Below are 55,470 nucleotides of genomic sequence, written 5' to 3' on the forward strand. Positions count from 1 at the left end.
CGTTGAGGGCGGTGAGCGGCCCTGACGGCCCGAAACGTGTGAGGGTTCCGGCGGCAGGTGCCGGGGACGGCGGCGCCGGGGACCGGTGAACCGGGCCCGTCCGGCGCGGAGAGCGGGTTCCGCGCGCCGCGTATGCGGGTCCCGCGCCACGGAATCCGGCATCTGTTCCGCCGGATAGACCTCACTTTGCGGCTCCGGAGTCGCGCCGCTGGCCAGGCAAGAACACCCGGCGAAGCGGCGGCCGGCCCGCGGCGGAGGGGTGCCGTGCCACGGATTCCTCCAGCGCCCCTCGACGGTCCAGGACATCGGCGTCCTCGTCCTGGAGGCAGTCGTCCTCCGCGAAGGCTCCGGCAGCGTCCGGCACCGTGCTGTCCCCCTCGCCGAGTCGGCGCAGAGCCCGGCCGGCCACGGCCGCGACGACGATCGCCGCGACCGTCCAGCCGCACACCACATACAGGCCCGTCACCGGCTCTCACCCCGTCGGCGAGGAGAGCGCACCGGGGCGTAGCGGCGGCAGCCGGGATCCGACTCATCGACCTTGAGATGACCCGCCCTGGCCAGCGAGGCGAGGTCCGAGCGCACCGTCCGCTCGGTCAGGCCCTTCCACCCCCAGCTGAGGTAGATCTTGGCCGCGATCCCGGTGGTCACCGGGCAGTTGTGGTTCTCCACGCGCGTCAGCAGGCGTGACTGTCGCTCTCCAGCCTCCGGCGTGCTCCTGAACCGAGTTGCTCCGCCTGCCTTCTGGTACGCGGCGATCGTCGCGCGGAGTTCGGCGAGCTCGGCGGCCTGATCGTAGAGCAGGCCGCGGAGCAGGTCCTGCTCCTGGAGGCCCGGGCGGTGCTCGGGCTCCCTTACGTGCGTGGGCCACTGGTGCCACTCGCTATCGATGTCACGAGAGTGGGACCGGGAGAAGCGGTGCCCGTACTGCGCGGTGCAGGTGACGCCGGGGCGGTCGGGGTCTGGCTGCCCGCAGTAACCGCCGGGCGGCGGGATCTCGATCCGGTGCCAGAAGCTGTCCCGCCATTCCTCGGTGCGCCAGGCCCCGCCTGTGCGGCAGTACCGCAACCGGACCCCGCTCTCGGGGTGTGTTGTCTCGTGGTCGTCCCAGTGGCTGGGCGGGAGTTCGCACTGCGCGGGCAGAGACCAGTGAACGGAGACGCACCGATTGCGGTTGGAGAGGTCGGGCGCGATCTCAGGCACGGAGGCCTCCTCCGCTGGTGGACACGGAGCGGAGGTCGGCCCTGGCGCGGGCGATCCCCGCGCAGCGGTTGGCGCAGTACCAGTGCACCAGGGCGCCGTCCTTGCTTCCGGCAACGCGCACCATGCCGGGCTGCGGGCGAGGGCCGATGCCGACGGAGCCGCAGCCGCCGACACGGCATTCGTCGACGACCGGTCCGCCCGGCAGATCCACCTTCTTCTTGGCCCGGGCCGGCTGGTCGGCGGCGCTGGGGAGCCAGTGCCCCGACGCGTTGCGGTCGAGAGAGCGGCCCGCCATCAGCGCTGCTCCCCGTTCTGCGCGGCTTCGGTGAGGAGTCGGCCGAGCGTGACGTAGCCGTCGACGGGGTTGACGCGTTGACTGCCGCAGGCCGTACACGGCTGCACCAGCTTGAGCGTGGCGGTCTCACGGCTGTAGTCGTACTGGTAGACGAGGTAGTCGGGGCGGCCGGGCTCCAGGATGGCCGTCGCCTCTTCCACTGACTCCGGCAGCCGGTCAGCCGGCGTGTACTGCCAGTCCAGGTTCCCGGCCTCTTCACTCAGCGTCCGCGTCGCATGGCGGCGGGCGTAGCGGAGGAACTTCTCACGGTTGTGTTCGTACTCCTCGGCGGCCCGGGCCGGCTGGGCGGCCTCGTGCTCTTCGAATGAGGTGAGCGCGGCTTCGATGATGTTCATACGGCTACCTCGACGGTCTTCGGCTCGTACTGGGCGTGGATCCAGTCGGCGGCGTGGTCGACGGACAGGTGCTCGCTGCGGTGGCGTGCCCAGCGCAGTTGGCTCTCGCCGTACGGGCCGGCCGGGTCGGGGATGGCGCGGGCCCGCCAGCGCTTGTGCTGGCCGGAGGTGCGGTAGCGGTCGATGGTCCCGGCGACGTCGGCGGGCGTGAGCGGGGGGCTCGGCGTGCGGGTGACGAGCCAGTCCCTCGGCTCTTCGTCGCGCCCGGGCCGGGTCTGCTCGCCGGGCCACAGCCACAGGCCGTTGACCTCGCGGGCGTCCTGGCCGTAGCCGTAGGCCGGAGTGGTGGAACGGGTGATCCCAACGTCCTCGCCGGTGACAATGTGGACGGCCCGGCAGCCCCGGCAGATGAGCCGGACCGTGAACCGGCGGAACACACTCGCGTGGTCGCACTCTTCGTTCGGGCACTCGTGGGCGAGATCCCGGTCGAGGAGGCGTCCGCGCAGGCCCTGGTCGATGCGCAACTCCGGCTGCCACGCGGGCCGTTCGCACTCCTCCGCGTGGGTGAACGGCTCCCAGCCGAGGTAGAGATCGGTGACGATGTTCACTGCTCACCTCCGTCGCCTGCGGGATCTGCGATGGCCGTGGGAGCGGCCGGGATGGGTGTTGCGGCGCCGGCGGTCGGGATGAGGTGGCCGGTCGCCATGACGATCGACGCGAGCGGGAACGGAGTCCCGTTGCCGCCCCGGAGAACCATGAGAGGCATGCCGTCCGGCTGGCGCTGGCCAAGGTGCATCCACAGCCGGCCGAGCTTGTCGGTCTGGCCGCGGGTGAGGTCGTAGATCCGGCCCCACAGGTAGAACGGATCAGCCGCCGCGACCTCCGCCTCGTGGAGAAGGCGTGGGACCTCGTGCGCGGTGAGGTGGACCTCGATACCGTCGATCCGACCGAACGCGATCTGGGCGTACCCGGCGGTCCTCGTCGAGAGATTCGGCGGCGTGCCGATCGCGTCCAGCCAGTACTCCCAGTCGCTGAGCGAGGCGGCACGGATGGCGATGGCGACTCGTTCGTGGCTGGGCGCGATCTGCGTGACCTCAAGGCGCCCTTCGTGCTTGGCCTGCAGGCGGGCAGCCAGCGCGATGGCCTTGCCGCGCGTCTCCTCCCAGTCGGGAGTCTGCTCGGTGGTACCGGCGCTCTGGGCTGCGGTCGGCCGGACCCGTGGCGGCTGCCCCTCGACGCGGTTCACCACGGGGACGATCGGCCCGTCCACGGGCCGGGCGAGCGCCACCACGGTCGCGCCTCGAGTAGACGGGTCGGCGCGGCTCGGGGGCGGCGCGGGCGCATGCTGCGGCTCGGGCTCGTCGCCGTCGCCAAGCAAGCCCTTGCGGCGCAGTGCGGTCGCGATCCGCGCGGCCACAGCACTCGGGTAGCCGCAGTCGTCAACGATCGTGTCAACCGCGACCTGATATGCCTCGGGCAGGTCACGCCGCGCTTCGACCTGCGTTCTCAGGTGCTCGAGAATCTTGGCTTCACCAGGGCCGACGAGGCGTCCCTGATTCTCCAGGTCAGCCACGAACTGGCCAGCGAGGGCGGTGAGTTCCGACGTGAGCCGCTGTTGGATGTCGGCTCGCGGGCCGGATGCAGTCGTCATGCCGGCGTCCTCTCCAGGAACCGCTGGAGCGACCGAACAGCCCGGTACTGGCTCGTCTTCGCGGCTCCTTCCGTCATCCCGAGCGCCGTGGCGGTCTCCTCGATCGACATCTCGTGCAGGAACCGGCAGACGAGGACGCGGCGCTGGCCGTCGGTGATCCGGCCCATCGCGATACGCAGCAATTCCGCGTCCAGGCTGGCCAAGACTTCGTCGTCGGGGGGCGGAGCCGTGAAGCCCTTGTAGTCCGACAGGACGTCCAATTCGTGGGTGAAGGTGAGCCGCTGCGTCGGGCTGGCCTTGTAGTGGTCGGCAACGATGTTCCGGGCGATGGTGTACAGCCACGACAGCAGCGGTTTGCCGGTCCACTGGAAGGTGTGCAGTTTCCGGAACGCCCGGAGAAACACCTCGGAAGTGATGTCCTCGGTCCGCTGCCGGTGGTTGCTGACCCTGTGCCGGACGAAAGCGGCAACGGCGGGGCGGTGCAGGGCGTAGAGCTCGCCGAAGGCGTCGGTGTCGCCTTGCTGCGCACGGGCGATGAGGTCCGGTTCTCTCGTGTCGTCCCTGGTCGGTCTGGCGTTAGCCTCAGTGATCAAGGCCGTCTCCGTTCATGAGCAGATGAACTGTGGTGGGCTGAATGCTGCGGGGCTGCTCGACTGGCCATGGCCCGGCCGTCGGGCAGCCCTCACGCGTCAGGTGCTGCGTCGGCTGCGCGGCCGCGGAGTGCGCTGCTTCGGCACCGCCGCGTCCTGCCCGGTGCGGTCTTCCTTGATGAGCGAGTCGACGCGCCCTCCGTAGACGGCGCGGAACTTGCACAAGATCGGCAGGCTGGGCTCGCTTCCACCGGCAAGCCGGTAGATCGTGCTGCGGCTGATTCCGGTCCGGCCGGCGATGGCGTCGACGTTCTCGTCGCCCATTGACCTGGCCCTTTTCATGAGCGCGGCCATGTTCAGGCGGATCATGCGTACGTCCCCCTCGGGAGGTCTCAGGCGTGGGACTAAGTCCCACAGCCGCAACCTATGCAACTAACTCACACGCGCGCAAGTTGCATCACCGAAGTCGCCGGAACTTTTTTCTGGAGAGCTGGAGCGCTGCACGCTGGCCCTGACCTGCGATCGCGGAAATGTGACGCTTGACCTGCGAAGTCTCATGCGTGGGACATGAGTGCAAGTTGCATGCGTGCGCGCTACTCTCGCGGAATGCGGAGCATGGAAGATCCCCCCCACGGCAACACGCGTGAGGAGCGACAAGCCGTCGCGCAACGTGTTGGCGCCTACCTGACGAAGGCCGCGACCGCGGCCGGATTCGATGTGCGCCAGAGGGCCGGCGGCCGGGCACAGCTCGCCGACTTGCTCGGCGTGAGCCTCACGACGGTCAGCCGGACCCTGGACGGCAAGACCCTCCCGATGCCGTCGCAACTCACATCCTGGGCGTCAGTCCTTCGCCTGGACCACCAGCAACTGCTGCTGGAATCCGGACTGATTCCGTCCAAACCATCCCCAGAGTCACCAAACAGGGATGTAGCCTCGGCCGAACTCACCCCGGAGGCAGCGATGGACGCCTGGGAAATCACCGATCCAAAGATCCGCAAGATGCTCAAGGGAAACATCGGACAGGCCGTCGAACTCCAACGGGAGATCGATGCCTCCGACCCGGGGGCAACAGCAAGGGGGTAAGACCAGTGGCGTACAAACTGGCGGGAGCCGCGACGGTCGCATTCGCAGCCGGCGGCGCCCTGACGGGGGACGGAGTCTTCCGCCATACATGGGAGACGGCCGCTGCAGGAGTCGGTTTCCTCGCCGTCGGCGCCGCGGGCGTCCTGGCCGCAACGATGCGGTACATGCTCGCCCGGTCCGAGGAACGCACGCGCAGCGACTTGAACGAAGTGGCCAAACAGCGGCGCGACCTCGAGTTGGAAATGCAGCGGCGCGAACTGGACGTCAAACGTCGCGAGGGAGCCCTCGAGCGGTCCAGGGTCACGGGCGCCGTACGGATGGCGACCTACGCGTACTCGACGGACCACGCCATGAACCTCGTGAGCCAGCTGCGCCTGCGCGTCGAGGAGCTGGAGACGGAAGTCCAGGAGGTCAACGACGAACGCAACCGGCTTATCACGCACGAACTCCTGCTAGCGAGCGGCCAGTTCACGCAGCGGACCTACGGAGAACTCAGGGCTGTCGCGGGAGTCGACACGCAGACGCTGTACCCGGCGGGACACGGGAAGCACTCGGCCGAGGTGTCCGTCCTGTACGCCGATCACGGCAGTGAGCACAGATGAATCGATACCTCAACCTCCTTTGCGGTGAAGGACGTTGACGCTCGATTGACTCATCGCGAAGGCCGCTCTCCCGTGGGGGGTAGAGCGGCCTTCGCGCGCTGTGCGTGACAGAGAGCCGCCTTCACTGGGGTGAAGCGCGTCTCACGAAATCTCACAGCACTCCAGCCCTCAAGGTGGACAGAGTGCCGTGAATCTGGACAGGGTGGACGTGCTTGGACGCCCTTGGACGAGGAGTGGGCAACGCGCGCTTAAGCACCCAGCACGGAGATGAACGGGCCCCACCGGGTTCGCGGCTGAGGATCCGTCGGTCCGGCACCCATCGGGCGCCGGACCGGCGATCGGCGAGGGTGACGGAGGTCAGATCCAGCCCCGGCGGGCCGCCTCCGCACCGGCCTGGAAGCGGCTGCGGGCGTTCATCCTCGCGGCCAGGGCGGCGTTCATCCGGCGGACCGTGCGCAGCGAGATGCCCAGCAGGCGGGCGGCCGTCGCGTCGGTGTGCCCCTTGGCCTGCAGGGCCAGGAGTTCGTCCTCCTGCGGGGTCAGGCCGTTGGTGTCGCGTGGGGGTTCGGGGCCGACCGGTGTGGCCGATGCCCACAGGCTCTCGAACAGGGACCGGGCCACCGCGACCGCGCCCTCACTGCGCAGCTCCAGGGCGCCGGCCCGGCCGTCGTCGGGGTCGAGGGGGACGACGGCGACCTCGCTGTCGACGACGGCCATGGCGATGGGCAGGACGGGCAACGTACGGCTCTGGGCGCCCAGTTCACCCAGCATGTCGACGTGGCGCAGGGCGGTGGGCTCGTTGCGGAAACTGTCCTGGTAGATGCTGCGCACGCGGACCCCTCGTTCCAGGGCCTGGCGGCCGAGGCGCCGGCCGGTGGCGAGGATGTCCGGCGCCCGCGTGGCGGCCGGCAGCACGGACAGGCACTCGACGCGCGCCAACTCGGTGAGTTCGACGAGGCGTTCACGGACCGCCTCAGGGCCCTCCAAGCGTCTGATGACGTCGAACCGGCGGCCCTTCTTGTGGCCTTTCTCCTGGGTGTTGCCCACGGCGAGCGTGGAGACGATCTCGCGTGCCACCTCCAACTGCCGTTGTTCCTTGACCAGTTCGGCCTCCCGATGCGAGAGGAAGTACGGCAGACCGACCGCCGGATCGACGGCGTGGAAGGCCGGATCCGCCTGTTCGGAGTCCGTGTCGTCGTGGCAGTCGAGCAGGCAGAGCTCGGCCAATCGGTCCAGTGCGGCCCGTACTTGCTGTTCGTCCTGACCGAGGCGGGTGATGATCTCGTGCAGTCTCAGCCCCGGCTCCTCCAGAACCAGCCGGAAGACAAGTTCCGTCCGCGCATCAAGTCCCAGCACCTGTAACATTTCCGGCTCCCCCGCCATCGTCCACCGTTGCGTGCCGGGGCAGGGCCCCGGGCGATGCCAGGCGTGAGTGTATGGCGACACCCAGTTACAGGTCTAGACCAGAATAATCCGTGCCCTGAGGGCTGTTCCGGCCTGCCGGAGCAGAGATCAGCAGGTCGTCGCGGTGTTCGACGTATCGAACCACGCTTACGGCGACGCTGGCCACAAGGGGACTGTCCGCCCCCTGCCACCGCGCCACCGACCTCGGTGGGAACGGCCTGTCGGCGGTGATCGCGCGTGGCAGTCCGCTGCCTCGCACCTTGCGGCCACCGGGAACCGTAGCGGCGCGGCAGTCCGTACCCGCAGGCTCGTGGACAGCCGGGGGCCCGCACGTCCCTTGCCCTCGCCGTCCGTTCCCCCGCCTCTCGTACGAGGAGATCCCCATGCGCAGGTTCTGTCGCCCGGCCTTCCGTCCTTCCCGGACGGGCGCGTCGGCCGTGACTGCGTCGGCCGCGCCGGGCGGCTGCCCGGACGGGCTCTCACGGGCGTGACCCGGATACAGGGAAACCGAATCCGTGCGCCTCGTGACCGCGCTGCTCGTTCCGCTCGTCCCACCGCAGCCGGATGCCTGGCCTCCCGAGGAAGTCGTCCTGTGGCTGGGATCGGCGTGCCACGACAGTCGCCTGCCGGCTCCGCGCCCCGCGCATCTGTACGCCGTGGTGTGCCGGCGGCGCGCGGTGCACGCCGCGCTCTTCATCGAGAGCCTCGATCCCCTGCACGCCGAGCTGGCGGCTCTCGACTTCCTCCTCGCCTCTCTCACCACCGGGCCCGGACCGCGGGGCTGGTGTCTCTCGGCCCTCGGGCTGCCGGATCTGCGCTCACTGCCCCGACGGAAAGGACCTGACCCGCCATGTCACGGGTACGCCCCACCGTGTCGGTGATCATCCCCAACTACAACTACGAGAAGACGCTCCGGGCCTGTCTGGAGTCCGTGTACGCGCAGACCCTCGCGCCTCTGGACGTCGTGGTCGTCGACGACGCCAGCACCGACGGCTCCCGCGAGGTGGTCCGCGCGTTCCCCTGTGTCCTGGTGGCCCGCCCGGACAACGGCGGGGTGTCGGCGGCGCGGAACCTGGGCGCCTCGACCGCGCGGGGCGAGATCCTCTTCTTCCTCGACTCCGACATCGCCCTGGAGCCCGACGCCATCGAGAACGCCGTCGATCTGCTCCTGAGCGAACCGGAGACGGGGTGCGTGCACGGGATCGTGGCTCCCGAGCCCCTCTTCGACGACGGTCCCGTGGAGGTGTACCACTGCCTGCACGCGCACTTCTGGCGCCGCCGCAGCGCGGGTCTCGTCGGGACCGCCTTCTTCGCCATGGCCGCGATCGAGCGTCGGGTCTTCGAGGAGGTCGGCCCCTTCGACGAGAACCTCCGGGACTCGGAGGACGTCGAGTACAGCGACCGGCTGGCCGTCACCCACCGCATCCGCCTCACGCAGACGGTGGCGGGCCGGCATGACGACGTGGACCGGTTCCTGCCGATGCTCGCCGAGCAGTACCGGCGTTCCCAACTCCTCATCCCCGTGGCCGCGGTGGAACGCCGGCGCGGCGGCGGCCTGCGCGCGAACCCCACCCGCGGTGTGCTGGCGGCGGCGCTCGTCCCCGCCACCCTGCCACTGGCGCTCGTCAGCCTGTGGCTGCTTGCGGCGCCGCTGGCCTGCGCGCTGGCCTTCGCCATGGCGGATCCGGGGCTGTCGCGCTTCGTGGCCCGCCGCAAGGGAGTCGCGTTCCTGGTGTGGTTCACCGGCGTCCACTTCGCCGTGCATCTCGCCCTGGTGCTCGGCGCGTTGCACGGCGGTGTGCGCTGGGTCCTGGACCCCGGTTTCGGTCCGTCCGTACGGGGCCGGGACCGCACCTCGGCGGTGATCCCGTCGTGACCGGCACCGAGCGCGATGAGCCCGCTGCCGCGGTGACGGACGCCGGTGAGCGGCCGTCCCTGCGCTCCCGTGTGCTGCGTGTCGTCGTCGCCGTGGCGTTGGTCGCGGCCACCGTCTTCGCCGTCGGGGGCTCCGTGCGCGGCGCCGGTACCGAGGTGTCGCAGGCGGCGGAACGGCCGGGCGGTGTACTGCTGTTGGGCGCCGCGCTGGTGGCGAACGCCGTCGGTCTGGGCCTGTCGATGCTGTCGTGGCGGGTGCTGCTCTCGGACGGGGGCCGACGGATCCGGGCGGCCGACGCGGCCCGGATCTTCTTCATCGGGGTCATCAGCAAGTTCGTACCGGGCCGGGTCTGGGGTGTCCTCGCGCATGTCCAGCTCGGCAAGGCCGTCGGGATCGCCCCCGAGCAGATGATCGCCGCCTTCGGGCTCGGTCTCGTCATCGGAACGAGTACGGGCGCCGCCTTCGGTCTGCTGGTCGCGCCGGCCGTGCTGGGTGCCCAGGCCTGGGTGCTGGCTCCGTTGATCCTGCTCGCGGCGGCCGCCGTCGCGTGGCCCGGCTGGGTCAACGCACTGGTAGCCCTGACCATGCGGCTCGCCCGACGGCCCGCGTCGGCCGTACAGGGCTCACCCCGGACCGTGCGCGTCTCGATCGGCTGGGCCTGTGTGTCCTGGGTGGTGTCCGGGCTCCATCTGTGGGCCATCGCCGTGCTGTTCGGGGCGCCGCTGCTGTCCTCCCTGCCCGTGTGCGTCGGCGGGTTCGCCCTCGCCACCGTCGCCGGGAGTCTGGCCTTCGTCCTGCCCGACGGCTGGGGGGCACGCGAGCTGGTCCTGCTCGCGCTGCTCAGCCCGGTCCTGCCGCTGTCGGCCGCCACCGCGGCGGCGATCACCAGCCGAGTGGTCTGCGTGCTGAGCGAGGTGGCCGCCACGGGCGGCGCGCTGCTCTGGGCACGCGCCGTCGGCCCCGCGCGATCCCCCCGAACCACGCTTCAGGAAGGAACCGCATGACTTCCGACGGACGCCTGCTCACCGTCGACGACTGCGAACAGATGCCGGTGCGCCAGGTCCACGACCTGTATCGCGCGCACATCAACAAGAGCCAGGTGGCGCTGATGACCTCCTTCGGCTTCGGCCGGGAACTGGTCGACCGTGCCGAGGGCTCGTGGATCCACACCCGTGACGGGCGCCGCATCCTGGACTTCACCGGCGGAGTGGGCGTGCTCAGCCACGGCCACAACCATCCCCGCATCCTCGCCGCGCGCCGGCGCTTCCAGGAACAGCGCAGGATGGAGGTCCACAAGACCTACTTCTCGCCGTACGTGGCCGCTCTCGGCCACAATCTCGCCCAACTCCTGCCCGGCGACCTGAACATGTCGTTCCTGCCGAACTCGGGCGCCGAGGCGGTCGAGGGCGCCGTGAAGCTGGCGTACAAGTACCACCGGGGCCGCCGACAGCGGATCCTGCACGCCGACATCAGCTTCCACGGCAAGCTGCTCGGCTCCGGCAGCCTGACCGGCAGCGCGCAGAACAGCTTCGCCTTCCCCGGCATCCCGGGCGTCGCCTCGTTCCGCTACGGCGACCTGGACTCCGTACGCGCGGCCGTCGACGCGACGCGTGACGCCAAGGGCCGCTGCGACACGTACGCCATCCTCATCGAGCCCTTCTCCGCCTCGACCATGACGGAGTGCTCCGAGGAATTCCTGCGCGGGCTGCGGGAGTTGTGCACCGCCGAGGACATCGTGCTGATCTTCGACGAGATCTACACCGGCTGGGGCAAGACCGGCACGCTCTTCCACTTCATGCGCTACCCGGGTCTGGTGCCGGACGTGGTGACCACGTCCAAGTCCTTCGGGGGCGGCAAGTCGTCGATCTCCGCGTTCGTGGCGCGCGAGCCCGTCTTCCGGGCCGCGTACGACAGCCTCGGCGACGCCATGCTCCAGTCGACCAGCACCACGTACTACGGATTCGGCGAGGAGACCGCGACCGCCATCGAGGCCGTCAACATCGCCGTCGAGGACGACTATCCGGGCCGGGCCCGTGCCATCGGGCGTGTCCTCGCGCCGGGACTCGCGCGCCTGCGCAAGCAGTACCCCGACGTGATCGCCGACGTCCGCGGGGCCGGCGCGCTGTACGGGATCTTCCTCGACGGCGGCCCCAGACTCCTGGATCTCGCCGCGAAGCTCGCGCCCGGCGGGCTGGCGCGCGATCCGCTGCTGCGTACCAAGGTCATCACCTGCGCGGTGGTCAACGCGATGTACCACGACCACGACGTGTACATGTACTACACGCTCAACGGGCGCAGCCCGCTGGTCGCCGCGCCCTCGCTCGTCGCGGGTGCCGAGGAGGTCGAGATCTTCCTCGACGCCCTGGACAAGACGCTGGCCAAGGGCATGAACCGGCTGCTCGGCGCCTTCTTCAAGGACAAGGCGGTGTCCCGATGGGCGGCCTGACCATCGCGGTGACCGGCGCGGCCGGCATGCTCGGCTCGCACCTCGTCGCCCGGCTCGCCGCCGACGGCCACGACGTCGTGGGCATCGACGTGATCGACGAGGCGCGGTCCCCGCAGAGGGCGCGGCACGTCGTCGCCGACATCCGCGACGCCGCCGCCCTCGACCGGGCCTTCGACGGCGTCGACGCACTCGTGCACTGTGCGGCGGCGCTGCCCAGCTATCCCGCCGACCAGATCCGTTCGGTGACGGTCGACGGCACCCGCAGTGTCCTGTCCGCCGCGCACCGGGCCCGTGTCGGCCGGGTCGTGCACATCTCCTCGACGGCCGTCTACGGCCTGCCCAGGCAGGTACCGACCCCCGAGGAGCATCCGCGGGAACCGGTGGACCCGTACAGCAGGGCCAAGGCCGAGGCGGAGGAGGTCTGCGAGGAGTTCCGGGCCCGGGGCATGTGTCTGTCGGTGCTGCGGCCCAAGACGTTCCTGGGTCCCGGACGGATGGGGCTGTTCTCGATGCTCTTCGAGTGGGCCGAGGAGGGCCGCAACTTCCCCGTCCTGGGGCAGGGCGACGTACGCATCCAGATGTTCGGCATGGACGATCTCGTCGACGCCGTGGTGCTGGCGCTGCACGCCGATCCGGAGACCGCCAACGACGTGTACAACCTGGGTGCGGCCGAATTCGGCACGCTGCGCGAGGACTTCCAGACCGTGCTCGACGCGGCGGGTCACGGCAAACGGCTCGTCCCCCTGCCCGCCGCCCCCGCCCTGAGCGTGCTGCGGCTGCTGGAACGCGGCCGTCTGTCACCGGTCTACGGGCGGCTGCTCTTCAAGCTGCTGGACGACTCCTACGTGGACATCAGCCGCGCCCGGGAACGCCTCGGCTTCAAGCCGGAGCAGTCCAACCAGGACGCCATCCTGCGCACGTACGACTGGTGGCGCACCCAGCGGCGGGCCGGCGGGCACACCACCGGCAAGGGCCGGACGAGCCGGGAGCCGTGGCGCCAAGGAGCACTGAGCCTCGCCAAGGTGTTCTTCTGAGACCCTCTGGAGCCCATGCCGTGGACACCACGAAGTCCTCACCCGCGCCCGCGCGCGTGGTGGCGGTCCCACCCCAACCGCCCGATCCGCCGGACGCTCCTGTTCTCACCGAGCCGCCCGTCCGGCACCGCCCCTACCTGCTCGACCTGCTGGCACTGCTGCGCCCGCACCAGTGGGTGAAGAACTTCGCCGTGGTGCCGCTGGCCCTGCTCGACGCGCGGCCCTGGTCGGGTGCCGCACTGCTGCGCACAGGCTGGGCCGTGGTCGGTTTCACGCTGGCCTCGGCGCTCGTCTACGTCGTCAACGACCTGGCCGACCGGGAGCGGGACCGGCTGCACCCCGTCAAGCGCCGCCGTCCGATCGCCTCCGGCCGGGTCTCCGTCGCGGCCGCGGCCGCACTGGCCGGGGGGCTGGCGCTGTCCCTGGGCGGCTGGGCGCTCGTCGGGCCCGCGTGGCGGTGGTGGCCCGTCGCCGTGTATCTGTTGATCAGCTTCGCCTATGCCCGCGGGCTCAAGCATGTGCCGCTGGTGGACGCGTTCATCGTCGCCTCCGGTTTCGTGCTGCGGCTCGCGCAGGGTGCGCTGGCCCTGGGCAGCGGGGTCTCCGCGTGGCTCGCGCTGTGCGTCTTCTGCCTCTGTCTGATGCTGTCGCTCGGCAAGCGCCGGCACGAGTTGGGCGCGGCGGGCCCGGCCCACCGGCCCGCCCTGCGCGGATACACGCGCGCGTTCCTCGACCACCTGGTCGTGCTGGTGGCCGTCCTGACAGCGATGTCGTACGTCTGCTACCTGCGGGACGACGCCGTCTTCGCGTCCAAGGCGCCTCTGGTGGTCCTGCTGTCGGCCCCCTGCGCCGTGTTCGGGCTCGCCCGCTATCTACAGGTGCTGCTCGTCGAGGACGGCGGGGCCGAACCGGTCCGCGTTCTGCTGCGCGACCGGGCGACGCTCGTCAACGCGCTGGTGTGGGGCGCGCTCGTCTCCGTCGCCCTGCTGCTGTCCCACCGCCCGTTCTGATTCCTCCGACCTCTCGAAGGTGCGGCTCTGCCCATGACACAGAAGAAGCCCCTTGTCTCCGTCGTCATCCCCAACTACAACTACGGCCGGGCACTCGAACTCTGCCTGCGCGCGGCCCTGGCCCAGACGTACGAGCCCCTGGAGATCCTGCTGGTCGACGACTGCAGCACCGACGACTCCGTGGCCGTCGCCGAGGCGTGCGGGGTGCGGGTGATCAGCACCGGCGTCAACAGCGGGGTGGCCACCACCCGCAACACCGGGGCCGCCCACGCCCGGGGCGAGATCATCGTGTTCTGCGACTCCGACGTCGCCATGGAACCGGACGCCGTCGCCAACGCCGTCGCCCTGCTCGACTCGAATCCGCGCATCGGCGCCGTGTGCGGCACCTACGACGCCGAACCCCTCATCCGGGACAGTCTGATCGAGGAGTACCGGTGCCTCCATCAGTACTACTGGCTGGCCGAGACGGAGGGCCGCATCGGCACCGTGCACACCGCGATCCTCGCGATGCCTGCCCAGGTCTTCGCCGAGATCGGCCCGTTCAATCCCCGGCTGCGGCACACCGAGGACGGTGACTACGCCGCCCGGCTCTGCCCGCACTACGAGGTCCACAGCTCCACCACCGTGCGCGGCCGGCACGACCACGACGACACCTGGCGGGTGGTGCTGCGCAAGGTGTTCCACCGCACCCGGCTGCACATCCCGCTCTATCTGCGCCGCGGCGACCTGCCGGGCGGCATCGCCACCGGGCCGCGCGCGAGCGCCAGCGTGGCCGCGCTGTCGGCGATCCTCACTCTGCCGCTGGCAGTCCTCTCCCCGCTGTGGCTGCTGCTGTCCGCGGCCCTGCTGGGCTTCTCGGTCCTCGCGGACACGGCCCTGTACCGCTTCGTCCTGCGCCGCAGGGGACCGTTGTTCACGGGGTACTTCGTGTTCGCGCACTTCGTCGTCAACGCGGTCATCGCGGCCGGGGCGGGGGTGGGTGTAGCGCAGTGCCTGGCATCGCAGCGCTTCCGCCGCCTGTACGAGCCCGCCGGGCGCGGCGACGCGGTGCAGGCCACGGCATGACTCAAGCACCTCCGCCGGAGACTCTGTCGGGCGGCCCCGCCGAGAGTCCACCAAACTCGGCGCCCAACACCCCGGTCCGAAAACGGAGTTGGCCGGGCACGGCCCTGCTCGTCATCGCCGTGCTCTGGGCCCTGTTCGTCGCCGGCCGTGCCGTGTTCAGCGGGCGGTGGTGGCTGTGGAACGGTGTCGGGCTCGCCCCGCCGCTCGCCTGCCTGTTGGTCCCCGTCGTCCTGCTCGTCCCGGCCGCCCTGGCCCGGCGGCGTCTGCTCACCGTGGGCGTGGTCCTCACCTCGCTGCTGCTGGGCTCCTGGCAGGCGGGCCTGCATCCCGGCGCCCTGTTCCGCGGCCAGGGGTCGGTCCCGCCCGGCGCGGTGAAGGTGGTCAGTTGGAACACCTTCTTCTGGGACCAGGACAACGACACGGACGCCTTCTACGCGTATCTCAAGTCCCGTGACGCGGACGTCTATCTGCTTCAGGAGTACGAGAACGCCCGTGCCGGCCGGCCCACCCCCATCGACGAACTCGCCCGTATCAAGACCGAGTTCCCGGGATACCACGTGGCGACGCGGGGCGAGTTCCTCACCCTCTCGCGCTATCCCATCGTCGGGACGAAAGCCCTGCGCCCCACCGATCTCGCCGCGCCCGACACGGACTGGGCGGACTACTGGAACATCCGCGTCCTGCGCACGGACGTCAGGGTCGACGGACGCGTCCTCTCCCTCTACAACACGCACCTGCCCGACCTGCTGAACGTCGACCGCAACCCGCTCACGCCCTCCTACTACCGGTCCGTGCACCAGTTGTCCGACCGTCGCGACGCCCATTTCCGGGCGCTGCGCGCGGACTTGAGCGCCAACCGGAACCCGGTGGTGCTCGCCGGCGACCTCAACGTGCTGCCCGGCACCGGGGACCTGCGCTGGTTCGACGGGCTGCGCGACGCGGCTGAGAAGGGCGACTCCGTGTATCCGGCGACCTTTCCGGTGCGCGGCCCCGCCCTGTGGCGGCTCGACTGGGCATTCGTGTCACCCTCCTTGCGCCTGCACCGCCAGGCCCTGCTCGACCCGCCCGCGGATCTGTCCACGCATCGGCTGATCGATCTGCGCCTCTCCCTGCCCGCCTCCGGGGACCCTGCCCCGACCACCGACAAGGACGGTTCATGACCAGGCGCACCGCACGGTCGCCGCGCTTCGACGTGACGATCGTCCTCACCTACTACCTGCCCTACACGAGCGGCCTGACCGAGGTGGCCCGCACGGTCGCGGAAGGGCTGGCCGCACGCGGCCGACGGGTGGCGGTGGTCGCCACCCGGCACGACCGCGGCCACCCGGCGCGGGAAACGCTCAACGGCGTCGAGGTGTTCCGGACACCGGTGGTGGCCCGGATCGGACGCGGCACCGTCAGTCCGGGCTTCGCGCCGCTGGCCGGGCGCATCGCCCGCGACTCGGAGGCGGTCCAGATCCATCTGCCGATGCTGGAGGCCGGCCTCGTCGCACGACTGGCCGGCTCGACACCCGTGGTGTGCACGCACCACGACGACGTGTGGTTGCCGAAGGGTGGACTGGCCGCCCTTCAAGTGCCGGTGGTGGACGCGTCGGTCGCCGCCGCCCTGCGCCGGTCGTCCGCCGTCGTCGTCAACAACCTTGATCACGCGGAGCATTCACGCCATTTCTCTCTCATGCGGGAACGCCGGTTGCTGGCCATCGCACCGCCCTGCCGGGAGCGCGAACCCGCTTCTGCCACCTTTCGAGAGAGCGACGGCCCGCACATCGGCTTCCTCGGCCGGATCGCGCCGGAGAAGGGTCTGCATCATCTGGTCGACGCATTCCGGCGGTTGACCGATCCCGAGGCACGTCTGATGATCGCGGGGGACTATTCCAAGGTGGCGGGGGGCAGCGTGGTCGGCGCACTGCGCGAACGGGCCGGGGACGACTCCAGGATCCGGTTCACCGGGTTCCTGGAGGACGCCCAAGTGGCCGAGTTCTACTCGTCGTTGGACGCCTTCGCGCTGCCGTCCGTGGCGGAGGAGTCCTTCGGCATCTCCCAGGCGGAGGCCATGATGATGGGCGTGCCGTCCGTCGCCAGCGACGCGCCCGGCATGCGGGTGCCTGTCTCCGACACGGGGTTCGGCCGGCTCTTCCCGACCGGTGACGCCGTCGCCCTGGCGGACGCGTTGAGGGAGGTCGTCGCGTACTCGCCGGAACGCCGCGCCGAGGGGATGCGCGCGGCGCGGGCCCGTTACGGCACCCAGAGTTGCGTCGACGCCTACGACGGGCTGTTCCAGGAGTTGCACGGCGCACGAGAGGTCCCGGTGTGATCGAAGAGTTCGTGCGGTGGGCGGCGGTGGCCTGGGCGGTGTTCCTCGGCGCGCACCTGGTGCTCAACGGGCGTTGGTGGGCCTGGCTGTTGCCGTCGCTGCTGCCGCCTCCGCTGCTCGTCGTGGTGCCGTGCGTTCTGGCCGGCGCGGCCTGGGCGACCGGCGATCCGGTCGCGGCCGTGCTGTCGGGCGCCGCCCTTGTGCTGGGCGCGCGTCAGAGCGGCCTGCATCCGAGCGCACCGTTGCGAAAGCCGCACGGGACGCCCGGCGACACCGCGGTGAGGCTCGTCTCGTGGAACACCCAGCACTGGTGTCAGACCAAGGAGGCGGACCCGTTCTACGCCTTCCTGCGCGAACTCGACGCGGACGTCTACCTGTTGCAGGAGTACCACAACGACGTGTTCGACGGCACGTATCGCCTCATCGACGACGAGGCGCGACTGCGCGCCGAGTTCCCCGGGCACGAGGTGGTCATCGCCCGTGGCCTGGTCACCCTGTCCCGGCTGCCGGTGGCGGCGACCGTGGAGACGGCGGCACGGCGTGTACTGCGCGTGGACCTGCGGCTGCCCGGCGGCCCGGATCGCGTGCTGTCCACCTTCAACGTCCACATCCCCGTGCAACTGCGTCTCATCAGCCCGCTCCGTGCGGAGTTCTACCGCAACGTCCGGGAGCGGGCGGGAGACCGGGAGCGCGAGTACGCGGGGCTGCGGCGCGATGTCGCCGACTGCCCCAACCCCGCTGTGATCGCAGGGGACTTCAACACCACACCCGCCGTGGGCGACGTACGACACATCGCCGCGCTGGGAGTCGACGCCGTCCCGTTGACGGGAAGGTTCTACCCCGTCTCGTGGCAGGCCCGTGCGGGCATGCGCTGGTGGCGCCTGGACTGGGTGCTCAGCACAGCCGGAGCACGGGTGCACGGTTACCGCTTCCGCGATCCGCGCGGGCTGTCCGACCACTGCGTGCAGGAGGTGTCCGTCTCGCTCGCCGACCCGGATGCCCCCGCACCCTCCCCCACCCGACACGACCGAGAGGCACCGCACGATGCGCTACCGCTATCTGGGAAGCACCGGCCTGAGGGTCAGTGAGCTCTGCCTCGGAGCCATGACCTTCGGCCGCGAGACCGACGAGACCACCAGCCACGCCATGCTCGACCGTTTCATCGAGGTGGGCGGGAACTTCGTCGACACCGCGGACATCTACTCCGCGGGCGTCTCGGAGGAGATCACCGGGCGCTGGCTGAAGCGGCGGCGGCGCGAGGACGTCGTGGTCGCCTCGAAGGTCCGGTACGCCATGGGCGACGGCCCCAACGACCGTGGTCTGGGCCGCGCCCACGTGATCGCCGGGGTGGAGGCGACCCTCCGCCGGCTCGGCACCGACTACCTCGACGTCTATCAGGTGCACGCCTGGGACCCGGGCACCCCGCTGCGGGAGACGCTGGCCACGCTCGACACGTTGGTCACCTCGGGGAAGGTCCGCTACCTGGGCGCGAGCAATTTCTCCGGCTGGCAGCTCCAGAAGGCCGTCGACCTCAGCCACGCGAACGGCTGGGAGCCCTTCACCTGTCTCCAGCCGCTCTACAACCTCCTCGACCGCGAGGCCGAGTGGGAGCTGATGGAGGTCAGCCGCAACGAGGGGCTCGGCGTGATCCCGTGGAGCCCGCTGCGCGGCGGCTGGCTCAGCGGAGCGATCCGGCGCGGTATGACGGGGCCGGTGTCCGGTACCCGGGTGGAGACCGCCGGGCAGCTCGGGTGGGGTGAGCGGTGGGACGTCTACAACCAGGAGGAGCGCACCTGGCGGGTGCTGGACGCGCTGCACGAGGTGGCCGAGCGAAGCGGTCTCGCGCCCGCCCAGGTGGCCCTCGCCTGGCTGCTGGAGCAGCCGGGAGTGACCGCGCCCATCGTGGGTGCGCGCACGATGGAGCAGTTGGAGACCAACCTGGGCGCGGCAGGCCTCGACCTGGACCCGTCCGACGTCGAACTGCTCACCCGCGCCAGTGACCAGCGCCTGCCCTATCCCTACAACGTGATCGAGAGGGACCCGGAGCGCCGCTGACCGCGGTGGCCCGGACGACCGGCAGCCCGTCCTCCCCGGCTCAGGGACGAGAGGACGGGCTGCCGGATGCCGCCGGGCGCCGGTGGCTCGGTGCCGGGGCAGGTGGGACGGGCGTCCGCGTCAGTCGGAGACCCGTACCACCGTCGTCGCCCCGGCCCGGACCGTCGGCGTCGCGTAGGTGTACGTCACGCCGTCGACCTTCTTGATGTGCACGCGCTGCGGGACACCGTTGACGGTGATCTTCTTGTGGACCCCGGTGAAGCGGGCCTCCCACTGGTAGGAGCCCTTGCGCGCGTTGTTGGTCAGCGTGGTCTTCGTCGCGCCGTCGTGCCGGACGGTGACCGAGCCCGTGCCGATCGGAACGTCCGCCGCCTGGAGCCACTTCATGCCGGAGGGCAGCCGGGACTGGGTGGTCACCTTGTGGTTCGGCGCGTCCGGGGTGATGCCCATCAGACCCTGGACGGTCTGGCTGACCAGGGTGAACGACACCTCGGGATAGTCGCCGTTGGGGCCCTGGCTGGAGTTGATGTGCTGGATCTCCCGCTCGCCGTAGATCTTCTTCATCCACTGCCAGGCGGTGTCGTTGCGGTTGTTCTTGAAGAACATGTCCGGCAGGTACGTCGTCGACTCGATGTTGGGCGAGCCGTCCGGGCCCAGCTCCTGCTGCTGGATGTAGTCGAGGTAGGCGTCGTTGCGCGGTCCGGGGTCGATGATCTGCTTCATCGGCATGAAGACGCTGTTCTCCTTGCCCCAGCCGGTGACCGGGGTGCCGGCGAGGGTGTACGCGCGGACCATGTCGGCGCCGGTTCCGGTGCCGCTCCACTTGTCGTTGAAGTACTTCTTGAGGTCGGCGGCCTTCTTGTCGTACGTCTTGGCGAGTTCGGCGTCGCCCTTGCCGCGCGCGAGGACGGCCATCGCCAGGTACGCCTGGTACTCCGAGGCGATGCCGTCCCCGGCCTCGGCTAGTCCGTCGCCGTCCTGCTCGTTGTAGCTCGCGGCGCCCTGGAAGATGCCGTTGCCCGTGCCCTCGGCGACCTTGACCTTGCCGTTGTCCACGGCGGAGTTGTGCAGGTCGAGGAACTGGTCGGTGGCGTGCCGGTAGAACTCCCACAGCGCTGGGTCGTCCACGTACCTGCGGTCGCCGGTCCAGAGGTAGGCCTGGGCCGCCTTCTCGACGAGTTCGAAGGTGGCCGGCACCTCGCGCACGAAGTTGTCCGGGGTCTTGTAGTCGATGCTGAGGTAGGTCTTGGCGTCGAAGTTGAGTGACCAGACCGGGAAGTACTTGTGCTCGGCGGTGGCCGATGCCGCGTAGGAGCGGAGCATGTTCTCGTTCTCGTCGTCGAGACCGATGATGTGCGCGCCGGCCAGCTGGTGGGTCATGTCGCGGGAGTAGTAGGCGCTGCGGTTGGCGTATCCGGCCCAGTAGGTGGGCCCGTACGTCGCGGTACCGGTGCCGCCGACCTGGTACTCGTCAACGTTGACCGGGCCGACCGTGCCGGGCAGTTGTGTCCAGCTGTTGGCCTTCTTCTTGGCCCAGTTGAACATCTCGGCGACCTCGGGGTCGGACGAGGTGACCTTGGGGTCGGCGGACGCGGCCGGGGAGATCATGAGGTCGTCGGCGTTGACCCAGGCGGTGCCGGAGCCGAACTCGATCTGCAGCCGGTCGCCGGTCTTCAACGTGACGCCGCTGATGGTGTACCGGGCGTAGCCGGGGTGCTGCGGCAGCGTGATCGTCTGGACGGTCTGGCCGTTGCGTCTGACCGTGTACGTGCCGCCGGTGCCGGCGCTGCCGATCCACGCGGAGAAGTCGTAACTGCCGTTCCTGGGCGCGACGACGGTCACTTGCCCGCTCTTGCCGGCGCCGGCGTCGAGGTAGAGGAAGCGTTCGCCGCCGTGCCGGTTGCCGGTGCCGACGCCGGCGCCCGAGGTGAAGGTCCAGCCCGTGCCGCCGTTCTCGAAGCCGGGGTCCGGGATGGTCAGCTGGGGGCGGGCGCCGGAGGTGCCGTCCGCCGCAGCCGTGGCCGACAGCGCGGGCGCCAACGGAACGATCACGGCAACAGCGGTGAGCAGCATGAGCCTGGAGGGCTTCATCGGGTCTCCCGGGTCTTCAGTCACGGCGAGGGTGCGGACGGCCGCGTGGTGGCGGAAAGCTAACAGGGGCGGGAGAGGCGATTCAATGGTCATGCGCAAGAAACATGGAAGACACGCAGACTGACTGCTATCTTCCGTGGACTACCTGGCTGAAAATTTTCATCTATTCATTGCAAGTGACGGCGGAGGGAACCGCATGAAGGTCGGCATCACCGAGGTCGCGGTCCGGGCGCAGGTGAGTGAGGCCACGGTCAGCCGCGTCATCAACCGGCGCCAGGGCGTGTCGCGCAGGACGCGCGAGGCGGTCGAGCAGGCGATGACCGACCTGGGGTACGAGCGGCAGACACGGGGACAGCTCGTCGCGGTCATCACCGAACTCGTCTCCAACCCGTTCTTCGCGGACATCTGCGAACGGATCGAGTCCACGCTCGCCCCGCACGGACTGAAGACGGTCGTGTGCCCGTGCTTCCCGGGCGGAGTACAGGAGTTGGACTTCCTGACCTCGCTCGCCGACCGGGGTGTGGCCGCCGTCGTGTTCCTGTCCGCCAGCAACACGATCGAGGGCTCGGACCCGCAGGCGTACGAACTCCTGCGCTCACGCAGGATCCCGTTCGTCGGGATCAACGGCCAGTTCGAGGGCGTGAGCGAGGCGCCGGTCTTCTCCACGGACGACCTGCTGGCCGCCAAACTCGCCGTCGACCATCTCCACCGGCTCGGTCACCGCCGTATCGGCATGGCGTCGGGTCCGGTCGGCAATCGTCCGGCCGACCGCCGGGTCAACGGCTTCATCTCCTCGCTCGCCAAGCGCGGGGTGGAGGATCCGGAGCAGTGGGTGGTCCGGCAGTCGTACACCGTCGAGGGCGGGCAGTCCGCCGCGATCTCGCTGCTCGGCCGGGGCGCCACGGCGATCGTCGCGGCCAGCGACTACATGGCTCTGGGCGCGATCCGCGGTGCGCGCCGGCAGGGGTACGACGTCCCGGGTGAAGTGTCGGTCGTCGGCTACGACGGCGCCATGATCATGGACTTCGTCGACCCTGCGCTGACCACGGTCCGCCAGCCGGCCGACCGCCTGGCCTCTGAGGTGGCCCGCAGCGTCATCGCCCTGGTCGGCAACCGTGACGTGCCCGTCGGCGAGCTGCTCTTCGACCCGGAGCTGGTGATCCGCGCGAGCACGGCGGCGCCGAAGGCGGAGTGAGATCCCGACCGTCGGCGTCAGGTGCGGTTGCTCGTCCGGACCATTGACCTAGACATCGGATCTATAGACACTCTGCACGGAGATTCGGCTGATCAGTTGGCGGAAAATTCACCTATTCATTGGGTGTTTCATGACTCGTGGATGCTCCGGAGGGGCTGTGCCAAAGTCTCGGTTCGTGTTTCTCGGGTTGTCGCTCGCGTTGCTCGGAGGTGCCGCCAGTCCTGTCGTCGCGGCACCGGCCGCAGCGCACAAGGCGAGACCGGTGGTGGTCGACGTGGACGACTACGGCGCCGATCCCACCGGCAGGAAGGACTCCGCGCCCGCCTTCGCCGCCGCGCTGCGGCACGCCAAGAAGGTCGACGGCGACCGGCCGGTCAAGGTCGTCTTCTCCAAGGGCACCTACCAGATCTACCCGGAGCGGGCGGAGACACGTGAGCTGTACGTCTCCAACACCGTGGGCGCCGACCAGCGTTACCGGGACAAGAAGATCGGGCTGCTCGTCGAGGACATGCACGACGTCACCGTCGACGGCGGCGGCGCCAAACTCGTCTACCACGGTCTCCAGACGGCGTTCGCGTCGATCCGCTCGACCGATGTGACGTTCCAGAACTTCTCCTTCGACTACGCGGCCCCCGAGGTCATCGACGCGACCGTGGCCACCGCCGGCGTCACCGGCGGCCACGCCTACCGCGTCCTGAAGATCCCGGCCGGCAGCCCGTACGAGGTGAACGGCACGCACATCACCTGGCTCGGCGAGAAGAGCCCGGTCACCGGGCAGCCGTACTGGTCGGGCACGGACGGCCTGCAGTACACGCAGATCCACGACCCCAAGGCACAGAAGACCTGGCGTGCGGACAACCCGCTGTTCAACGACGTCGCCTCCGTCACCGACCTCGGCGGACGCAAGATCCGCATCGACTACAACGGCGCGACGCATCCGACGGACGCCGGGCTCGTCTACCAGATGCGTCTCATCGAGCGGACCGAGCCGGGCGCCTTCATCTGGGAGTCCGAGAACGTCACGATGCGTTCGATGAACGCCTACTACCTCCAGTCCTTCGGCGTGGTGGGGCAGTTCAGCGAGAACATCTCCATCGACAAGGTGAACTTCGCGCCCGACCCGAAGTCCGGCCGCTCGACGTCCTCGTTCGCGGACTTCGTGCAGATGTCCGGCGTCAAGGGCAAGGTCTCGATCACCCGGAGCGTCTTCGACGGCCCGCACGACGACCCGATCAACATCCACGGCACCTACCTGGAAGTCGTCGGGCAGCCCGGGCCGAACACCCTCACGCTCGCCTACAAGCACCCGCAGACCGCCGGGTTCCCGCAGTTCGCCCCCGGTGACGAGGTCGAGTTCACCACCAAGCGCACGATGACCCAGCTGACTCCGGCGCACGCGAAGGTCACCGCGGTCGACGGGCCGAGCGGGACGGACCACGACAAGCCGCTCACCACGATGACCGTCACCTTCGACCGTCCGGTCCCCGCCGGGACCGAGATCGGCGGCACGGTGGTCGAGAACATCACGGCCACCCCGTCGGTCGTCATCTCCGACAACGTGTTCCGCAACGTGCCGACCCGCGGCATCCTCGTCACCACCCGCAAGCCCGTCCTGATCACCGGCAACCGGTTCGACGCGATGTCCATGGCCAGCATCTACGTCTCCGCCGACGCCTACCAGTGGTACGAGTCGGGACCGGTCTCCAACCTGACGATCCGCGACAACTCCTTCACGCGGCCCAGCGGTCCGGTCATCTTCGTGGAGCCGACCAACCAGGTCGTCGACCCGGCGAACCCGGTGCACCACAACATCTCGGTCGAGCACAACTCGTTCGACATCGGTGACGTGACCGTGGTCAACGCCAAGAGCGTCGGCGGGTTCACCTTCACCGGCAACACGGTCCGACGGCTGGCCGACTCGGACCAACCGCCGTACACCTCACCGCTGTTCGTCTTCCACGGCAGTTCGGACATCCGGATCGCGCGCAATCACTACGCCAAGGGTCTCAACACGTCCGTCGTCTCGGACTGAGTCGGACCGAGGCCGGCAGTCGAGGGGCAGGCCTTCCGCCTGCCCCTCGACTTCTCTCGACGTGTCACAACGCCTCTCGAAATCCTATGTGATCTCACTCCATCACGACGGAGCGGCAATCGTTGCACGGGTCTTGACGTGGCAATCACCCCTCCCCCAGCATCACGGGCAACCGAAATCCTATTTGATTCAAGTGGGGCAAGCACCATGAGCCGTCGCCGTAGATCCGTGCTGTCAGCCACCGTCACCCTCTTCCTGCTCGCCGCCTCGACAGCCGCCTGCACCATCAAGAACTCGGACGACCCGGGTGCGGCCGACACCGCCTCCGCGCGGACCGGTGGCGGGTCTGCCGAACTAGCCGACGGTTCCAAGACCAAGGTCGCGCTGGTGCCCGGTGGAGCCCACCCCTACTTCCAGCCCTGGAAGACGGCCGGCGCGGAGGCCAAGAAGACCCTCGGGCTTGCGGACGTGACGTTCGACGAGACCGCCGAGTGGGACCAGCAGAAGCAGAACGACCTGCTGTCGACGCTGGCCGCCCGCGGCTACAACGCGTTCGGCATCTTCGGGGTCTCCCCGACCGACATCAACTCCACCTTCGCCGACCTCAAGTCCCAGGGCTTCGCGGTCGCTTCGCTCGCCTCCTGCCCCGCCGGCGGCACCAACGACGCCGACTTCTGTCTGTCGACGGACGTCGAACTCGCCGCCTACAAGGCCGCGCAGGCCGCCATCAAGGCGATGGGCGGCAAGGGCGCGCTGGTCCACCTCACCGGCAACAACGTCGACGCCAACACGCAGTTGAGGATGAAGGGCGTACAGAAGGCGGTGCAGGAGACCGGCGGCAAGGTCACGCTGCTGCAGACCATCACCGACATCGACAAGGACCTCCAGACCGCGCAGAAGGCGGTCTCCGACCTGCTCGCCGCCAAGGGCTCGAAGATCCAGGGCATCGTCTCGACCGCGTACAACCCGGCGGTCGCCGCCGCCGAGGCCGTACAGGAGGCCGGTTCGAAGGCCAAGGTCGTGGCCATCGACGACGACGCCAAGATCCTCGGCTCGATCAAGAACGGCTCCGTGACCGCGACGGTCGTGCAGAACCCCGTCGGCCAGGCGGAGATCGGCACCTGGGCCCTCGCGCTGCTCCAGACCAAGCAGTGCACGATGGCGAAGCCCGGACAGATCATCGACTCCGGCTCCTTCGTCGTGACGAAGGCGAACGTCGCCGACTACGACAGCGCACGGCAGGCCAAGACGGCCGAGCTGAAGAAGCAGTTCGCCGACACGTACCTCAACTGCCGCTGAACGCCCGGGCCACGGACGAAAGAAAGCCGCCACACCACATGAGCATCATCACCCACGCCACGGCCCTGCTGGCCGACATCGCGGTCGAGACGGACCGCACCGACGCCGTGCAGTCGTTCGTCAAGCAGGAGACGATCCTCGTACGACTGACCACCGCCGACGGCCTCGAAGGAACCGGCTACGCCTACACGATCGGCACCGGCGGAACCTCCGTACTGGCGCTGCTGCGCGACCACCTCCTGCCGCTCCTCGCCGGCAAGGACGCACGCAACGTCGAGGCGCTCTGGCAGGAGCTGTTCGGCCTGACCCGCGCGACGACCACCGGCGCCATCACCTCGCTCGCGCTCGCCGCGGTCGACACCGCCCTGTGGGACCTGCGCTGCAAGCGCGCCGGCGAGCCCCTCTGGCGGCTCGCCGGCGGTCACCGGCAACACGTCCCCGTGTACGACACCGAGGGCGGCTGGCTCCACCTCAGCACCGAGGACCTGGTCAAGGGAGCCCTCGCGGCCAAGGACGCGCAGTGGGCCGGCGTCAAGATCAAGGTGGGCAAGCCGCACATCTCCGAGGACGCGGAGCGGCTTCGCGCGGTACGCGAGGCCGTCGGACCGGCGCTGCACATCATGACGGACGCCAACCAGTCGCAGTCGCTGTCCCGTGCCGTCCAACTGGCCGCCGCGCTGGAGCCGTTCGAACCGTACTGGCTCGAAGAGCCCATGCCCGCCGACGACATCAGCGGCCACGCGACACTCGCCCGCTCGACGCGGATCCCGATCGCGGTCGGCGAGTCGTTGTACTCGCCGATGCAGTTCCGCAACTACCTGGAGACCGGCGCCGCTTCGGTGGTGCAGGTCGACGTCGCCCGCGTCGGCGGCATCACTCCGTGGCTCAAGGTGGCGCACCTGGCGGAGACCTTCAACGTCATGGTGTGCCCGCACTTCCTGATGGAACTGCACGTCAGCCTGGTCGCCGCGATCGCCAACGGCGCGTACGTGGAGTACATCCCGCAGCTGCGCGCGGTGACCCGCACCGAACTGACCGTCCAGGACGGTCTCGCCGTGGCTCCCGACGAGCCGGGCATCGGCATCGACTGGGACATGGACGCCCTCGAGGACCGGAGGGTGTCGTGAAGACGGCCGCCGTCACCGAGCCCGACAGCGGGACGGACCGCCCCACCGAGGGAGCACGCCCTGCCCACCGGCTGCCGTTCTGGGTCAACCAGCGGCTGGGCTTGCTGGTGTTGATCGTCGCGCTCAGCATCCTCTTCGGCTCCCTGCGGCCGGCGTTCTTCGACGCGCGGCTGGTGCTCTTCCCGCTGCTGAGGGACATCTCGACGCTGACCGTGGTGGCCCTCGCGCAGATGGTGGTGCTCTCCATCGGGCACATGAACCTCGCCGTCGGACGCATGGCCGCCTTCGGCGCCCTGTTCGCCGGGTTCGGCTACGACCGGCTCCATCTGCCGCTCGTCCTGGGCCTGTTGCTGTGTCTCGTCGCCGGCTGTGTCATCGGCGCGCTGACCGGCTGGATCATCGCCCGCACCGGCGTGAGTTCCTTCGTCGTGACGCTGGCGATGGACTTCGCGCTGCTGGGTCTGGTCTCCCTCCTGTACTCGTCCCTCACCGACAACGCCGCCTTCACCACGCGGCCGGCCGGGCTCGCGGAGCTGCGCTCCTACTCGCTCGCCGACATCTGCGTCGGGCCGGTCTGCGGCTCCCCCGCCATCCCGCAGATGACCCAGTTCACGCTGCTGGCCCTCATCGTGCTCGGCTTCCTGTACGCCCGTACCCGCATGGGACGCGAACTGCTGCTCACCGGTGCCAATCCCGCCGCGGCCGAGCTGTCCGGCATCCCGACGGGCCGCCGGATCGTCCTGGCGCACGGGCTGTCCGGACTCCTCGCCGCACTCGCCGGTTTCATGGCCGCCGTCGGCACCGGCACGTTCAGCGCCTCCATCGGCGACGACTTCATGCTGCCCTCGTTCCTCGGGGCGGTCCTCGGCGGGACGCTGCTCACCGGCGGGGTCGTCTCCGTCATCGGCGCCCTGCTCGGCACCTCGCTGGTCGGCGTGATCCGCAAGGGCCTCGACCTGCTCGGGGTCGGTCTCGAAAGCCTCAACATCTACCTCGGCTGCATCCTGCTGCTGGCTCTGTCGGCGGACCGGGTACGCACCGTCCTGTCCTATCGCAAGGTGGTGCGCTCCACATGACCACGCTCCACGACCGGGGAGACGCCGCCCTCCCCGCGCTGCGGCGCTTCTCCCGCTCGACGACGATGACCCTGCTCTGTGTGGTCCTCGCGGGCTATCTGGCGTTGGGGATCTCCTCGTCCGGCGACTTCTTCGAGGGGCCCTCGCTCCGTACCTTCCTCCAGTACCTCGCCACGCCGATCCTCATCGGGCTGGCCCAGATGGTGGCCCTGTGCGTCGGGCAGCTCAACCTCGCCGTCGGCGCCCTGGGCGGCTTCAGCGCGTGCCTGATGGGCGTGCTGATGGCCGACCACGGCGTGCCCGCCGTCCTCGCCGTGCTGATCGGCGTGCTGAGCGCCACGTTGATCGGGCTGGTGACGGGCGTGTTCATCGTCGCCACCCAGATCAACGGATTCATCGTCACGCTCGGCACGATGACCATCCTGCTCGGGGCGCAGTACCGGCTGTCGGGGACGCGCACCATCGACGGGTACTCCCCCACGCTGCGCGACCTCGGCCGCTCGGCGCCACTGAACATCCCTCTCGTCTTCGTCACCGCGCTCGTCGCGGCGGCGCTGCTGGCCGCGTTCATGTACCGCACGGTCGCCGGCCGACGGCTGCTGGCCGCCGGCGGAAACCCGCTCGCCGCGAGGCTGTCGGGCATCTCCACCGACCGCCAGATCGTGCTCGCGCACACCCTGTCGGGGCTGCTCGTCGGCATCGCCGCGATGACCGCCACCGCCTCCCTGCCCGGCGTCAACCGCAGTGTCGGCGGCGACTGGCTGCTGCCCAGCTTCGCGGCGCCGATCATCGGCGGGGTCGCGCTGACGGGTGGCTCGGTGGCCGTGTTCGGGACGGTGCTCGCCGCGTTCGTGATGCGCCTGATCGACACCGCGCGGGCCCAGTACTCGCTCGACCCGAGCTGGGTGAACTTCCTCATCGGCGTGGTCGTGCTCGGCACGGTCGTCGGCGGCCGGATGCGCGAGACCCACCTCGACAAGAAGGGCAGGGCGCCCGGACGCACCCCACCCGTGCCACCGGACAGCGGCCCGCAGCCGGCCGGGGCGCTGCCCACGACGGGAGGCACCCGATGAGCGAGATCCTGTCGGAGGACGGTCTGCCGGAGGACGGTTCGGGCCGTGACGGCCTGCGGGGAGACGTCCTGCTGGAGTGCGAGGACATCGTCAAGGTCTTCCCCGGTGTACGTGCTCTCGACGGCGTGGGCCTGCGGCTGACCGCCGGCTCGGTGCACGCGCTGCTCGGTGAGAACGGCGCGGGCAAGTCGACGCTGATCAAGGTGATCACCGGGGTGCACACCCCCGACGGCGGCAGGCTGGTACGGGACGGTGAGGAGATCCATCTCCGCTCCCCACTGGAGGCGGCCCGGGCCGGGATCGGTGTCGTCCACCAGGAGCGCAACCTGATCCCCGGCTTCTCCGTGGCGGAGAACATCACGCTCCAGAACCCGCCCTCGCGGCGGGGCCTGGTCGACCGGGAGGCGATGACGGCCCCGGCCGAACGCTGCCTCGCGGAACTCGGCCTGGACATCGACCCGCACCGCCCTGTGCGTGAACTGTCGGTCGCCCAGCAGCAGTTGGTGGAGATCGCGAAGGCCCTCTACACCGAGAGCCGGGTCCTCCTGCTCGACGAGCCGACCGCGTCCCTCTCCCCGCAGGAGGCCGACCGCCTCTTCGACGTCATCCGGCGGCTCACGGAACGCGGCACGTGTGTCGTCTTCGTCAGTCACAAGCTGGAGGAGGTCTTCGCGGTCTGCGACACCGTCACCGTGCTGCGCGACGGCCGCTCCGTCCTGGAGTCGGCCCCGCTGGCCGAGCACACCCAGGACGACGTGGTCACCCTCATGGTCGGCCGCACCCACGCGGTGACGGACATGGCCCCGCGCACGGTGGACACCTCCGCGGCCCCGGCGCTGTGCCTCACCGGCGTCTCCACTGCGGCAGGCCATGAGGACATCTCGCTCAGCGTCCGCCCCGGGGAGATCGTCGGCCTCTACGGGCTGGTCGGCGCGGGCCGCAGCGAACTGGTCAAGGCCGTCCTCGGCCTGGACCGCGTCACCGGCGGCGAGATCCAGGTCTACGGCAGGACGGCGCGGATCGGCTCGCCGCGCGAGGCCCTGCACGAGTACGGCATCGGGTACCTGACCGAGAACCGCAAGGAGGAAGGCGTCTTCCTGGAGCAGCCCATCGTCCGGAACATCACGGTGACGGTGTGGAAGAGGCTGGCCCGGGCCCTGGGGTACGTCTCCTCGCGGGCGGAACAGGAGGTCTCGCAGGATCTCGTCGACCGCCTGAGCATCCGTGTCTCCGGGCTCCAGCAGAACGCCGGTGAACTCTCCGGCGGCAACCAGCAGAAGGTCAGCCTGGCGAAGTGGCTCGCGGCGGACACCAAGCTGCTCGTCGTCGACGAGCCGACGGTCGGCGTGGACGTCCGCACGAAGCACGCCTTCCACGAACTGATCTGGGAGTTGGCCCGCGGCGGTCTGCCCATCCTCCTCATCAGCAGCGACCTGGCGGAGATGATCACGCTGGCCGACCGGGTCGTCGTCATGGCCGACCACCGCATCCGCGGCGAGGTACCCAACGACCACGACTACGACCGGATGAGCGGGCAGATCATCCGCATCATCCACGACCGGGCCGTCTCGGTCGTGTCGGCGAAGGGGGACTGACGAGTGCGGCGCGTCGCACAGGTCATCCGCCTGCGGCCCGAAAAGGCGGACGAGTACCGCGAGTTGCACCGGGCCGTACCCGAGCCGGTCCTCGCCCAACTACGTCGCCGCCACATCGCCAACTACTCGATCCACCTGCTCGGCGACCGGCTGTTCAGCTACTTCGAGTACCACGGGGAGGACCTGGCGGCCGACCTGGCACTGATGGCCGAGGATCCGGCGACCCAGAAGTGGTGGGAGCTGACGGCGCCCTGCCAGGAGCCGGTCGAGGAAGCCGCGCCGGGTGAGTGGTGGGCGTCGACGGAGCAGGTGTTCCTCATGGAATGAAGTCAGGCTTCGAACCGGTCGAGTTGGCGCTCCAGGCTGCGCGTGAGGTGCTCCGCCATCGCCTCGGCCGCGCGTTCGGCCCTGCGGCGGAGTATCGCGCGTACCACTCGCCCGTGCTCCGCCGTGGTCGGGTCGCCCTCGCTCTGGAGGCTGCTGAGCCGGAAGACGTGCAGGTGGGCGTGGAGTCGTTGGACCGCGTCCGCGAGGAGCGGGCGGTGGGCGGCTTCGGCGATCGCGTCGTGGAAGCGCTGGTCCAGGGCGGCGAAATCGCGGTACGCCGCGTACGTCCCGGCGGGGCCCGGGTGGGCCTGCATGTCCTCCAGGATCCCCTCGATGGCGTCGAGTTGGGAGTCGTCGGCGTTCAGGGCGGCCAGTGCGGCGGCTCGCGGTTCCAGGAGCAGCCGCATCTCGAACAGCTCCTCCACGCCCTGCCGGGTCAGCAGCTCGGTCGCCCGGTATCCCGACAGGGACCGCTTGACGACGAGCCCGTCCGCCTCGAGCCGGGCCAGGGCCTCGCGCACGGGGGTCGGTGACACATTGAGCGTGCGCGCGACGGACTCGATGCCGACACGGGCGCCCGGGGCGATCTCATGGTCCATGACCATGGTCTTGATGCCCTCGTAGACACTGTCGGACAGCACCTGACGGACCGGCGCCGCGGACGTCCCGCTCGCTCCGGCCGCCTCGTCGGAGACGGAGGGTTCGTCTGCCGGCATCCGGGTCTCCTCCGAGCTGTGGGCGTCACCGCGCTAGGCAGTTTACCGAGGTGGCGAGATCGAAGACCGAAGTGGGCGGCCCGATCGTCGTCAGGCGGGCCAAGGTCATCCGCAGGTCTCCCGGCCGTGACCCCGGACCGGCACAATCGCGGCCATGACGATCATCACGGGCGCGCCACCCACGCCCACGTACAACGTTCCCGGCGCCCTCGGCCGAGGGTGTCTGACGGGTGGTGTGGTCGGGGCGTCGTTCGCCGCTCTGATCGTCGGAGGTGTGATCGGGAACTGGCCGTTGTTCGTCGCCGGATGGGTCGTGCCCGCGGTGTACGGTCTGCTCTTCCACCTCGCCGGCAGGCCGCGGCGGGCCCGGGAGGCGGCCGTCGTGCCGCGTACGGCGCTCGCGATGATCGAGAGTCTGGAGGCCATCGGGAGCGAGTCGAGCGACGTACCGGCGCGGTTCGAGCTGACCGTCGCACCGGACGACGGGCCGGCGTACCGGTTGCGGATGTCGCAGAACATCAACCTCGTCGATCTGCCGGACTACCGGCCGCGCGGCATCGTGGTGGTGCAGTATCCGCCGGAGCGCCCATGGCGGGTGAAGATCGTGAAGCGGCCGACCCCGGAGTGGGCGGACCGGGCGGCCGGGGCGCGCATCGACTCGGTGCCCGGGCCGGCCGTACCGGGCGAGTCCCCGGAAGGGTGCGCCTTCGGCATGGCCGCGTTTCTCGGTCTGCTGCTCGGCGCGGCGCTCGTGGTCCTGGTGTTCCGCGCCGACCTGTTCGACCAGGACGCCACCGCTCAGCCCAACTCGTCGGCTCCGTCCGTCTCGTCCTCGTCGTCGACCACGGTCGTGACGTCTGGGTCCGCCACAGTCTCTCTCGGACCGGACCAGTCGTTCCTCGACAAGGGCGAACTGCGCCGCGCCATGGACTCGCTCACCAAGGGCAAGGGCAAGCGCCCCGCGCTGACTCTCGTCGTACAGGAACGTCTGTTGTCCGTCGTGTTCGCTCCGTCCGATACGCAGGCCCCGCGGTTCGACCCGGATTCCCTGCCGTTCGAGCGCTTCCCCGCCTTGGTCAAGGAAGCCACGACCACCCTCGGGGTCCGCTCCCCGCAGACCTGGCAGCTCACCGCCGACAACCTCACCGGGTCCCTCACACTCAGGGTCGGCGTGACCGGCACCGAGGGCACGGCCTCACTGGAAGCGGACGGGCAGGGCAAGGTGGTGCGACGCACCCCGGCGGGCTGAGCACCGGGCCTGTTGACGTCGACGACCGGATCACCTCGTGGTAGCCGAGCCGGCCAACTGCCCCGCTGGGCAACTCCACCCCCGCCGCCACAGCCGGACCGCGCCCCGTGATTGGCTGACTCCGGCCACTCCGGCCGACGCCCGAAAGGACACCGCAGCCATGAGCAACGCATACGCCTACGAGTACAAGGTCGTCACCTTCAGGGAGTCACTCATCGGTGACGCGCTCGACAGCGACAAGCTGGAGAAGACCCTCAACAAGCATGCCGCGGACGGCTGGGCGCTCAAGGCGATCACCGCCGCCGACGTAAAGGGCCGCATAGGCCCCGGCGCCGTCGAAGGCCTGCTCCTCACCCTTGAGCGCCCCCGCGCCTGACGCCGGCGAGCCCAAGTCCGGGAGATTCAGGCCCCGTCGGACGGCAGCGCGTACAGCTGGGGCAGGTTGACCACGATCGCCTCCTGGGTGCTGCGGGCGATGACCACCACGGCTTCCTCGGCGGGGTCGGGGTTCTCCTCGCGGTGCGGCACGAACGGCGGGACGAAGATGTAGTCGCCGGGGGCGGTACGCAGGCGTACCTCCTCCGGCCGCGAGCCCGAGTCGTCGAGGAAGACGAACTCGGGGTGCCCGCTCACCACATAGATCGCGGTCTCCGACTCGCCGTGGTGGTGGTCGGAGGACGACGTGGCGGGGGCGACATGGGTCTGGCCCATCCACAGCTTCTCGGAGCCGACCGTCCTGCCGCTGACCGCGGCGAACCTGCGCATCCCCCCGCTCTGTGCCGTGTCCCCGTCCAGGGCATCGGCGCGGATGTGGTGGAGGCGAGTGTGCAGAGGTGCCGCCGGCTGCCCGGGGCCGTCGTGGAGATGGGGGTGGAAACCTTCGCCGGGGGTCGTCAGCGGCTCGCTCATGGGTCGGGACGCTAGAGCCACCCCGAAAAGGATGTCAAGAGGTGTCCAATGCCCTTCACCTGCGGCAATGTTCCCGCAATGTAGGAACGGAACCGGCCGGAGCCTTCGTGGCGGGCATCCCGTCGGGCATGATGTGCGCATGCATATCTCCGCGAAGGCGGACTACGCCATGCGGGCCCTGTTGGAGCTCGCCCGAGAACCCGCACGCCCCCTCACCTGCGAGGCCGTGGCCTCTTCCCAACAGATCCCCTTCCGCTTCCTCAAGTCGGTCGTGGGCGAGTTGCGGAAGGCCGGTCTGGTGCGCAGTCAGCGCGGTTGCGAAGGCGGCTACTGGCTCGGCCGGCCGGCCGACGAGATCACGCTCCTCGACGTCGCGCGCGCCGTGGACGGAGAGTTGATCACCCTGCGGGGTGAGTCGCTCGCCGGACTCGACTACCCCGGTCCCGCCTCCGGGCTGCCCGGGGTGTGGCGCCAAGTGGAGGCGGACGCCGCCGCGATCCTGGGCGGCACGACCCTGGCCGCGCTGTTGCCCACCCCTGTCGAAGCGGGGGCGAGTGCGGGGCTGAGCGGGAAGGGAGCCGCGTGACGGTCGTACCGGAGAGACCCTTGGCAGAGGCTGATGTGGAGGTCGTGGAGTACACCGACCCGCTCTGTCCCTGGGCCTGGGGGTCGGAGCCCGTCTTCCGCCGCCTGCGCGCGGCGCTGGCCGGCCGGGCGCGGTGGCGTCGCGCGTACTGCATCCTCTTCGACCACGACGACGACCCGGCGCCCGATCCCGCGGCCGAGACCGCCTGGTACGCGCGGTACGTCGAGGACATCGGCGGTCATACGCAGGCGCCGCGGGCACTGAAGCTGAGCCGGGTGGCGGCGAGTTCGTGGCCGTCCTCGCTGGTCGCCAAGGCCGCCGAGGCGCAGGGCGACGACGTGGCCGACCAGGTGCTGCGCCAGCTGCGGGAGACCGTCTTCGTCCTCGGGGAACCGGCCGACAACCTCGTACTGGCGCTGTCGGCGGTAACGGGCGTGCCCGGCTTGGATGTTGAGCGGCTGGCCGCCGACGCGGCGTCGACCGAGGTGCTGGAGCGGGTGCGTGCCGATCACGCCGAGGCACGTCGTCCGGTCGACGAGGTGCTGTCCGTGCGCGACGGGTCGCCTCATCCCGGTGCCGCCAAGGAGACGGCCGACGGTCAATTCCGGTACGCGCTACCGACGTTGCTGGTCCGCGGCCCTGCCGGGTACCGCGTCGTGCCCGGCTGGCGGGCATACGAGGAGTACGCCACCGCGATCGACGCGGTGCGCCCCGGGCTGCTGTCGGACCCCGTGGCGTCGGCTCCGGCGGAGGCGCTCGCGCGGTATCGGAGCCTGACGGATCCGGAGCGCCGGCTGCTGACCCACGGCTCGTGGCCCCCGGCGGACGCCGTCCGCGTCGAGACCGGCAACGGGCCCCTGTGGCTGCACCCGGAGGAGGCCGCGACGCACCCCGCGGTCGGGCGCGGCGCGCCTTCCGCGCCCTGACAGAACTCCATCAGCCCTCTGATCAGCGATCGAAAGCCGTCCCGCCGAATGAGACACCAATTGGTGTCCATTGACAGCCGCCGACGGCTGCCCCCAGGATGAGCAGCATGCTTACGACGCACCCCGGTGTGGTGTGCCGCTACGTGGACCTGCGGCGCACCTGCAGCGCTCTCTGTCGCTGACCCGCCGCCCCCGGCCCACAGGCGCCTGACTCCGCTCCCGTAGCCACCGGCCCCTTGCCGCGTCGCCGACCGGTGCCCGTCTTCTCGCGCCCCGCGTTTCGCGCCCAGTCGCTTGCTCCCCTCTCCTTCTGCTTCCCGGCTCTTCCCCGCGATCCGCCGACGCCTCGTGTCCCGAGCGAGGCATGCCCAGCTGTGCACCGAAGCCGCACCGGCATGTCCCTCCCGGCCCGAACGTCGTCCGAACCCCGGGCATGCCGCCCTCGCTCCCTTTCCGCTGCCCCGGCGCGGTCCGGAGCCCTCGAAGAAAGAAAAACGATGTCCGGACGACTCACGCCCCGTAGTCACCAGGCGGCCCTCCGCCCCGGCAGACTGCGCGCCGCCGCCCTGGGGACCGCCCTCGCCACCGTGCTCGTCCCCGCCCTCAGCGCCTGCGGCGGCGACGCCGCGTCGGCCAGTGGCAGCTCGACGCTGAAGTGGACCTCCTCCTACTTCCCCACCCACTGGGACCCGGTGGTCAGCGGCAGCGGCGCCCAGTTCCGCGAACTGGCCCTGGTCTACGCCTCGTTGACCCGCACGGACGCGACCGGCAAGGCCGTGCCCGACCTGGCCAAGAGCTGGGAGTACAACGCCAAGGGCGACCAGATCACGTTCCATCTGCGGCCCAACCTGAAGTTCAGCGACGGCGAGCCGGTCGACGCCGCCGCCGTGAAGGCCGCCATCGAGCGGGCCCAGAAGCAGAAGAACTCCGCCCTCTTCGGCGACCTCACCTCGATCAAGTCGGTCGACGCCAACGGGCTGGACGCGGTGCTGCACCTCAGCCAGGTCGACTACCAGATCCCCCAACTGCTCGGCGAGCGCGTGCTGCAGATCGCCAGCCCGAAGGCGGCGAAGTCCCCGACGAAGCTGGACCAGAGCCCGGTCGGCGCGGGCCCGTTCACCGTCACCCAGCTCGTCCCGGGCACGAAGGTCCTGCTGAAGAAGAACCCGGACTACTGGGACGCCAAGGACATCCACATCGACAACGTCGAACTGACCTCGGCCCCCGACGCCTCGACCGTCGTCTCCGGACTCCAGACCGGCGTCTACAACTTCGCCGACATCAAGCCCAGTCAGGCCGAAGCCGCCAAGAAGGCCGGCCTCGACGTCTTCGTCCAGCCCGGATTCAACGCCAACAACATCAGCCTGAACGTCAACAAGGCACCGTTCGACAACGACAAGGTCGTCGACGCGGTCCGCTACGCGATCGACCGCCAGGAGTTCGTGGACAAGCTGACCTTCGGCTACGGCTCGGCGACCAACCAGCCCTTCCCCAAGGGCTATGTGGCCTACGACCCGCAGTCCGCGAACGACTACGCCTACGACCCGGCGAAGTCGAAGCAGCTGCTCTCCGAGGCCGGTTACAAGGCGGGCCAGATCAAGCTCGACCTCGTCATCCCGGCCGAGGACCCTCAAGCGGAGATCGTCCAGGCGCAGTTGGCGAAGGTCGGCATCACCGTCAACATCAAGATCGACAAGAACTGGGCCACCCCGTTCTTCGCCAAGGACCTCACCTTCTCGCTCTACGGCACCACGGGCCGTGACTCCGCGGCGCAGACCCTGACCGCGCACTTCGGCCCGAACGGCCCGCTCAACCTCAGCACGCCCTACGAGCCGGCCGGCTTCGAGGCGGCCATCGCCAAGGTCCGCCAGACCCCGCTGGACTCGCCCGACTACGCGCAGGTCCTCCAGGCCGCGACCCGGGCCGGTCTGGAGAGCAAGGCGCTGGTCTTCACCTACTCCTCGCCCAACCTCATCGCCAAGAGCAAGTCCATCTCCGCCCTGCCCAAGAACCCGGCCCACATCGACTGGACCGGCGTGACCATCGGCGCGAACTGACACGCCGTCATATCCCGTACAGCCACTACAGAGAGGGGGCAAGCCATGGCGACGACGGAGGCACCGGCCACACCGGCCGACGTACGTCACCCGGCCGCCACGACCCGGACGCGGCGCACGCTGGGCCGCGTCCTGGTCACCCTCGGCCGGTCGATCGCGATCTTCGTGCCCGTGTTCCTGGTCGCGACGTTCGTGACGTTCGCGCTGCGGTCACTGAGCGGGCTCAGCCCGGCGCGGATCCAGCTGGGCGAGGAAGCAACTCCGGAAGCGGTCGCCAGAGTCGAGGCCCAGTGGGGGCTCAACCGGCCTTTCCTGGTCCAGTACGTCGACTGGTTGGGCGGCGTCCTGCATGGGCAGCTCGGCACCAGCTGGACCAACGGCGCCGACATCTCCACCCTCATCGGCCTCGGCCTGGGCGTGAGCCTGTCGGTGGCCACCTTCGCGCTCGTCATCGGCGTGGTCGCGGGCTTCGCCCTCGGCACGATCGCCGCGCTGCGCCGCACCACCTGGGTCGACCGCGCGATCACCGGCTTCGTCACGGTGATCTCGGTGATGCCGGCCTTCGTCGTCGGCATCGTGCTGGTCGCGGTCTTCGCGGTGGGACTGCACGTGTTCCCGTCCGCCGGCTACATCCCGGCGGCGCAGGGCTTCGGTCCCTGGCTCGCCCACATCACCCTGCCGGCCATCGCGTTGAGCTTCGACGTCATCGCCGACGTCGCCCGCCAACTGCGCACGAGCCTCATCGCCGCCTACCGCGAGAACTACGTGACGGGCGCGGTCGTACGGGGGCTCGGTCCACGGCGGATCTTCTTCGGGCATGTGCTGCGCAACGGCCTCGGCCCCGCGCTGGCCACGCTCGGCCTGAAGTTCCCCACGCTGGTCGGCGCCTCCGTCGTCACGGAGTGGATCTTCGGGCTCCAGGGCTTCGGCCGCTTCGCCAACGACTCCGCCCAGGCCGGTGACGTACCCGCCGTACAGGGCGTGCTCGTGGTGTCGATCGTCCTGGTCGTCGCCTTCAACCTGATCGTCAACCTGGTGCTGGCGCGTGTGACGCCGGCGTCCCAGCGGGGGGTGTGACCATGGTGCGCCGCGTGCTCTCCCTGCCGTCCGGCCGGATCGCGCTGGTGATCCTGACCGTGATCGCCCTGCTCGCCGTCCTCGGGCCGTTCATCGCGCCCCAGAATCCGCTGGCCACCAGCTCCGACACCCTCGCGGACGCCTCGGGCGCCCACTGGCTGGGCACGGACTACCTCGGCCGCGATGTGCTGAGCCGGCTGCTCGACGGCTCCCGGGTCAGCGTCCTCGGTTCGCTCGAAGTCGCGCTCACTGCACTGGGGGTCGGGGCGATCCCCGGGATCCTGTCGGTCTACTTCGGCCGGGCCTTCGAGTGGATCACCCTCCGGCTGACCGACACCCTGGTCGCCCTGCCCTTCCTGCTGTTCGCGGTCGCCGTGGTCGCGCTGCTCGGCAACGGCATCACCCAGGCGATGCTGGTCACGGGGGTGCTGGTGTCGCCCCTGTTCTACCGGGTGTCCCGCGCCGCCACGCTGGCCGTGGCCCGTTCGCCGTACGTGGAGGCGGCGCTCATCTCCGGCGCCTCCATCGGGTGGGTCGTACGCCGGCACGTATGGGTCAAGGTGCTGCCGCCGGTCGCGGTGGCGCTCGCCCAGACCATCGGCGTCGGCTTCGTCATCGTCTCGACGCTGACCTTTCTGGGGATCGGTGTCCAGCCGCCCGCGCCGACCTGGGGCGGCCTGCTCGCCTCGGACCTCGGCTACCTGACCCAGCAGCCGTGGGCACCACTCGTACCCGCCCTGCTGATCATGGTCACCGTCTGGGCCTGCAACCTCCTCGCCGACACGATCCGCGACGTCTCCGGCGAGGCGGGCCGCGCCCTGGTCAACAACCGCAAGGCGCGCGCCAATCGGCTGGCCGGGACCGACTCCGACCTCACTCACGTTCACGCCGGAGGTGCGTGATGGCAACTCTCTCCGAGAAGGTCCTCACCGAGGCCGACCAGCAGAGCAGGACCGCGGTCGCGGAGACCGGTACCGGCCCGGCCGAGCCCGTCGGCCAGGCCTCTCCCTCGACGCCGGTCCTGTCCGTACGCGACGTGCGCATCAGCGACCGGGCCGCCGGCGACGAGATCGTCCACGGCGTCAGTTTCACGCTCACGCCCGGCAGCGCCGTCGGCATCGTCGGCGAGTCGGGCAGCGGAAAGACCCTCACCTGCCAGGCCACGCTGGGCATCCTGCCCGCCCACTTCGAGGTCACCGGCGGCTCGATCGAGATCGACGGCCAGGACATCTCCGGCCTCTCGTCGGCACAGTGGACGGCTCTGCGGGGCGCCACGATCAGCGCGGTCTTCCAGGACCCGGCGTCCTATCTCAACCCCTCGATCCGGGTGGGCGCGCAGATCGCCGAGGTCCTCCGCGTCAAGAAGGGCCTCAAGCGGCGCGCGGCGCGCGGGGAGGCGATCGACCTGCTGCGCGCGGTGCACCTGCGGAACCCGGAACTGGTCTACAGCCAGTACACCCACGAACTCTCCGGCGGCATGCTCCAACGGGTCCTCATCGCGGCCGCGATCGCCGCCGACCCGCGCATCCTCATCGCCGACGAGGCCACGACCGCGCTCGACGTCACCGTCCAGGCCGAGATCCTCGACCTGCTGGCCGACCTGCGCGAACGGACAGGGCTGGCCCTCGTCCTCGTCTCCCACGACCTCGCCGTCGTCGCCCAGCTCTGCGACGAGGTCCTCGTCATGCGGCAGGGCGAGGTGGTCGAACAGGGGCCGACGCACGAGGTGTTGCACAACCCCCGGCACGAGTACACCCGGCTACTGATCGCCGAGCACGAGCAGTACGGCCTGGACAAGTTCCTCGCCATAGAAGCGGCTGAGGCGGTTTCCGCCGTAAAGGAGGACGTATGAGCGGGGAGCCGGCCGGTCCCGTCCTGGAGATCACCGACCTGGACGTGCACTACGGTCTGCGCCGGCGCCGCCGCCAGGCCCTGCACGGCGTCTCCTTGAGCGTCGCGCCAGGTGAGACCATCGGGATCATCGGCGAGACCGGTTCGGGCAAGTCGACACTCGCGCGGGCCGCGCTCGGTCTGGTGCGCGCGTCGTCGGGATCGATCGTGATCGACGGCGAGGAGGTCGGCGCGCACGGCCATCGCCAGTGGCGCGCGCTACGCCGTCGGGGTGTGATCCAGTACGTCTTCCAGGACCCCCTGCGCAGTCTCGACCCGGACCTGACGGTGGAGGCGTCCCTCGCCGAACCACTGCTGATCCAGGGCGTGTCCCGACAGGAGGCGGCGACGCGGGTGCGCGCGTTCCTCGACCGGGTCCGGCTCGACGCCGAGCTGCTCGACCGGCTGCCCGGTGAACTGTCGGGCGGCCAGCGTCAACGGGTCGCGGTGGCGCGGGCGTTGGTGACGGAACCCCGGCTCGTCATCCTCGACGAGCCGGTCAGCGCCCTGGACTCCGCCAACCGCGTCCAGATCCTGCAGATCCTCAAGGAACTCCGCTCCGACGGGGTGGCCCTCGTCTTCATCTCCCACGACCTGGGTTCCGTCGCCGGGGTCGCCGACCGCATCGCCGTGCTCTACCAGGGCGAGTTGGTCGAGGTCGGCGCCACCGCCAATGTCATCAACCAACCCCGGCACCCCTACACGCGCCTGCTCGTCCGCTCCGCGCCCACGCTGCACAGCGCGGCGGCGGACCGCGCCGAACGCGAGGCCCTGCGCGCCCTCCTGCACGCCTGACGCACCAGCAACGCCCCTCGACCTCCCTGAACTCCCGCTGACAGAACAGGAACAGCCATGTCCCGCACGCTCCACCTCGCACTGCATCCCTACGGCGTGGGCGGCCCCGGCCAGCACGGCCTGTGGAAGGACCCGCGCGTCGCGAAGAACGCCAGCATCGACATCAACTACTACATCCGGCTGGCCCAGGCGGCCGAACACGCCCTCTTCGACGCCCTCTTCATCGTCGACAGCCAGTTCATCAACTCGACCTACCCGGCGCACTACCTCAACCGCCTGGAACCGCTGACCCTGTTGTCGGCCGTGGCCACCCACACCAAGCACCTCGGCCTGGTGGGCACAGCGAGTTCGACCTACAACTCCCCCTTCAACCTCGCCCGCCGCTTCGCCTCGCTGGACCACATCAGCAACGGCCGGGCCGGCTGGAACGTGGTCACCAGCTTCGACACCGGTACGTCCAAGAACTTCGGGCTCGACGAGCACCTCGACTACGCCACCCGCTACGGCCGCGCCCTGGAGTTCGTCCAGGTCGCCCGTGGGCTGTGGGACTCGTACGAGGACGACGCGTTCCCCGCCGACGTCGAGCGGGGCGTGTTCCTCGACCCGGCCAAGCTGCACGAACTCGACCACGTGGGCGAGCACTTCAAGATCGCGGGACCACTGAACCTCTCCCGCTCCCCGCAGGGCCAGCCGGTGATCTTCCAGGCCGGCGTGTCCGAGGAGGGCCGCGACCTCGCCGCGCAGGTCGCCGAGGGCATCTTCGCGCCCGGGGGCACGCTGGAGTCGTCGCGGGACTACTACGCCGACGTCAAGAAGCGCACGGCCGCCTACGGCCGCGACCCCGAGCACGTCAAGATCCTCATCCACGGCGGCCCGGTCGTCGCCGCCACCGACGAGGCGGCCCGTCGCCGGGAGCGGGAGATCTTCGAGGAGGACGACGACTTCAGCCGCAACCTGGCGCTCCTTGGCCGTTCCTTCGGGGCGTACGACTTCAGCGTGCACGACCTGGACGCGCCCTTCCCGGATGTCGCCCACCTCGCCGAGAAGGGCGGGCGCACGGGTGCCGCGCAGCTCATCGAGCGGGCCAGGACCGAGAAGCTGACGTTGCGTCAAGTGGCGAAATCCATCAACCAGTTCCGTCGGTCGCCGTTCGTCGGGGACCCGCAGACGGTGGCCGACACGATCCAGCAGTGGTTCGATGCCCGTGCCCTGGACGGCTTCAACCTCGCCTTCCGCACCGAGGACGAGCTGAACTACTTCGTCGACAGTGTCGTCCCGATCCTCCAGAAGCGCGGCCTGTTCCGCACCGAATACACGTCCGACACCCTGCGCGGCAACCTCGGCCTGCCGATCCCGACCAACCGCCACTCCCGCGAGCGCCAGCTCGTGAACGACTGAGGCCGCGCGATGACCGAACTGTCGGCGACGGGGGGCCGCGACGTCCACACCGTCCGCTTCCCGGCCGCCACTCCTCCGGCGACGGTCGACGTACTCGTCGTCGGCGCGGGCCCGGTCGGCCTTGCGGCGGCCGTCGAGCTGACCTCGCGCGGTGTCCAGGTCGCCGTGGTCGAGCGCGCCCGCGCCGCGACACTCGTGCGGGCCGGTGCGATGGGGCACACCCCGCGGGTCGTGGAGCATCTGCGGCGCTGGGGGCTGCTCCAGCGGGTGCGGGACGCGTGGACGTATCCGCCGGAGTGGCACCGGGGAACGCGCCTGGTGACCTCGCTGACCGGGCATGAGCTGGTGCCGGTGCCGGCTCCCTCCTTCGCCGACAGGGGCGGTGCCACCGGGCACTCCTCCGACGAGGCGCTGCGCCGGCCGCAGACCGTGTTCCAACGGGTGTTCCTCGACCACCTCACGGAACAGGGCGTGAGCGTGTCCGGCGGTCGGGAGCTGACCGGGTTGCGCGAGGACGCGGACGGCGTCGACGCGGAGGTCGTGGACGTCGACTCCGGGCGCTCGCACACCGTTCGGGCCGCCTACGTCCTCGGCACCGACGGAGGCGGCAGCACCACGCGCCGACTGGCCGGCATCGCCCGCGAGGGCGAACACGCCACCGAGAAGCGGCTGCGGCTCATCGTCCGCACCGGCGACATCTCCGACCGGGTGGGACCCGCGCCCAGCGCGACCAACATCGTCGTCAACGCCCACGCGTCCGGATTCCTCGCCGCCGTCAGCGCGCGTGAGTGGCGGGTGTACGCCGGGCCGTACCCGCTCGACCACGAGCCCGGTGCGGACGAGTTGTTGGAGGTCGGCCGGGCGGCGTTCGGCTTCGACGTGGACCTGGAGCTGGTGTCCGCGACGACCTTCTACCACGCCACCCGGATCGCGGAGACGTTCCGTCGCGGCCGGGTCCTGCTGGCCGGCGACGCGGCCCATGTACGCACGCCCGGCGGCAACTTGGGCGAGGGCATCGGTGATGTGGTCAACCTGGGGTGGAAGCTCGCCGCCGTGCTCGACGGTCACGCGCCCCGGAGCCTGCTCGACTCCTACGACCAGGAGCGCCGCCCGCACAACTGGCGTGTCGCCGACCACTCGTTGGACCGGGCGCACCGCACGCAGGCCACGCTGGCGGAGATCCGTGCCGGAGGCATTCCGGACGACACGGACCTCAGCGACGCGGCCGTCCGGCGACGGGCCGAGATCGGCGCGCGCCTGCGGCGGGACCGGTTCGGCAGCGACGGAGTCGCCTTCGACGAGCGCTACGACGCGTCAGCGACCGTCTGGTACGAGCCGGACCAGCTCGATGCCGAGCCGCCCTGGCGCGCCGACGTCTACGAGGACGATCCGCGCCCGGGCCACCGCGCACCGGACGGCCCGGTCGACCCGAGCGGCGGCACGCTCTACGACCGTCTCGGCACGTCCTTCGGTCTGCTCGTCCTCACCGAGGACCGGACGGTCGAGCGGGCCTTCGCCGCCGAGGCCGCCGCACGGGCCCTGCCGTTCACCGTCGTCCACCTCACCGACCCGGCGGCACGCGCCGTCTACGGCACCACCAACGTCCTGATCCGCCCGGACCAGCACGTCGCCTGGCGCGGCACGGACCTGCTCGACGCGGGTGCGGGCGCCGTACTCGACCGGGTACTGGGCCACATCGGCACGGCGGCGACGCCGGACACCCGCGTACCGATCCCGGCCACGACCGCAGCCTGAGACCACCGAAAGGCCATCACCCCATGACGAGCGAGAGACCACGCTTCCGGCTCGGTTTCCTCACCCACGTCCAGGGCCGCGACGACGACATCGCCCGCACCTACCGCAACGCCCAGGAACTCTTCGTCGTAGCCGACGAGTTGGGATTCGACGTCGGCTGGGTGGCGCAGCACCACGTCCCGCTCGGGGGCGGCGGACTGTCGTCACCGTGGACCTTCCTCGCCCACGCGGCGGCCCGCACGACCCGCATCCGACTCGGCACCGCCATCACCGTCCTCCCGCTGGAGGACCCGGTCCGGCTCGCCGAGGACATCGCCACCGTCGACACGCTCAGCGGGGGCCGCGTGGAGTTCGGCGCCGGCAGCGGATCGAGCGAGGTGGAGTACGCGGCGTTCGGCAAGGACGTGGCCCGCAAGCGCGAACTGACCAGCGAGAACCTCGACATCGTGCGCCAGGCCCTGGGCCGACACGAGGTGGGCACACCCGGCTTCCGCATCCAGCCCCGGCCCGGCGACTTCACCGACCGCGTCTGGCAGGGGGTGTTCAGCGCCCAGGGAGCCGAGTACGCGGCGCGGAACGGTTCGAACCTGCTGCTCAACCGGGCGGCCTACGGGTTCGACGAGCCCACGGACGAGGTCCAACGGCCATGGGCGGACGCCTACTTGGCCGCCTGGGACCGACCGCACCGCCCGCGCATCGGCCTGTCCCGGTTCGTGTTCCCGGCCAAGGACCGGCGCACCGCGCTCGCGGCGATCGGCGACGACGTCCACCGGACCGCGCTGCGGATGGCGGAGCACGGCGCCTTCCCCAAGGGCCTCGACCGGGACGAGGCGTTGCGCCGCTTCCACTCCTTCTACGGCCATCCCGACGACGTCGTCGCTGCGCTCGGGCAGGAGAAGGTGCTGCCCGTCGCGACCGACCTGATCACCCAGTTCAACCCCGCCGTCCCCGACCACGACGCCGCCGTCCGCGCCCTCGAACTCATCGCGACCGAGGTGGCACCGGCGTTGGGCTGGCAGCCCGCACGGCCGGCCGAACCCGTCTCCGCAGGAGTGTGAAATGACCCAGTACAGCGACTACTTCGGCCCCGAAGGCCTCCGCGTCCGAGGCACGGTCGTCGTCGTTCCCGGCCGTGGCGAGACCCGGGCGACCTACGCCCGCTTCGGCAGGCGGCTCGCCGCCGACGCCTACCGCGTCCGCGTGATCGACGCCCCCGACCTCGAAGGCGAGGACCTGACCGACCTCGCCGCCCGCCTCACCGACGCCGCCGAGGGCACGGCGGCCGACGACGGTGTCGTACGACCCCTCGTCCACGTCGGAGCCGACGCGGGGGCCGCCGCGATCGCCGCGCTGCTCGACCGGGCGCCCGACAGCGGGCCCGATGCCGTGGTCCTCGCGGGGCTGCCCGGCCGGGCCCCCGGCGCCACCGCCGCCGGCACCTGGGACGAGGAACTCGACGTCCGCACCTCCTGCCCGGCCCACCGGGGCACCCTGACCCAGGACCCCGAGGTCCGGCGTGGCTCGCTGGACGACGCGATCCCGGAAGCCGTGCTCGCCGCCGCCTATGACAGCGAAGCCGCCGTCCCCGCGCTGCTCATCGTCGGTGACGCCGACCCCCTGGCGGATCAGGAAGCGCTCGCCCGCGCGGCCAAGTCCCTTCCCAGCGCGCGCCTTTCGGTCGTCCACGGCGCGCACCACGACGTCCTCAACGACCTCCAGCACCGCTCGGTGGCCGCCGAGGTCGTCACCTTCCTGGAGAACCTGCGCAACGAACTGCGGCCGCTGATCACGGTGCGGTCGAGCGCCTGGTGACCGTCAGCCCGCCCGCTCGGCACGCCGTCTGAACCCCGACCCCGGAAGGTCCCCTCATGGCCTCGATCCTGTCCGTCTCCGGCAGCCCCTCCCCCACCTCCCGCACCACACGACTGCTCCGTCACCTGGACGACCGGCTCCGCCTCCAGGGCCACGAGGTGATCCCGCTGGAGGTACGCACCCTCCCCGCGCAGGCACTGCTGGGCGCCGACTTCGGGCATCCGGCGATCAAGGCGGCCACGGCCCTGTTCGAGCAGGCCGACGGAGTCGTCATCGGCACGCCCGTCTACAAGGCCGCCTACTCGGGCCTGCTCAAGTCGCTGCTCGACCTGCTCCCGCAGTACGCGCTGACCGGCAAGACCGTGCTGCCCCTGGCCACGGGTGGCAGCACGGCCCATGTCCTGGCCATCGACTACGCCCTGCGCCCGGTGCTGAGTTCGATGGGCGCCTCGCACATCGTGCCGGGCTGGTTCACCCTCGACAGGGACATCACGGTCGGCGACGACGGCACCCCGACGATCGCACCCGCCACGGCCACGGCACTGGAGCAGGTCACGGACCTCTTCTCCGCCGCGCTGGGCGGCCGTACGACCGTGCTCGAGGCCACGGGGTGAAGCGCCCGGTGACCTACTGACCCACTCGTCCGTCGACGCACTCGCGCAGCAGGTCCGCGTGGCCGCAGTGCCGGGCGTACTCGTCGATCCGGTGCACCAGCAGCTCCCGGACCGCGATCCCGTCCTTCCCCAGCCGCTTGCCCAGATCGTCCTCGTGCTCGGCCAACACGGCGTCGGTCGCGGCCTGTTCGCGTTCCAGATCGGCGAACGCGGCCTCGACCACGGCCTGTTCACCGACGGCTTCATCGAAGTCCGCGTCCCGCCTGCCGTACAGCTTCGGCAACGGGTCGCCGTCGGTGATCCAGTTGCGCCAGTCCCGTTCCACCTCGGCGAGGTGCCGGACCAGACCGAGCAGTGACATCGTCGACGGCGGAACCGATCGACGTGCCAGCTGCTCGGCGTCCAGGCCCTCGCACTTCAACCGCAGGGTCAGGCGGTAGTTCGTGAGCACGTCCTCGATGGTGGCGAGTTCGCCGTCCGGACCGGGTCCTTCGTTGTTACGAGGGTCGTCGTCCGGGTTGGCCCACATGTCGGGGTAGACGGTCGCCTGGGTCCATCGTGCGGGTTGGTCAGTCATGCGGGCCATGGTGGTTCGTCGGGGCACCGGCCCGCCAGCGAGTTTCGGTGCCGTACGCCTAGCGGTAGCAGGTGGTGCGACCCGGATGCCAGCGGCAGGCGACGCCCGCGAAGCCACCGCCCGCCACGACGTCGACGCCGAACGTGTCACCGCCGCGCAGCACCTGCCGCTGCCGGACGAGCCCGTCGGCACCGTCACGGATCGTCTCCACCAGCCACCGTCCCGGGCCGATGGTCAGCGGCACCTGTGCCGTGCGAGCGGCCCCCGCGTACACCCCGCCCAGGAACCAACGGCTGCCGCTGCGGCGGGCGAGGACGGCCTCCTGACCGGGATGTCCGGCCAGCAGTTTGGTGTCGTCCCAGGCCGCGGGGATCTGGTCGAGGAAGTCGCGGGCGACCGGCCGGGTGTCGTACGACTCCGGGGTACCGGCGAGCATCTGGAGGCCGGACTCGTAGGCGACGGTGAGGCCGACCTCTGCCGCGTCGGAGTTGGGGCGCTGACCGACGCGTTGGAAGCCGCCAGGGGTGAAGTCCATGGAGCCGATGACATTGCGGGTGAAGGGCAGGGTGGTGAGGTGGGCGGCGGTGTTCGTCCGCTTCTCCTCGCCGCCGACGCCTTCCAGGGTCATGACCTGCGGCCAGGTGCGCTGGATTCCCTTGGGGATCGTCGAGCCGTGGAAGTCGACCATGAGGTGGTGGGCGGCGGTCTCGGCGAGGATGGCGTCGTACCACTGGAGCATGGGCTGCGCCTCGGAGTTCATGAAGTCGATCTTCACGCCCTTGACGCCCCAGCGTTCCAGGGTGGGCAGCCACTGAGCCCGTTCCTCGGGGGTGTCGAGGTCGCGCTGGTGGATCCAGACGATGATGCCGACGCCCTTGGGGCGTGCGTAGTCGACGAGTCGGGGCAGCCAGCTGTTCGTCTGCCAGTTCGGGTCTGTGGTGTCCCATTCGTCAGTCTTGAAGTACCAACCGGCGTCGACTGCCTCGTAGGGCCAGTGGCGTTGGGCCGCGTAGTCGACGTAGGCCTGCTGTGCGGTGAGGCTCTGGCCTGCCGCGCGGCCGCCGGCGAGCCAGGTCCACAGCACGGTGCCGGGGCGGACCCAGGAGGTGTCGGCGACCTTGGAGGCGGGGGCCAGGTCATCGGTGAAGGTGGACCGGGTGACGGTGGCGAGGTCGCCGGTGACCATGGCCCGCCAGGGAGTCGCGAGCGCGCCGTCGGTGTGGACCCGGTCGTCGGCCAGCTTGATGCGGTACGTGCCGGTGCCCTGTGTGTGGGCGAGTCGGGCGCCGGAGTACGCGCCGGTGAGGTCGGACTCGGCGAGCAGGGTGTAGCCGCCGTCGGTCGCGAAGAGTGCCTGGTCCGAGTACTCGCCGGTCGGTGCGGTCGCCGCGGTGTACTGGTTGAACTGGCCCTCGTTGTCGACCCGGTAGGTGCCGAGCCACGCGCTCGCGTCCGGCGGCAGGTTGAAGGCGGAGGTCTCGCCGAGGATGTCTCCGTGCCCGGCGGGCAGGACGTACCGGTAGGCGACGCCGTCGGCGGAGGCGCGGACCACGAGGTCGAGCCGTGCGCCCGCGGGGGTGGCGAACGACAGGCGCGTCTCGTTCATCAGGACCCGGCGGTCCAGCCGCTTGCCGGACGTGGCCCGGTAGTGCTCCTTCACCAACCGGTCCTTGCGGTGGAGGAACCTCAAGTCCTTGGAGAGGTCGGCCTGTTCGGTGACGATGCCGACGGGCGACGGCTCGATGACCGTTCGGCCGGCACGGGTCACGGAGAGGGTCAGCGTGCCGGTCGCGTCATCCAGGGACACTCGGGCGCGCGGTTCATGGACCGCTGCGGCGCGTTCGGGGCCGGACACGGACCAGACGTGATCGTGAGTCGCGTTCAGGTCTGCCCTGGCGGGCGCCGTCATACAGAGGGTGGCCGCCAGCGCGGCGCATAACGCGCCGACCGCGGATCTGAGCGGGCGCGGCGAACGCGTCCGCGGCTGCGAGGTCATGGTTGTCCCCCAAGCCTGATGGATCGTCGATACATCGGGTGTCTCGGGGAACCTAAGCAGCCGCCATGCACGTGTCAACAGTTATGGCAGCAACGACATCCCACTACGGTTAGTCGGCGATGTCTTACTCATCCGATGAATACTGCCGCCTCGGACCAGATCAGGGCAGGATCGAGTCGACGTAGCCCCCATCCACCCGCAGCGCTCCACCCGTCGTCGCCGACGCCTGGTCGGAGCTCAGGTAGACGACCATGTGGGCGATCTCCTCGGGCTCGATCAGCCGTTGCAGAAGGGACTGCGGACGGTGCTTGCGCATGAACTCGCGCTGGGCCTCGTCCCAGGGCAGGTCCCGGTCGACGAGTTCGTAGACGAAGTCCTCCACCCCGCCCGTGTGGGTGGGTCCCGCGATGACCGAGTTCACCGTCACGCCGGTGCCCGCCGCCTCCTTCGCGAAGCCGCGGCCGACCGCGAGGAGCGCGGTCTTGGACATGCCGTAGTGGATCATCTCGGCGGGGATCACGATCGCGGAGTCGCTGGCGATGTTCAGGACCCGCCCCCAGCCGCGCTCCGTCATACCCGGCAGGTACAGCCTGATCAGCCGCACGGCGGCCAGTACGTTCACCTCGAAGTAGCGCCGCCACTCGTCGTCGCTGATCTCCAGCGGGTCGGCGGAGCCGAAGATGCCGAGGTTGTTGACGAGGATGTCCACCTGCGACAGCGCCTCCAGGGCCTGCCGCGCGCCCTCCTCGCTCGCCACGTCGGCGGCCACCGGCACGAAGGAGCCTCCGGGCACCTCCGCCGCCAGCCGGGCCACGGCCTCCCCGACCCGCTTCTCGTCGCGGCCGTTCACCCCCACCCGGGCGCCGGAGCGCGCGAGTCCGGCGGCGATCGCCGCGCCGATGCCCTGTGTCGAGCCCGTCACCAGGGCGGTGCGTCCCGCCAGGTCGATCTGCATCTGGAACCAGTCCCTCTGTACGTCCGTACGTCTGTGCATCCTGCGTGCCGGTGCCTCTGCCGCCAGCCTGGTGGCAGGGCGGCAGGACCGCCACCGGGCCGATACGGACGGGGTGGGCCGTGTCAGCACAGCCCACCCCGTCCGTCACACTCGCGGCGCCTCTACGCCGAGGTCACCGCCGACCGCGGCCCCGCACCGACCACCCGCTTCCGATTCCGGCCAGGTGCAGTGCGAGCACGGTGAGCCCGAGCAGCATCACGTTGGTCGAGGTGAAGGTGTCGTTGGTCGAGATGTCGGCTGCGTTGATCAGGAAAGCTATGAAGAACAGGACCGCAGAAATGATGGCCAGCATGATGTCCGCCCCTTCCGTTGATTGAGGTCGTCGCCCCACGTGGACTCCGTGTACCCCCAACTGCCCCGAAAGCACGGGCATTTGCCTGGCGGACCTGCGAGACGCCCTGGCGGGCGCCCCCGAGGGTGTCTCAGCCGAAGGCCCTGACCGCCTGGTAGTAGGTCCAGGCGGTGCTGTTGCAGGCGGCCTTGGTCGCGCCTCCGTAGCTCAGGCAGACCCGCTTGAGGTCTTCGTAGAAGGCGCTGTCGAGGCGGTCCTTGTTGGCGTCGAAGGCGCCGGCGGCCTTGTAGTTGCGGTAGCCGAAGTCGTGCCGGGCGCAGGACGTGGCGAAGGGGAAGCCGAAGGGGTTGTCGGGCGAGGAGGAGCAGTAGTCCGTGGACCAGTCGAACCCGTAGGCGGCCCAGGCGGTCTGGTTGGCGCGGGCGGTGGTCCAGAGGGTGTAGCTCGACGCGCTGGTCTGGGTCCAGCTCGACAGGACCTGGGGCTTGTCGGCGGGAGCGGCTTCGGCGGCTGCGGCGGTGGCGACGACGGTGACGAGGGCCAGGGCGGAGGCGCCCAGTGCGGTGGCGAGTCTGCGGTGCATTCCACACCTCCATGAGACCGCGGCCCGCCCGTCGGACCGCAGGTTCATGTCAAGATGATCGGCACCTCAAGCCTCCTTTCACACCTCAAGTCCCCTTAATGGGGCATTAATTCTGGGACATCGCGGCCAAACGGACGTCGACGGCCGTGAGCGCCAGGGCCAGCGGTCCGGGCGTGAGGAAGGCCAGCGGCACCAGCATCCACGCGCACGCGACGGCCGCCGCCACCGCAAGCAGCACCAGGGCGCTGCCGCCCGTGTCGCGTACGGCGTCCCGCGCCGCCTCCCGCAGGGCGGCCCGCCAGTCGGTGAGCGACTCGGGCCTGGCGCAGGCCCGCAGGCCCACGACCAGGGCGACCGCGGCGATGGCCGAGGCCACCACCGCGAACACCGGCGCCCCGGGCAGTCCGGCCCCGGCGAGTGCCAGGTCCGCGACCACCACCAGGGCGCCGGTCAGGAAAACGCCGCCGGCGGCCAGGTCACCGGCCCGCAGCCGACGCCGTAGCACCTCCAAGTACCGCCCCGCGGTGGCGGGTCGGCCCGCCACCCCGCCCCGCAGGACCGCGCACGCGGTCGACAGGGCGGCCGGGACGGTCACCAGAGGCAGGCACAGCACCGCCGTGAGCAGGCCGACGCTGAGCATGTCGGCGAACAGGGTCATCCGCGGGCCGAAGACCTCGCCGGGCTCGCGGGTGCGCAGGCCGCTCATCCCTTGAGCCCCGAGCTGGCCATGCCCTCCACCAGGAAGCGCTGGAAGGCGAGGAAGAACAGCACGATCGGCAGGAGCGCGATCACCGACATCGCGAACATGGGGCCGAACGCCGACTGGCTGGAGGAGTCCACGAACGAGCTCAGGGCGAGGGTGAGCGTGAACTTGTCCGGGTCGAAGAGGTAGATGAGCTGGGTGAAGAAGTCGTTCCAGGTCCAGATGAAGGTGAAGATCGCCGTGGTGATCAGCGCGGGCCGGGTGAGCGGCAGCACGATCAGGAAGAAGCTGCGGAAGGGTCCGCAGCCGTCGATCCGGGCCGCCTCCTCCAGTTCGCGGGGCAGACCGCGCATGAACTGGACGATGAGGAAGACGAAGAAGGCCTCCGTGGCGAGGAACTTGGGCAGGATCAGCGGCCAGTAGGTGTTCACCAGACCGAGTTGGTTGAAGATGATGTACTGCGGGATCAGCACCGCGTGGTGCGGCAGCATGATCGTGGCGATCATGAACGCGAACAGCGGGCCGCGGAAGCGGAAGCGCAGCCGGGCGAAGGCGTAGGCGGCGAGCGAGCAGCTGATCACGTTGCCGATCACCGCGCCGCCCGCGATCAGCAGCGAGTTGGACAGCAGCCGCCAGATGGAGACGTCGTTCACGCCGTCCAGGGCGGTCTTGTAGTTGGACCACTCCAGGTGGCTGGGCAGCAGGTTGAGGCTGGTGATGACCTCGTTGGCCGGCTTGAGCGAGCTGGCGAGCAGCCAGACCAGCGGGTACAGCACCACCAACAGGGCTGCCAGGCAGCCCACATGGAGGGCGATCCGGCCCCAGGGCACGGGCTTGCGGTCGGTGGTGTCGGCGGTGGAGACGGCGGTCATCGGTCCCCCTCGGACGCGTAGAAGACCCAGGAACGCGAGGTGCGGAACAGCACCGCCGTGACGGCGCCGATGACGATCAGCAGCACCCAGGCCATGGCGGAGGCGTAGCCCATGTGGGAGGCGACGAAGCCGCGGTCGTAGAGGTAGAGGGTGTAGACGAGGGTCGAGTCGGCCGGTCCGCCCTTGCCTCCGCTCACCGCGAAGGCGGGGGTGAACACCTGGAAGGCCTGGATGGTCTGGAGCACCAGGTTGAAGAAGAGCACCGGGGACAGCATCGGCACGGTGATGGACAGGAACTGCCGCCACTTCCCCGCCCCGTCGACGGCCGCCGCCTCGTACAGCTCGACGGGGATCTGCTGGAGCCCGGCGAGGAAGATGACCATCGGCGCGCCGAACTGCCACACCGTCAGCAGGGCCACGGCCAGCAGCGACCAGCCGGGCTTGTTGACCCAGCCGCCGTTGCCGAACAGCTTGTCCACCGTGCCGCCGTCGTTGAAGACCTGGCGCCAGACGAGGGCGATGGACATCGAAGCGCCGAGCAGCGAGGGGGCGTAGAACGCGGACCGGTAGAAGGCCTTGCCGGTCTTCATGTTCTTCAGGGCGAGGGCGACGACGAGGGCGAGCGCGAGTTGCAGGGGTACCGCGATGACGACGTACTCGAGGGTCGTCACGACCGAGCGCCAGTAGCGCGGGTCCTCGGTGAACATCTGCGTGTAGTTGCGCAGGCCCACCCAGCGGGGCGCGTCGAAGAGGTTGTAGTCGGTGAAGGACAGGTACAGCGACACGGCCATCGGCAGCAGCGTGAGGACGCACGCGCCGAGGACCCACGGGGACAGGAACACCCAGGCAGCGCCCTCGCGTTCACGCTTGGGACGGCGTTTGGGGGCGGTCGCCGCGCGCTTGGGACGGGCGGTGGGCGCGGGGATCTCGGTGGTGGTCATGACCTCAGCTCCGCCTTCGCCTCGGTGATGTAGTTCTCGGCCGCCTCGCGGGGCGACAGGCGCTCGTACGACACCTGGTCGTAGTCGCGCTGGAAGGTGGACTGCAGGGCGTTGTCGCCGGAGGGCGGGGCCTGGGGCGGATCCTTGAGGGTGCCGTCGACGGAGGCCTGGTAGTCGGAGATCGTCTTGTCGAAGCCCTGGAGCTGGGACTTGGTCTCCGCGCGGATGGTCTCGTTGACCGGGATGCCGCGGGTGGCGCCGAGGATCTTCGCCGCGTCCTTGTCGTTGATCATGAAGTCGATGAGTTCGGCCGCCTCCTTGGGATGGCCGGTGTTGGCCGAGACGCCCATGAACATCGACGGCTTGAAGTACTGGCCGGGCGTGCCGTCCTCACCGGACGGCATCGGCGCCAGCGCGATCCCGGTCGGGATGAAGGAGACGTAACCGCCTGCCGGGGCGTCCCAGTTGTTGTCGGAGGTCGCCTTGCCGCGCGCCAGCGGGGTGTTCTCGACGAACCCGGCGAGCTGCGTGGTCTGTTCGGCGGGCGACACCGCGCCCTCGCGCCGGAGTCGGTCGGTGAAGGTCCACCACTCGGTGAGGTCGTCGGCGGTGAAGCCGAGCCCGTTGTCCTTGGTGTAGAGGGACTTGCCCTGGCCGCGCAGCCACACCTCGAAGCCGTCCTCGCTCCAGCCGGGGTCGGTGGCTCCGGGCTTCCCGGTCTTCTTGGCCAGCGCGCGCATGTCGTCGGCCCAGTCGTCCCAGGTCCAGCCCTTCTGCGGGAGCGGTACGCCCGAGTCCTTCCAGGCCTTGGCGTCGTAGACGATGGTCTCGGTGCCGCGGCCCTGCGGGATCGCGTACTGCGTGCCGTCCACGGTGCCGGTCGCGAGCAGGCCTTCGTCGATCTCCGTGGTGTGCAGGACGGCTTTCTGCTTGCCCAGGTCGAGCAGGACGCCACCGTTCGCGTACTGGTTGATCTGGCGGTAGTCGAGCTGCATCACATCGGGTGCGTCGCCGCCCGTGGCCTGCACGGCGAGCTTCTGCTTGTAGGCGTCGTAACTGGAGTACGACGTCTGCACCGTCACGTTCGGATGGCGTTCCTCGAACAGGGCGACGGCCTTGTCGGTCAGCGCCGCGCGGTCGGGGTTGCCCCACCAGGCGTAGCGCAGCACGACCTTGCCGCCACCGCCGGCCGATTCCCCGGATCCCCCGCAACCCGCCAGCATCGCGCAGAGCGCGAGCGCGGCGGCCGTTGCGCAGAACCCCTTTGTCCTGTGTCCGGGCATGTACCGAGGTCACCTCATCTCTCACTCGGACCTGATGTCACGGCCCCCGTGTCCCCCGGTCATGTCATGCGCCCTGGTACGGCAGCGTCGTCCCGGGCAGGTTGTACTCGTCGCGTCGGCCGCACATGCCGAAGCCGCCGAGCCGGGTGGGCGCGGTCTCATACGCGGTCGCCCGGTCGAGATACGCCGGCTCGCCGTCGGCGAGGGCATCCAGTTGGGCGCCGGTGCGTTCGGCGGTGGCGAGCGCACCGGCCCGCCACAGCTCGCGCCAGGCGGGCACCTTGGCCCGCACCAACTGGGCGGCGGCGCGCTGGAATTCGCCATACGGTCGGTTGTCGCCGGCTTCGAGCGACTCGCGCAGGGCGAGGTAGCCCTCGACGGCGAGGTCCCGGCGCCGCCGGGCCGCGGCGGCCGTGTCCTCGCCCGTGCCCGGCGGGAGCGTGGCCGCGGCCGTGTACCGCTCGGGGTCGGCGAGCACCTCGGGCGGGAAGGTGAAGACGGCGTCCCCGGCCTCCGGCAGCCCGCTGTTCTGCATGAGCACGGTGATCCGCAGATCGCCGCCCTGCACCATGCGGTGCACGGTGCCGGG

At 70.1% G+C, this 55,470-nt stretch carries 56 protein-coding genes (1 of these 56 cut by a window edge); 34 read left to right on the forward strand and 22 right to left on the reverse strand.

Translation table 11 applies throughout. The annotated features are described in order from the left end of the window. Window positions 1-181: 181 nt before the first annotated feature. The 8 genes from ACIP6U_RS30245 to ACIP6U_RS30280 all read right to left on the reverse strand — a co-directional run bounded on the left by ACIP6U_RS30245 (window position 182) and on the right by ACIP6U_RS30280 (window position 4,500). Window positions 182-466: a hypothetical protein gene (locus ACIP6U_RS30245; RefSeq protein ID WP_401724208.1), complete on the reverse strand. Its 285-nt coding sequence runs from the start codon at window positions 464-466 to the stop codon at window positions 182-184. Next, window positions 463-1,200 (reverse strand): hypothetical protein, encoded by a 738-nt coding sequence (locus ACIP6U_RS30250; RefSeq protein ID WP_401724210.1) that lies wholly within the window; start codon window positions 1,198-1,200, stop codon window positions 463-465. The genes ACIP6U_RS30245 and ACIP6U_RS30250 overlap by 4 nt, the downstream gene beginning before the upstream one ends. Then, a complete protein-coding gene (locus ACIP6U_RS30255) occupies window positions 1,193-1,495 on the reverse strand; it encodes a hypothetical protein (RefSeq protein WP_401724212.1) in 303 nt (100 codons plus the stop codon). Before ACIP6U_RS30255 ends, ACIP6U_RS30250 begins: the two co-directional genes overlap by 8 nt. Then, window positions 1,495-1,890 (reverse strand): hypothetical protein, encoded by a 396-nt coding sequence (locus tag ACIP6U_RS30260; protein WP_401724215.1) that lies wholly within the window; start codon window positions 1,888-1,890, stop codon window positions 1,495-1,497. The genes ACIP6U_RS30255 and ACIP6U_RS30260 overlap by 1 nt, the downstream gene beginning before the upstream one ends. Beyond that, window positions 1,887-2,498 carry a hypothetical protein gene (locus ACIP6U_RS30265; RefSeq protein WP_401724218.1) on the reverse strand — a complete coding sequence of 204 codons (612 nt, stop codon included), beginning with the start codon at window positions 2,496-2,498 and terminating at the stop codon, window positions 1,887-1,889. Before ACIP6U_RS30265 ends, ACIP6U_RS30260 begins: the two co-directional genes overlap by 4 nt. Then, window positions 2,495-3,541: a BN159_2729 family protein gene (locus ACIP6U_RS30270; RefSeq protein ID WP_401724220.1), complete on the reverse strand. Its 1,047-nt coding sequence runs from the start codon at window positions 3,539-3,541 to the stop codon at window positions 2,495-2,497. The genes ACIP6U_RS30265 and ACIP6U_RS30270 overlap by 4 nt, the downstream gene beginning before the upstream one ends. Beyond that, window positions 3,538-4,134 (reverse strand): RNA polymerase sigma factor, encoded by a 597-nt coding sequence (locus tag ACIP6U_RS30275; protein WP_401724223.1) that lies wholly within the window; start codon window positions 4,132-4,134, stop codon window positions 3,538-3,540. Before ACIP6U_RS30275 ends, ACIP6U_RS30270 begins: the two co-directional genes overlap by 4 nt. Before the next feature lie 96 nt (window positions 4,135-4,230). Next, window positions 4,231-4,500 carry a hypothetical protein gene (locus ACIP6U_RS30280; protein WP_401724225.1) on the reverse strand — a complete coding sequence of 90 codons (270 nt, stop codon included), beginning with the start codon at window positions 4,498-4,500 and terminating at the stop codon, window positions 4,231-4,233. Window positions 4,501-4,746: 246 nt separating this feature from the next. Here ACIP6U_RS30280 and ACIP6U_RS30285 point away from each other — a divergent pair, with 246 nt between their 5' ends. Both ACIP6U_RS30285 and ACIP6U_RS30290 read left to right on the forward strand, forming a co-directional pair. Next, window positions 4,747-5,214, forward strand: coding sequence for a transcriptional regulator (locus tag ACIP6U_RS30285; protein WP_401724227.1), 468 nt, complete (start codon window positions 4,747-4,749; stop codon window positions 5,212-5,214). A gap of 5 nt (window positions 5,215-5,219) precedes the next feature. Continuing rightward, window positions 5,220-5,816: a hypothetical protein gene (locus tag ACIP6U_RS30290; protein ID WP_401724230.1), complete on the forward strand. Its 597-nt coding sequence runs from the start codon at window positions 5,220-5,222 to the stop codon at window positions 5,814-5,816. 357 nt (window positions 5,817-6,173) lie between these two features. On the opposite strand, the gene ACIP6U_RS30295 is transcribed toward ACIP6U_RS30290, so the two are convergent. Then, window positions 6,174-7,181 (reverse strand): LuxR C-terminal-related transcriptional regulator, encoded by a 1,008-nt coding sequence (locus ACIP6U_RS30295; protein ID WP_401724233.1) that lies wholly within the window; start codon window positions 7,179-7,181, stop codon window positions 6,174-6,176. 889 nt (window positions 7,182-8,070) lie between these two features. Between ACIP6U_RS30295 and ACIP6U_RS30300 the strand changes: the two genes are divergently transcribed. The 10 genes from ACIP6U_RS30300 to ACIP6U_RS30345 are packed head-to-tail and all read left to right on the forward strand — an operon-like array spanning window position 8,071 to window position 19,020. After that, the gene (locus ACIP6U_RS30300) at window positions 8,071-9,096 is read left to right on the forward strand and encodes a glycosyltransferase family 2 protein (RefSeq protein WP_401724236.1); all 1,026 of its coding nucleotides are present in this window, start codon (window positions 8,071-8,073) and stop codon (window positions 9,094-9,096) included. Beyond that, window positions 9,093-10,100, forward strand: coding sequence for a lysylphosphatidylglycerol synthase domain-containing protein (locus tag ACIP6U_RS30305; protein WP_401724239.1), 1,008 nt, complete (start codon window positions 9,093-9,095; stop codon window positions 10,098-10,100). Before ACIP6U_RS30300 ends, ACIP6U_RS30305 begins: the two co-directional genes overlap by 4 nt. Then, window positions 10,097-11,542: an aspartate aminotransferase family protein gene (locus tag ACIP6U_RS30310; protein WP_401724242.1), complete on the forward strand. Its 1,446-nt coding sequence runs from the start codon at window positions 10,097-10,099 to the stop codon at window positions 11,540-11,542. The genes ACIP6U_RS30305 and ACIP6U_RS30310 overlap by 4 nt, the downstream gene beginning before the upstream one ends. Continuing rightward, window positions 11,530-12,576 carry an NAD-dependent epimerase/dehydratase family protein gene (locus ACIP6U_RS30315; protein WP_401724245.1) on the forward strand — a complete coding sequence of 349 codons (1,047 nt, stop codon included), beginning with the start codon at window positions 11,530-11,532 and terminating at the stop codon, window positions 12,574-12,576. Before ACIP6U_RS30310 ends, ACIP6U_RS30315 begins: the two co-directional genes overlap by 13 nt. 20 nt (window positions 12,577-12,596) lie before the next feature. Next, on the forward strand, window positions 12,597-13,586 hold the full coding sequence (locus ACIP6U_RS30320; protein ID WP_401724247.1) for a UbiA prenyltransferase family protein: 990 nt from the start codon (window positions 12,597-12,599) through the stop codon (window positions 13,584-13,586). 33 nt (window positions 13,587-13,619) lie between these two features. Next, the gene (locus tag ACIP6U_RS30325; RefSeq protein WP_401724250.1) at window positions 13,620-14,651 is read left to right on the forward strand and encodes a glycosyltransferase family 2 protein; all 1,032 of its coding nucleotides are present in this window, start codon (window positions 13,620-13,622) and stop codon (window positions 14,649-14,651) included. Beyond that, entirely contained in the window at window positions 14,648-15,811 is a 1,164-nt protein-coding gene (locus tag ACIP6U_RS30330) for an endonuclease/exonuclease/phosphatase family protein (protein ID WP_401724253.1), read from the forward strand. Before ACIP6U_RS30325 ends, ACIP6U_RS30330 begins: the two co-directional genes overlap by 4 nt. Then, the gene (locus ACIP6U_RS30335; RefSeq protein ID WP_401724256.1) at window positions 15,808-16,965 is read left to right on the forward strand and encodes a glycosyltransferase family 4 protein; all 1,158 of its coding nucleotides are present in this window, start codon (window positions 15,808-15,810) and stop codon (window positions 16,963-16,965) included. The genes ACIP6U_RS30330 and ACIP6U_RS30335 overlap by 4 nt, the downstream gene beginning before the upstream one ends. Beyond that, the gene (locus ACIP6U_RS30340) at window positions 16,962-18,053 is read left to right on the forward strand and encodes an endonuclease/exonuclease/phosphatase family protein (protein ID WP_401724259.1); all 1,092 of its coding nucleotides are present in this window, start codon (window positions 16,962-16,964) and stop codon (window positions 18,051-18,053) included. The genes ACIP6U_RS30335 and ACIP6U_RS30340 overlap by 4 nt, the downstream gene beginning before the upstream one ends. Then, the gene (locus ACIP6U_RS30345; protein WP_401724262.1) at window positions 18,010-19,020 is read left to right on the forward strand and encodes an aldo/keto reductase; all 1,011 of its coding nucleotides are present in this window, start codon (window positions 18,010-18,012) and stop codon (window positions 19,018-19,020) included. The genes ACIP6U_RS30340 and ACIP6U_RS30345 overlap by 44 nt, the downstream gene beginning before the upstream one ends. Window positions 19,021-19,140: 120 nt before the next feature. Here ACIP6U_RS30345 and ACIP6U_RS30350 read toward each other — a convergent pair whose 3' ends face one another. Beyond that, window positions 19,141-21,111: a hypothetical protein gene (locus ACIP6U_RS30350; protein WP_401724265.1), complete on the reverse strand. Its 1,971-nt coding sequence runs from the start codon at window positions 21,109-21,111 to the stop codon at window positions 19,141-19,143. A 196-nt stretch (window positions 21,112-21,307) separates the two neighbouring features. Here ACIP6U_RS30350 and ACIP6U_RS30355 point away from each other — a divergent pair, with 196 nt between their 5' ends. The 8 genes from ACIP6U_RS30355 to ACIP6U_RS30390 all read left to right on the forward strand — a co-directional run bounded on the left by ACIP6U_RS30355 (window position 21,308) and on the right by ACIP6U_RS30390 (window position 30,835). Beyond that, on the forward strand, window positions 21,308-22,306 hold the full coding sequence (locus ACIP6U_RS30355; protein WP_401724267.1) for a LacI family DNA-binding transcriptional regulator: 999 nt from the start codon (window positions 21,308-21,310) through the stop codon (window positions 22,304-22,306). A 175-nt stretch (window positions 22,307-22,481) separates the two neighbouring features. Continuing rightward, on the forward strand, window positions 22,482-24,338 hold the full coding sequence (locus ACIP6U_RS30360) for a right-handed parallel beta-helix repeat-containing protein (RefSeq protein WP_401724270.1): 1,857 nt from the start codon (window positions 22,482-22,484) through the stop codon (window positions 24,336-24,338). 207 nt (window positions 24,339-24,545) lie between these two features. Beyond that, window positions 24,546-25,637, forward strand: a complete 1,092-nt coding sequence (locus ACIP6U_RS30365; RefSeq protein ID WP_401724273.1) for a substrate-binding domain-containing protein — start codon at window positions 24,546-24,548, stop codon at window positions 25,635-25,637. A 38-nt stretch (window positions 25,638-25,675) separates the two neighbouring features. Next, window positions 25,676-26,764: a mandelate racemase/muconate lactonizing enzyme family protein gene (locus ACIP6U_RS30370; protein WP_401724275.1), complete on the forward strand. Its 1,089-nt coding sequence runs from the start codon at window positions 25,676-25,678 to the stop codon at window positions 26,762-26,764. After that, window positions 26,761-27,840 carry an ABC transporter permease gene (locus ACIP6U_RS30375; RefSeq protein ID WP_401724278.1) on the forward strand — a complete coding sequence of 360 codons (1,080 nt, stop codon included), beginning with the start codon at window positions 26,761-26,763 and terminating at the stop codon, window positions 27,838-27,840. Before ACIP6U_RS30370 ends, ACIP6U_RS30375 begins: the two co-directional genes overlap by 4 nt. After that, the gene (locus ACIP6U_RS30380) at window positions 27,837-28,913 is read left to right on the forward strand and encodes an ABC transporter permease (RefSeq protein ID WP_401724280.1); all 1,077 of its coding nucleotides are present in this window, start codon (window positions 27,837-27,839) and stop codon (window positions 28,911-28,913) included. The genes ACIP6U_RS30375 and ACIP6U_RS30380 overlap by 4 nt, the downstream gene beginning before the upstream one ends. Next, window positions 28,910-30,508, forward strand: a complete 1,599-nt coding sequence (locus ACIP6U_RS30385) for a sugar ABC transporter ATP-binding protein (protein WP_401724282.1) — start codon at window positions 28,910-28,912, stop codon at window positions 30,506-30,508. Before ACIP6U_RS30380 ends, ACIP6U_RS30385 begins: the two co-directional genes overlap by 4 nt. Window positions 30,509-30,511: 3 nt before the next feature. Continuing rightward, window positions 30,512-30,835: an L-rhamnose mutarotase gene (locus ACIP6U_RS30390; protein WP_401724284.1), complete on the forward strand. Its 324-nt coding sequence runs from the start codon at window positions 30,512-30,514 to the stop codon at window positions 30,833-30,835. 2 nt (window positions 30,836-30,837) lie between these two features. On the opposite strand, the gene ACIP6U_RS30395 is transcribed toward ACIP6U_RS30390, so the two are convergent. Beyond that, entirely contained in the window at window positions 30,838-31,551 is a 714-nt protein-coding gene (locus ACIP6U_RS30395) for a GntR family transcriptional regulator (RefSeq protein ID WP_401724287.1), read from the reverse strand. Between the two features lie 154 nt (window positions 31,552-31,705). Between ACIP6U_RS30395 and ACIP6U_RS30400 the strand changes: the two genes are divergently transcribed. Together ACIP6U_RS30400 and ACIP6U_RS30405 are read left to right on the forward strand one after the other, a co-directional pair. Continuing rightward, window positions 31,706-32,800 (forward strand): hypothetical protein, encoded by a 1,095-nt coding sequence (locus ACIP6U_RS30400; RefSeq protein ID WP_401724288.1) that lies wholly within the window; start codon window positions 31,706-31,708, stop codon window positions 32,798-32,800. A gap of 160 nt (window positions 32,801-32,960) precedes the next feature. Continuing rightward, a complete protein-coding gene (locus ACIP6U_RS30405) occupies window positions 32,961-33,176 on the forward strand; it encodes a DUF4177 domain-containing protein (protein ID WP_401724290.1) in 216 nt (71 codons plus the stop codon). 26 nt (window positions 33,177-33,202) lie between these two features. Here the strand turns inward: ACIP6U_RS30405 and ACIP6U_RS30410 are convergent, their stop codons facing one another. Next, window positions 33,203-33,709 (reverse strand): cupin domain-containing protein, encoded by a 507-nt coding sequence (locus ACIP6U_RS30410; RefSeq protein WP_401724293.1) that lies wholly within the window; start codon window positions 33,707-33,709, stop codon window positions 33,203-33,205. A gap of 139 nt (window positions 33,710-33,848) precedes the next feature. Here ACIP6U_RS30410 and ACIP6U_RS30415 point away from each other — a divergent pair, with 139 nt between their 5' ends. The 12 genes from ACIP6U_RS30415 to ssuE all read left to right on the forward strand — a co-directional run bounded on the left by ACIP6U_RS30415 (window position 33,849) and on the right by ssuE (window position 46,619). Then, window positions 33,849-34,295 carry an RrF2 family transcriptional regulator gene (locus ACIP6U_RS30415; RefSeq protein WP_401724296.1) on the forward strand — a complete coding sequence of 149 codons (447 nt, stop codon included), beginning with the start codon at window positions 33,849-33,851 and terminating at the stop codon, window positions 34,293-34,295. After that, window positions 34,292-35,221, forward strand: coding sequence for a DsbA family protein (locus ACIP6U_RS30420; RefSeq protein WP_401724298.1), 930 nt, complete (start codon window positions 34,292-34,294; stop codon window positions 35,219-35,221). The genes ACIP6U_RS30415 and ACIP6U_RS30420 overlap by 4 nt, the downstream gene beginning before the upstream one ends. Before the next feature lie 497 nt (window positions 35,222-35,718). Then, the gene (locus ACIP6U_RS30425) at window positions 35,719-37,278 is read left to right on the forward strand and encodes an ABC transporter substrate-binding protein (RefSeq protein WP_401724301.1); all 1,560 of its coding nucleotides are present in this window, start codon (window positions 35,719-35,721) and stop codon (window positions 37,276-37,278) included. Window positions 37,279-37,323: 45 nt separating this feature from the next. Next, window positions 37,324-38,355 (forward strand): ABC transporter permease, encoded by a 1,032-nt coding sequence (locus ACIP6U_RS30430; protein WP_401724303.1) that lies wholly within the window; start codon window positions 37,324-37,326, stop codon window positions 38,353-38,355. 2 nt (window positions 38,356-38,357) lie between these two features. Then, window positions 38,358-39,257, forward strand: a complete 900-nt coding sequence (locus tag ACIP6U_RS30435) for an ABC transporter permease (protein WP_401724305.1) — start codon at window positions 38,358-38,360, stop codon at window positions 39,255-39,257. After that, window positions 39,257-40,207, forward strand: a complete 951-nt coding sequence (locus ACIP6U_RS30440) for an ABC transporter ATP-binding protein (RefSeq protein ID WP_401724307.1) — start codon at window positions 39,257-39,259, stop codon at window positions 40,205-40,207. Before ACIP6U_RS30435 ends, ACIP6U_RS30440 begins: the two co-directional genes overlap by 1 nt. Continuing rightward, the gene (locus ACIP6U_RS30445; RefSeq protein ID WP_401724309.1) at window positions 40,204-41,040 is read left to right on the forward strand and encodes an ABC transporter ATP-binding protein; all 837 of its coding nucleotides are present in this window, start codon (window positions 40,204-40,206) and stop codon (window positions 41,038-41,040) included. Before ACIP6U_RS30440 ends, ACIP6U_RS30445 begins: the two co-directional genes overlap by 4 nt. A 57-nt stretch (window positions 41,041-41,097) precedes the next feature. Further along, the gene (locus tag ACIP6U_RS30450; RefSeq protein ID WP_401724312.1) at window positions 41,098-42,438 is read left to right on the forward strand and encodes an LLM class flavin-dependent oxidoreductase; all 1,341 of its coding nucleotides are present in this window, start codon (window positions 41,098-41,100) and stop codon (window positions 42,436-42,438) included. Between the two features lie 9 nt (window positions 42,439-42,447). Continuing rightward, the gene (locus ACIP6U_RS30455) at window positions 42,448-44,193 is read left to right on the forward strand and encodes an FAD-dependent oxidoreductase (protein ID WP_401724315.1); all 1,746 of its coding nucleotides are present in this window, start codon (window positions 42,448-42,450) and stop codon (window positions 44,191-44,193) included. A 23-nt stretch (window positions 44,194-44,216) separates the two neighbouring features. After that, entirely contained in the window at window positions 44,217-45,251 is a 1,035-nt protein-coding gene (locus ACIP6U_RS30460; protein WP_401724318.1) for an LLM class flavin-dependent oxidoreductase, read from the forward strand. A 1-nt stretch (window position 45,252) separates the two neighbouring features. Further along, the gene (locus tag ACIP6U_RS30465; protein WP_401724321.1) at window positions 45,253-46,005 is read left to right on the forward strand and encodes an alpha/beta hydrolase; all 753 of its coding nucleotides are present in this window, start codon (window positions 45,253-45,255) and stop codon (window positions 46,003-46,005) included. 56 nt (window positions 46,006-46,061) lie between these two features. Further along, the gene (gene ssuE, locus ACIP6U_RS30470; protein WP_401724324.1) at window positions 46,062-46,619 is read left to right on the forward strand and encodes an NADPH-dependent FMN reductase; all 558 of its coding nucleotides are present in this window, start codon (window positions 46,062-46,064) and stop codon (window positions 46,617-46,619) included. Between the two features lie 13 nt (window positions 46,620-46,632). Here ssuE and ACIP6U_RS30475 read toward each other — a convergent pair whose 3' ends face one another. The 10 genes from ACIP6U_RS30475 to ACIP6U_RS30520 all read right to left on the reverse strand — a co-directional run. Beyond that, complete coding sequence (locus ACIP6U_RS30475) at window positions 46,633-47,205, reverse strand: DinB family protein (protein ID WP_401724327.1); 573 nt, start codon at window positions 47,203-47,205, stop codon at window positions 46,633-46,635. A gap of 49 nt (window positions 47,206-47,254) precedes the next feature. Beyond that, the gene (locus ACIP6U_RS30480) at window positions 47,255-49,192 is read right to left on the reverse strand and encodes a glycoside hydrolase family 97 catalytic domain-containing protein (RefSeq protein WP_401724330.1); all 1,938 of its coding nucleotides are present in this window, start codon (window positions 49,190-49,192) and stop codon (window positions 47,255-47,257) included. A gap of 160 nt (window positions 49,193-49,352) precedes the next feature. After that, on the reverse strand, window positions 49,353-50,147 hold the full coding sequence (locus ACIP6U_RS30485; RefSeq protein WP_401724333.1) for an SDR family NAD(P)-dependent oxidoreductase: 795 nt from the start codon (window positions 50,145-50,147) through the stop codon (window positions 49,353-49,355). Window positions 50,148-50,319: 172 nt separating this feature from the next. Further along, window positions 50,320-50,499 (reverse strand): hypothetical protein, encoded by a 180-nt coding sequence (locus ACIP6U_RS30490; RefSeq protein WP_401724337.1) that lies wholly within the window; start codon window positions 50,497-50,499, stop codon window positions 50,320-50,322. Between the two features lie 130 nt (window positions 50,500-50,629). After that, the gene (locus tag ACIP6U_RS30495; RefSeq protein ID WP_401724339.1) at window positions 50,630-51,082 is read right to left on the reverse strand and encodes a phospholipase; all 453 of its coding nucleotides are present in this window, start codon (window positions 51,080-51,082) and stop codon (window positions 50,630-50,632) included. A gap of 106 nt (window positions 51,083-51,188) precedes the next feature. Next, a complete protein-coding gene (locus ACIP6U_RS30500; protein WP_401724342.1) occupies window positions 51,189-51,788 on the reverse strand; it encodes a hypothetical protein in 600 nt (199 codons plus the stop codon). After that, complete coding sequence (locus ACIP6U_RS30505) at window positions 51,785-52,657, reverse strand: carbohydrate ABC transporter permease (protein WP_401724345.1); 873 nt, start codon at window positions 52,655-52,657, stop codon at window positions 51,785-51,787. Before ACIP6U_RS30505 ends, ACIP6U_RS30500 begins: the two co-directional genes overlap by 4 nt. After that, complete coding sequence (locus ACIP6U_RS30510) at window positions 52,654-53,598, reverse strand: carbohydrate ABC transporter permease (protein WP_401724346.1); 945 nt, start codon at window positions 53,596-53,598, stop codon at window positions 52,654-52,656. Before ACIP6U_RS30510 ends, ACIP6U_RS30505 begins: the two co-directional genes overlap by 4 nt. Continuing rightward, a complete protein-coding gene (locus ACIP6U_RS30515; RefSeq protein ID WP_401724349.1) occupies window positions 53,595-54,881 on the reverse strand; it encodes an ABC transporter substrate-binding protein in 1,287 nt (428 codons plus the stop codon). Before ACIP6U_RS30515 ends, ACIP6U_RS30510 begins: the two co-directional genes overlap by 4 nt. A 64-nt stretch (window positions 54,882-54,945) precedes the next feature. Beyond that, window positions 54,946-55,470, reverse strand: the 3' portion of a protein-coding gene (locus tag ACIP6U_RS30520) for a cupin (RefSeq protein ID WP_401724351.1). Its footprint extends 237 nt past the window's final position; 525 of the gene's 762 nt are visible here — the last part of the coding sequence; its start codon lies off the right edge, out of view — the gene reads right to left on this strand; it ends in the stop codon at window positions 54,946-54,948.

The sequence above is a fragment of the Streptomyces sp. NPDC088794 genome (genome assembly GCF_044750545.1).
In the GTDB taxonomy this organism is placed as follows: domain Bacteria; phylum Actinomycetota; class Actinomycetes; order Streptomycetales; family Streptomycetaceae; genus Streptomyces.

Coding starts and splice junctions, on each gene's coding strand:
- ACIP6U_RS30500 (WP_401724342.1), bottom strand. CDS start 51,788: ATGAGCGGCCTGCGCACCCGCGAGCCCGGCGAGGTCTTCGGCCCGCGG.
- ACIP6U_RS30510 (WP_401724346.1), bottom strand. CDS start 53,598: ATGACCACCACCGAGATCCCCGCGCCCACCGCCCGTCCCAAGCGCGCG.
- ACIP6U_RS30260 (WP_401724215.1), bottom strand. CDS start 1,890: ATGAACATCATCGAAGCCGCGCTCACCTCATTCGAAGAGCACGAGGCC.
- ssuE (WP_401724324.1), top strand. CDS start 46,062: ATGGCCTCGATCCTGTCCGTCTCCGGCAGCCCCTCCCCCACCTCCCGC.
- ACIP6U_RS30280 (WP_401724225.1), bottom strand. CDS start 4,500: ATGATCCGCCTGAACATGGCCGCGCTCATGAAAAGGGCCAGGTCAATG.
- ACIP6U_RS30445 (WP_401724309.1), top strand. CDS start 40,204: ATGAGCGGGGAGCCGGCCGGTCCCGTCCTGGAGATCACCGACCTGGAC.
- ACIP6U_RS30255 (WP_401724212.1), bottom strand. CDS start 1,495: ATGGCGGGCCGCTCTCTCGACCGCAACGCGTCGGGGCACTGGCTCCCC.
- ACIP6U_RS30475 (WP_401724327.1), bottom strand. CDS start 47,205: ATGGCCCGCATGACTGACCAACCCGCACGATGGACCCAGGCGACCGTC.
- ACIP6U_RS30480 (WP_401724330.1), bottom strand. CDS start 49,192: ATGACCTCGCAGCCGCGGACGCGTTCGCCGCGCCCGCTCAGATCCGCG.
- ACIP6U_RS30400 (WP_401724288.1), top strand. CDS start 31,706: ATGACGATCATCACGGGCGCGCCACCCACGCCCACGTACAACGTTCCC.
- ACIP6U_RS30330 (WP_401724253.1), top strand. CDS start 14,648: ATGACTCAAGCACCTCCGCCGGAGACTCTGTCGGGCGGCCCCGCCGAG.
- ACIP6U_RS30410 (WP_401724293.1), bottom strand. CDS start 33,709: ATGAGCGAGCCGCTGACGACCCCCGGCGAAGGTTTCCACCCCCATCTC.
- ACIP6U_RS30285 (WP_401724227.1), top strand. CDS start 4,747: ATGGAAGATCCCCCCCACGGCAACACGCGTGAGGAGCGACAAGCCGTC.
- ACIP6U_RS30450 (WP_401724312.1), top strand. CDS start 41,098: ATGTCCCGCACGCTCCACCTCGCACTGCATCCCTACGGCGTGGGCGGC.
- ACIP6U_RS30515 (WP_401724349.1), bottom strand. CDS start 54,881: ATGCCCGGACACAGGACAAAGGGGTTCTGCGCAACGGCCGCCGCGCTC.
- ACIP6U_RS30345 (WP_401724262.1), top strand. CDS start 18,010: ATGCGCTACCGCTATCTGGGAAGCACCGGCCTGAGGGTCAGTGAGCTC.
- ACIP6U_RS30460 (WP_401724318.1), top strand. CDS start 44,217: ATGACGAGCGAGAGACCACGCTTCCGGCTCGGTTTCCTCACCCACGTC.
- ACIP6U_RS30415 (WP_401724296.1), top strand. CDS start 33,849: ATGCATATCTCCGCGAAGGCGGACTACGCCATGCGGGCCCTGTTGGAG.
- ACIP6U_RS30455 (WP_401724315.1), top strand. CDS start 42,448: ATGACCGAACTGTCGGCGACGGGGGGCCGCGACGTCCACACCGTCCGC.
- ACIP6U_RS30300 (WP_401724236.1), top strand. CDS start 8,071: ATGTCACGGGTACGCCCCACCGTGTCGGTGATCATCCCCAACTACAAC.
- ACIP6U_RS30405 (WP_401724290.1), top strand. CDS start 32,961: ATGAGCAACGCATACGCCTACGAGTACAAGGTCGTCACCTTCAGGGAG.
- ACIP6U_RS30335 (WP_401724256.1), top strand. CDS start 15,808: ATGACCAGGCGCACCGCACGGTCGCCGCGCTTCGACGTGACGATCGTC.
- ACIP6U_RS30490 (WP_401724337.1), bottom strand. CDS start 50,499: ATGCTGGCCATCATTTCTGCGGTCCTGTTCTTCATAGCTTTCCTGATC.
- ACIP6U_RS30380 (WP_401724280.1), top strand. CDS start 27,837: ATGACCACGCTCCACGACCGGGGAGACGCCGCCCTCCCCGCGCTGCGG.
- ACIP6U_RS30370 (WP_401724275.1), top strand. CDS start 25,676: ATGAGCATCATCACCCACGCCACGGCCCTGCTGGCCGACATCGCGGTC.
- ACIP6U_RS30495 (WP_401724339.1), bottom strand. CDS start 51,082: ATGCACCGCAGACTCGCCACCGCACTGGGCGCCTCCGCCCTGGCCCTC.
- ACIP6U_RS30395 (WP_401724287.1), bottom strand. CDS start 31,551: ATGCCGGCAGACGAACCCTCCGTCTCCGACGAGGCGGCCGGAGCGAGC.
- ACIP6U_RS30355 (WP_401724267.1), top strand. CDS start 21,308: ATGAAGGTCGGCATCACCGAGGTCGCGGTCCGGGCGCAGGTGAGTGAG.
- ACIP6U_RS30425 (WP_401724301.1), top strand. CDS start 35,719: ATGTCCGGACGACTCACGCCCCGTAGTCACCAGGCGGCCCTCCGCCCC.
- ACIP6U_RS30350 (WP_401724265.1), bottom strand. CDS start 21,111: ATGAAGCCCTCCAGGCTCATGCTGCTCACCGCTGTTGCCGTGATCGTT.
- ACIP6U_RS30310 (WP_401724242.1), top strand. CDS start 10,097: ATGACTTCCGACGGACGCCTGCTCACCGTCGACGACTGCGAACAGATG.
- ACIP6U_RS30505 (WP_401724345.1), bottom strand. CDS start 52,657: ATGACCGCCGTCTCCACCGCCGACACCACCGACCGCAAGCCCGTGCCC.
- ACIP6U_RS30435 (WP_401724305.1), top strand. CDS start 38,358: ATGGTGCGCCGCGTGCTCTCCCTGCCGTCCGGCCGGATCGCGCTGGTG.
- ACIP6U_RS30465 (WP_401724321.1), top strand. CDS start 45,253: ATGACCCAGTACAGCGACTACTTCGGCCCCGAAGGCCTCCGCGTCCGA.
- ACIP6U_RS30485 (WP_401724333.1), bottom strand. CDS start 50,147: ATGCAGATCGACCTGGCGGGACGCACCGCCCTGGTGACGGGCTCGACA.
- ACIP6U_RS30325 (WP_401724250.1), top strand. CDS start 13,620: ATGACACAGAAGAAGCCCCTTGTCTCCGTCGTCATCCCCAACTACAAC.
- ACIP6U_RS30295 (WP_401724233.1), bottom strand. CDS start 7,181: ATGTTACAGGTGCTGGGACTTGATGCGCGGACGGAACTTGTCTTCCGG.
- ACIP6U_RS30385 (WP_401724282.1), top strand. CDS start 28,910: ATGAGCGAGATCCTGTCGGAGGACGGTCTGCCGGAGGACGGTTCGGGC.
- ACIP6U_RS30270 (WP_401724220.1), bottom strand. CDS start 3,541: ATGACGACTGCATCCGGCCCGCGAGCCGACATCCAACAGCGGCTCACG.
- ACIP6U_RS30440 (WP_401724307.1), top strand. CDS start 39,257: ATGGCAACTCTCTCCGAGAAGGTCCTCACCGAGGCCGACCAGCAGAGC.
- ACIP6U_RS30430 (WP_401724303.1), top strand. CDS start 37,324: ATGGCGACGACGGAGGCACCGGCCACACCGGCCGACGTACGTCACCCG.
- ACIP6U_RS30315 (WP_401724245.1), top strand. CDS start 11,530: ATGGGCGGCCTGACCATCGCGGTGACCGGCGCGGCCGGCATGCTCGGC.
- ACIP6U_RS30365 (WP_401724273.1), top strand. CDS start 24,546: ATGAGCCGTCGCCGTAGATCCGTGCTGTCAGCCACCGTCACCCTCTTC.